Annotated in this window: 52 protein-coding genes, 1 tRNA gene and 1 pseudogene (2 of these 54 cut by a window edge); 18 read left to right on the forward strand and 36 right to left on the reverse strand. The window is 47.4% G+C overall.

What is annotated here, in order from left to right; translation table 11 throughout:
* From ACY0JR_RS11480 to ACY0JR_RS11495, 4 genes are all read left to right on the forward strand, one after another.
* A protein-coding gene (locus ACY0JR_RS11480) for a glycosyltransferase (RefSeq protein WP_462634231.1) crosses the window boundary here: on the forward strand, positions 1-801 show its 3' portion. The gene continues 291 nt to the left of window position 1, outside the view; only the last 801 of its 1,092 coding nucleotides appear in the window; its start codon lies beyond the left edge, outside the window; its stop codon occupies positions 799-801.
* 90 nt (positions 802-891) lie between these two features.
* Positions 892-1,653, forward strand: a complete 762-nt coding sequence (locus ACY0JR_RS11485) for a TatD family hydrolase (RefSeq protein ID WP_462634232.1) — start codon at positions 892-894, stop codon at positions 1,651-1,653.
* A 4-nt stretch (positions 1,654-1,657) separates the two neighbouring features.
* Positions 1,658-2,731: an asparaginase gene (locus tag ACY0JR_RS11490; protein ID WP_462634233.1), complete on the forward strand. Its 1,074-nt coding sequence runs from the start codon at positions 1,658-1,660 to the stop codon at positions 2,729-2,731.
* 75 nt (positions 2,732-2,806) lie between these two features.
* Positions 2,807-2,896: transfer RNA gene (locus ACY0JR_RS11495), tRNA-Ser, on the forward strand.
* Positions 2,897-2,979: 83 nt separating this feature from the next.
* Here the strand turns inward: ACY0JR_RS11495 and ACY0JR_RS11500 are convergent.
* The 5 genes from ACY0JR_RS11500 to ACY0JR_RS11520 form a co-directional block, all read right to left on the reverse strand.
* Positions 2,980-3,987 (reverse strand): L-dopachrome tautomerase-related protein, encoded by a 1,008-nt coding sequence (locus ACY0JR_RS11500; protein ID WP_462634234.1) that lies wholly within the window; start codon positions 3,985-3,987, stop codon positions 2,980-2,982.
* A 241-nt stretch (positions 3,988-4,228) separates the two neighbouring features.
* Positions 4,229-4,657, reverse strand: coding sequence for a response regulator (locus ACY0JR_RS11505; RefSeq protein WP_462634235.1), 429 nt, complete (start codon positions 4,655-4,657; stop codon positions 4,229-4,231).
* A gap of 59 nt (positions 4,658-4,716) precedes the next feature.
* Positions 4,717-5,853 carry a sensor histidine kinase gene (locus ACY0JR_RS11510; RefSeq protein WP_462634236.1) on the reverse strand — a complete coding sequence of 379 codons (1,137 nt, stop codon included), beginning with the start codon at positions 5,851-5,853 and terminating at the stop codon, positions 4,717-4,719.
* Positions 5,854-6,164: 311 nt separating this feature from the next.
* Positions 6,165-7,334 (reverse strand): Gfo/Idh/MocA family protein, encoded by a 1,170-nt coding sequence (locus tag ACY0JR_RS11515; protein ID WP_462634237.1) that lies wholly within the window; start codon positions 7,332-7,334, stop codon positions 6,165-6,167.
* Positions 7,335-7,517: 183 nt separating this feature from the next.
* On the reverse strand, positions 7,518-8,381 hold the full coding sequence (locus ACY0JR_RS11520) for an SDR family NAD(P)-dependent oxidoreductase (RefSeq protein ID WP_462634238.1): 864 nt from the start codon (positions 8,379-8,381) through the stop codon (positions 7,518-7,520).
* Between the two features lie 321 nt (positions 8,382-8,702).
* Here ACY0JR_RS11520 and ACY0JR_RS11525 point away from each other — a divergent pair, with 321 nt between their 5' ends.
* The gene (locus ACY0JR_RS11525; RefSeq protein WP_462634239.1) at positions 8,703-9,596 is read left to right on the forward strand and encodes a cyanophycinase; all 894 of its coding nucleotides are present in this window, start codon (positions 8,703-8,705) and stop codon (positions 9,594-9,596) included.
* 63 nt (positions 9,597-9,659) lie between these two features.
* Here ACY0JR_RS11525 and ACY0JR_RS11530 read toward each other — a convergent pair whose 3' ends face one another.
* The 3 genes from ACY0JR_RS11530 to ACY0JR_RS11540 all read right to left on the reverse strand — a co-directional run bounded on the left by ACY0JR_RS11530 (position 9,660) and on the right by ACY0JR_RS11540 (position 13,043).
* Positions 9,660-10,910, reverse strand: a complete 1,251-nt coding sequence (locus ACY0JR_RS11530) for an erythromycin esterase family protein (RefSeq protein WP_462634240.1) — start codon at positions 10,908-10,910, stop codon at positions 9,660-9,662.
* A gap of 586 nt (positions 10,911-11,496) precedes the next feature.
* Positions 11,497-12,645: an NTP transferase domain-containing protein gene (locus ACY0JR_RS11535; RefSeq protein WP_462634241.1), complete on the reverse strand. Its 1,149-nt coding sequence runs from the start codon at positions 12,643-12,645 to the stop codon at positions 11,497-11,499.
* A 23-nt stretch (positions 12,646-12,668) separates the two neighbouring features.
* Positions 12,669-13,043: a DUF7009 family protein gene (locus tag ACY0JR_RS11540; RefSeq protein ID WP_462634242.1), complete on the reverse strand. Its 375-nt coding sequence runs from the start codon at positions 13,041-13,043 to the stop codon at positions 12,669-12,671.
* Positions 13,044-13,275: 232 nt separating this feature from the next.
* Between ACY0JR_RS11540 and ACY0JR_RS11545 the strand changes: the two genes are divergently transcribed.
* Together ACY0JR_RS11545 and ACY0JR_RS11550 are read left to right on the forward strand one after the other, a co-directional pair.
* The gene (locus ACY0JR_RS11545) at positions 13,276-15,642 is read left to right on the forward strand and encodes a molybdopterin oxidoreductase family protein (RefSeq protein ID WP_462634243.1); all 2,367 of its coding nucleotides are present in this window, start codon (positions 13,276-13,278) and stop codon (positions 15,640-15,642) included.
* Positions 15,643-15,646: 4 nt separating this feature from the next.
* On the forward strand, positions 15,647-16,102 hold the full coding sequence (locus tag ACY0JR_RS11550; protein WP_462634244.1) for a molybdopterin oxidoreductase: 456 nt from the start codon (positions 15,647-15,649) through the stop codon (positions 16,100-16,102).
* 1,046 nt (positions 16,103-17,148) lie between these two features.
* On the opposite strand, the gene ACY0JR_RS11555 is transcribed toward ACY0JR_RS11550, so the two are convergent.
* The 4 genes from ACY0JR_RS11555 to ACY0JR_RS11570 form a co-directional block, all read right to left on the reverse strand.
* Entirely contained in the window at positions 17,149-18,204 is a 1,056-nt protein-coding gene (locus ACY0JR_RS11555) for an ABC transporter permease (protein WP_462634245.1), read from the reverse strand.
* Between the two features lie 8 nt (positions 18,205-18,212).
* The gene (locus tag ACY0JR_RS11560) at positions 18,213-19,442 is read right to left on the reverse strand and encodes an ABC transporter permease (RefSeq protein WP_462634246.1); all 1,230 of its coding nucleotides are present in this window, start codon (positions 19,440-19,442) and stop codon (positions 18,213-18,215) included.
* Between the two features lie 123 nt (positions 19,443-19,565).
* Complete coding sequence (locus tag ACY0JR_RS11565) at positions 19,566-21,287, reverse strand: ABC transporter substrate-binding protein (protein ID WP_462634247.1); 1,722 nt, start codon at positions 21,285-21,287, stop codon at positions 19,566-19,568.
* Positions 21,288-21,412: 125 nt separating this feature from the next.
* Complete coding sequence (locus ACY0JR_RS11570) at positions 21,413-21,610, reverse strand: hypothetical protein (RefSeq protein WP_462634248.1); 198 nt, start codon at positions 21,608-21,610, stop codon at positions 21,413-21,415.
* 270 nt (positions 21,611-21,880) lie between these two features.
* Between ACY0JR_RS11570 and ACY0JR_RS11575 the strand changes: the two genes are divergently transcribed.
* Positions 21,881-23,362, forward strand: coding sequence for a protein kinase family protein (locus tag ACY0JR_RS11575; RefSeq protein WP_462634249.1), 1,482 nt, complete (start codon positions 21,881-21,883; stop codon positions 23,360-23,362).
* A 273-nt stretch (positions 23,363-23,635) separates the two neighbouring features.
* Here the strand turns inward: ACY0JR_RS11575 and ACY0JR_RS11580 are convergent, their stop codons facing one another.
* From ACY0JR_RS11580 to ACY0JR_RS11600, 5 genes and pseudogenes are all read right to left on the reverse strand, one after another.
* A complete protein-coding gene (locus ACY0JR_RS11580; RefSeq protein ID WP_462634323.1) occupies positions 23,636-25,927 on the reverse strand; it encodes a TonB-dependent receptor in 2,292 nt (763 codons plus the stop codon).
* Between the two features lie 132 nt (positions 25,928-26,059).
* A pseudogene (locus tag ACY0JR_RS11585) lies at positions 26,060-26,209 on the reverse strand (hypothetical protein); the annotation flags it as partial.
* A 491-nt stretch (positions 26,210-26,700) separates the two neighbouring features.
* Complete coding sequence (locus ACY0JR_RS11590; protein WP_462634250.1) at positions 26,701-27,435, reverse strand: head GIN domain-containing protein; 735 nt, start codon at positions 27,433-27,435, stop codon at positions 26,701-26,703.
* Between the two features lie 36 nt (positions 27,436-27,471).
* A complete protein-coding gene (locus ACY0JR_RS11595) occupies positions 27,472-28,542 on the reverse strand; it encodes a FecR family protein (RefSeq protein ID WP_462634251.1) in 1,071 nt (356 codons plus the stop codon).
* A gap of 100 nt (positions 28,543-28,642) precedes the next feature.
* On the reverse strand, positions 28,643-29,227 hold the full coding sequence (locus ACY0JR_RS11600) for an RNA polymerase sigma-70 factor (RefSeq protein WP_462634252.1): 585 nt from the start codon (positions 29,225-29,227) through the stop codon (positions 28,643-28,645).
* A 148-nt stretch (positions 29,228-29,375) separates the two neighbouring features.
* Here ACY0JR_RS11600 and ACY0JR_RS11605 point away from each other — a divergent pair, with 148 nt between their 5' ends.
* The gene (locus ACY0JR_RS11605) at positions 29,376-30,689 is read left to right on the forward strand and encodes an MFS transporter (RefSeq protein ID WP_462634253.1); all 1,314 of its coding nucleotides are present in this window, start codon (positions 29,376-29,378) and stop codon (positions 30,687-30,689) included.
* A 92-nt stretch (positions 30,690-30,781) separates the two neighbouring features.
* On the opposite strand, the gene ACY0JR_RS11610 is transcribed toward ACY0JR_RS11605, so the two are convergent.
* Positions 30,782-32,464, reverse strand: a complete 1,683-nt coding sequence (locus ACY0JR_RS11610; protein WP_462634254.1) for an amidohydrolase — start codon at positions 32,462-32,464, stop codon at positions 30,782-30,784.
* Complete coding sequence (locus ACY0JR_RS11615; protein ID WP_462634255.1) at positions 32,457-33,227, reverse strand: AMP nucleosidase; 771 nt, start codon at positions 33,225-33,227, stop codon at positions 32,457-32,459. The genes ACY0JR_RS11610 and ACY0JR_RS11615 overlap by 8 nt, the downstream gene beginning before the upstream one ends.
* Positions 33,228-33,302: 75 nt before the next feature.
* Between ACY0JR_RS11615 and ACY0JR_RS11620 the strand changes: the two genes are divergently transcribed.
* Positions 33,303-33,758 (forward strand): type I restriction enzyme HsdR N-terminal domain-containing protein, encoded by a 456-nt coding sequence (locus ACY0JR_RS11620; RefSeq protein WP_462634256.1) that lies wholly within the window; start codon positions 33,303-33,305, stop codon positions 33,756-33,758.
* 555 nt (positions 33,759-34,313) lie between these two features.
* Here the strand turns inward: ACY0JR_RS11620 and ald are convergent.
* Both ald and ACY0JR_RS11630 read right to left on the reverse strand, forming a co-directional pair.
* Positions 34,314-35,429 carry an alanine dehydrogenase gene (ald, locus tag ACY0JR_RS11625; protein ID WP_462634257.1) on the reverse strand — a complete coding sequence of 372 codons (1,116 nt, stop codon included), beginning with the start codon at positions 35,427-35,429 and terminating at the stop codon, positions 34,314-34,316.
* A 215-nt stretch (positions 35,430-35,644) separates the two neighbouring features.
* A complete protein-coding gene (locus ACY0JR_RS11630) occupies positions 35,645-36,445 on the reverse strand; it encodes a DUF1573 domain-containing protein (RefSeq protein WP_462634258.1) in 801 nt (266 codons plus the stop codon).
* A 184-nt stretch (positions 36,446-36,629) separates the two neighbouring features.
* Between ACY0JR_RS11630 and ACY0JR_RS11635 the strand changes: the two genes are divergently transcribed.
* Positions 36,630-39,041 carry an alpha-ketoacid dehydrogenase subunit alpha/beta gene (locus ACY0JR_RS11635; protein WP_462634259.1) on the forward strand — a complete coding sequence of 804 codons (2,412 nt, stop codon included), beginning with the start codon at positions 36,630-36,632 and terminating at the stop codon, positions 39,039-39,041.
* 78 nt (positions 39,042-39,119) lie between these two features.
* Here ACY0JR_RS11635 and ACY0JR_RS11640 read toward each other — a convergent pair whose 3' ends face one another.
* A complete protein-coding gene (locus tag ACY0JR_RS11640; protein WP_462634260.1) occupies positions 39,120-39,686 on the reverse strand; it encodes a hypothetical protein in 567 nt (188 codons plus the stop codon).
* A 78-nt stretch (positions 39,687-39,764) separates the two neighbouring features.
* Here ACY0JR_RS11640 and ACY0JR_RS11645 point away from each other — a divergent pair, with 78 nt between their 5' ends.
* The gene (locus ACY0JR_RS11645; RefSeq protein ID WP_462634261.1) at positions 39,765-40,757 is read left to right on the forward strand and encodes an acyl transferase; all 993 of its coding nucleotides are present in this window, start codon (positions 39,765-39,767) and stop codon (positions 40,755-40,757) included.
* Positions 40,758-41,341: 584 nt separating this feature from the next.
* Here ACY0JR_RS11645 and ACY0JR_RS11650 read toward each other — a convergent pair.
* The 9 genes from ACY0JR_RS11650 to parS form a co-directional block, all read right to left on the reverse strand.
* Positions 41,342-42,496, reverse strand: coding sequence for a sigma-54-dependent transcriptional regulator (locus ACY0JR_RS11650; RefSeq protein ID WP_462634262.1), 1,155 nt, complete (start codon positions 42,494-42,496; stop codon positions 41,342-41,344).
* Between the two features lie 172 nt (positions 42,497-42,668).
* Positions 42,669-43,421 (reverse strand): copper homeostasis protein CutC, encoded by a 753-nt coding sequence (locus ACY0JR_RS11655; protein WP_462634263.1) that lies wholly within the window; start codon positions 43,419-43,421, stop codon positions 42,669-42,671.
* Between the two features lie 5 nt (positions 43,422-43,426).
* Positions 43,427-44,404: an isoaspartyl peptidase/L-asparaginase family protein gene (locus ACY0JR_RS11660; protein WP_462634264.1), complete on the reverse strand. Its 978-nt coding sequence runs from the start codon at positions 44,402-44,404 to the stop codon at positions 43,427-43,429.
* A gap of 151 nt (positions 44,405-44,555) precedes the next feature.
* A complete protein-coding gene (locus ACY0JR_RS11665) occupies positions 44,556-45,371 on the reverse strand; it encodes a PhzF family phenazine biosynthesis protein (protein ID WP_462634265.1) in 816 nt (271 codons plus the stop codon).
* 87 nt (positions 45,372-45,458) lie between these two features.
* Positions 45,459-45,992, reverse strand: coding sequence for a hypothetical protein (locus ACY0JR_RS11670; RefSeq protein ID WP_462634266.1), 534 nt, complete (start codon positions 45,990-45,992; stop codon positions 45,459-45,461).
* Positions 45,993-46,191: 199 nt separating this feature from the next.
* A complete protein-coding gene (locus tag ACY0JR_RS11675) occupies positions 46,192-46,605 on the reverse strand; it encodes a hypothetical protein (RefSeq protein WP_462634267.1) in 414 nt (137 codons plus the stop codon).
* Between the two features lie 699 nt (positions 46,606-47,304).
* On the reverse strand, positions 47,305-47,655 hold the full coding sequence (locus tag ACY0JR_RS11680) for a hypothetical protein (protein WP_462634268.1): 351 nt from the start codon (positions 47,653-47,655) through the stop codon (positions 47,305-47,307).
* 146 nt (positions 47,656-47,801) lie between these two features.
* Positions 47,802-48,263, reverse strand: coding sequence for an RES family NAD+ phosphorylase (locus ACY0JR_RS11685; RefSeq protein ID WP_462634269.1), 462 nt, complete (start codon positions 48,261-48,263; stop codon positions 47,802-47,804).
* Positions 48,260-48,697 (reverse strand): type II RES/Xre toxin-antitoxin system antitoxin, encoded by a 438-nt coding sequence (gene parS / locus ACY0JR_RS11690; protein ID WP_462634270.1) that lies wholly within the window; start codon positions 48,695-48,697, stop codon positions 48,260-48,262. The genes ACY0JR_RS11685 and parS overlap by 4 nt, the downstream gene beginning before the upstream one ends.
* A 215-nt stretch (positions 48,698-48,912) precedes the next feature.
* On the opposite strand from parS, the gene ACY0JR_RS11695 reads away from it, so the two are divergent.
* The gene (locus ACY0JR_RS11695; RefSeq protein ID WP_462634271.1) at positions 48,913-50,175 is read left to right on the forward strand and encodes a dicarboxylate/amino acid:cation symporter; all 1,263 of its coding nucleotides are present in this window, start codon (positions 48,913-48,915) and stop codon (positions 50,173-50,175) included.
* Positions 50,176-50,217: 42 nt separating this feature from the next.
* On the opposite strand, the gene ACY0JR_RS11700 is transcribed toward ACY0JR_RS11695, so the two are convergent.
* Entirely contained in the window at positions 50,218-50,583 is a 366-nt protein-coding gene (locus ACY0JR_RS11700; protein ID WP_462634272.1) for a winged helix-turn-helix transcriptional regulator, read from the reverse strand.
* A 123-nt stretch (positions 50,584-50,706) separates the two neighbouring features.
* On the opposite strand from ACY0JR_RS11700, the gene ACY0JR_RS11705 reads away from it, so the two are divergent.
* On the forward strand, positions 50,707-51,339 hold the full coding sequence (locus ACY0JR_RS11705; RefSeq protein WP_462634273.1) for an NAD(P)H-dependent oxidoreductase: 633 nt from the start codon (positions 50,707-50,709) through the stop codon (positions 51,337-51,339).
* 115 nt (positions 51,340-51,454) lie between these two features.
* Complete coding sequence (locus tag ACY0JR_RS11710; protein WP_462634274.1) at positions 51,455-52,405, forward strand: aldo/keto reductase; 951 nt, start codon at positions 51,455-51,457, stop codon at positions 52,403-52,405.
* A gap of 388 nt (positions 52,406-52,793) precedes the next feature.
* On the opposite strand, the gene ACY0JR_RS11715 is transcribed toward ACY0JR_RS11710, so the two are convergent.
* A complete protein-coding gene (locus ACY0JR_RS11715; RefSeq protein ID WP_462634275.1) occupies positions 52,794-53,279 on the reverse strand; it encodes an NUDIX domain-containing protein in 486 nt (161 codons plus the stop codon).
* Positions 53,280-53,316: 37 nt separating this feature from the next.
* Here ACY0JR_RS11715 and ACY0JR_RS11720 point away from each other — a divergent pair, with 37 nt between their 5' ends.
* The 3 genes from ACY0JR_RS11720 to ACY0JR_RS11730 are packed head-to-tail and all read left to right on the forward strand — an operon-like array spanning position 53,317 to position 55,682.
* On the forward strand, positions 53,317-53,772 hold the full coding sequence (locus ACY0JR_RS11720) for a PaaI family thioesterase (RefSeq protein WP_462634276.1): 456 nt from the start codon (positions 53,317-53,319) through the stop codon (positions 53,770-53,772).
* Positions 53,773-53,774: 2 nt separating this feature from the next.
* The gene (locus tag ACY0JR_RS11725; RefSeq protein WP_462634277.1) at positions 53,775-55,202 is read left to right on the forward strand and encodes an ATP-dependent DNA helicase; all 1,428 of its coding nucleotides are present in this window, start codon (positions 53,775-53,777) and stop codon (positions 55,200-55,202) included.
* Positions 55,203-55,244: 42 nt separating this feature from the next.
* A complete protein-coding gene (locus ACY0JR_RS11730) occupies positions 55,245-55,682 on the forward strand; it encodes a DUF1573 domain-containing protein (protein WP_462634278.1) in 438 nt (145 codons plus the stop codon).
* A 90-nt stretch (positions 55,683-55,772) separates the two neighbouring features.
* Here ACY0JR_RS11730 and ACY0JR_RS11735 read toward each other — a convergent pair whose 3' ends face one another.
* The 3 genes in view from ACY0JR_RS11735 to ACY0JR_RS11745 are tightly spaced (at most 53 nt apart) and all read right to left on the reverse strand, a layout consistent with a single transcriptional unit that may run on beyond the window.
* Positions 55,773-56,150, reverse strand: coding sequence for a DUF423 domain-containing protein (locus ACY0JR_RS11735; protein ID WP_462634324.1), 378 nt, complete (start codon positions 56,148-56,150; stop codon positions 55,773-55,775).
* A 27-nt stretch (positions 56,151-56,177) separates the two neighbouring features.
* The gene (locus tag ACY0JR_RS11740) at positions 56,178-56,861 is read right to left on the reverse strand and encodes a YggS family pyridoxal phosphate-dependent enzyme (protein WP_462634279.1); all 684 of its coding nucleotides are present in this window, start codon (positions 56,859-56,861) and stop codon (positions 56,178-56,180) included.
* Positions 56,862-56,914: 53 nt separating this feature from the next.
* Positions 56,915-57,671: the 3' portion of a VWA domain-containing protein gene (locus tag ACY0JR_RS11745; protein ID WP_462634280.1), read on the reverse strand. It continues 293 nt past the right edge of the window; the window shows 757 of its 1,050 coding nt (coding positions 294-1,050); its start codon lies beyond the right edge, outside the window; it ends in the stop codon at positions 56,915-56,917.

Genomic DNA, 57,671 nt, shown 5'->3' on the forward strand with positions numbered 1-57,671 from the left:
TGCTACGGCATTCTCCATGATATACAAGGCACCAAAGGCAAAGCCAACGTATTGGCCCAATTGGCCCAACAAGCCACGTCAGAGATCTTCTTCATCACCGATGCCGACATTGAAGTGCCACCGTACTGGATAGAAACCCTGCTTCGGCATCTCACACCCGGCACCGGAATTGTCACGGGAATTACCACCACCAAAGGCCGCCGATTTTTTGACCGTTTGCAGACCCTGGACTGGTTTTATAACCTAGGACTCATGCAGGTAGTAGCCGAACGGAACCTTTCAGTTTCTACCATGGGCAATAACATGCTGGTGACCAGAGAAGCCTACAAAGCCGTGGGCGGATTTGAATCCATCCCATTTTCTATCACCGAAGACGTGCAACTCTTCAAACAGGTGCTTTCCAAGGGGTTCAAAGCCAAAAATGTGTACCAACCCGAAGTGCTGGCCCTTTCTCTTCCGGCCCCGGATGTACGTACGTTTCTGCAACAACGCCGCCGCTGGATGCGGGGCTCCGTGCATCTGCCCTGGTACATGCTGCTGTTGTTCGTGATACATTCCTCGTATTACCCGGTGTGGCTACCCTTTTTCGCCCATACTTCTTTGGGGATTTGGTTCACCATCTTCCTGGGGAAACTAGTATTACAGAGCCTGTTCGTGCATAAATGCCTCACCTACGTGCATAGGAAAACCAACTGGACCGATGTGCTATGGCTGGAAGTATACCTGCTGGTTAGTACCATGGTGTTACTCGTCTACTTTTTTCTGCCGTTCAAGATCAAGTGGAAGGGCAGGACCTATTGAGTGAATGCAGGCGCTGAAAATGCGTACCTTTGCGTTTCAACCCTGTTTTCGTTATAACAGGACCTAAACAGAATCAGCAGAATATTATTCATGAAGTACATAGATTCGCACGCGCACGTTTTCTCGCCAGAGTTTGCCCAAGACCGGGAAGAGATGCTGCAACGCGCCCGGGAAGCTCAGGTGGCCGAGGTGTATATGCCTAACATTGATCTTGCTTCCATTGACACCATGTTGCAGATTGAACAGCAGCACCCGTGGTGTCATGCCTTGATGGGACTGCACCCGTGCCATGTTTTCCAGGACTACCAAGCAGTGCTGCACCAGATGGAGCAATGGTTTGAAAAGCGTTCTTTTAAAGGGATAGGAGAGGCCGGCCTTGATTACTACTGGGACAAAACGTTTGTGCCTGAGCAGAAAGAAGCGCTTCGGATCCAATGCGGCTGGGCCAAGAAGTACCAGATTCCCATTATCCTGCATACCCGCGAGGCTTTTCAGGATACCCTGGAAATAATAAAAGAGCAGCAGGAAGGTACCCTCAGAGGAATTTTCCATTGCTTCTCTGGTACCTTGGAGGAAGCGCAAGCGGCTGTAGATCAGAATTTCCTTTTGGGCATTGGCGGCGTAAGTACCTTTAAAAACGGCGGGCTTGAACCTGTACTGAAGGCAATTGATCTAAAACACATAGTATTGGAGACAGACAGTCCGTATCTTGCACCGGTCCCCAAACGGGGCAAACGCAATGAACCCGCTTATCTGCCGTATGTGGCACATAAGATTTCAGAAATCAAGTCAATCACCTTAGATGAAGTAGCGGCGACCACCACGGCCAACGCGAAAAACCTCTTTGCCTAATACTATGAAGTTTCTAAAGGTAAATATCAATACGGCGGCTCCGCGCGATCCTGAGGCTTCCATTTTGCTTATTTACACCGGTGGTACCATAGGAATGGTTTCTGACAAAGAAGACCAGCACCTGGTGCCGTTCGATTTTAGTGAAGTGATTCACCGGGTGCCCGAGATGCGCCAATTCAAGGTGATGCTGACCGTGCTCAGTTTAGATCCACCCATAGATTCTTCTAACATAGGGGTAGAGCATTGGATCAAACTAGCTCAGGTCATTCAGGTCAACTATCATGAGTACGATGGTTTTGTGATTCTGCACGGCACAGATACCATGGCTTACAGTGCCTCGGCATTGAGCTTTTTATTGGAGAATTTAGGAAAACCGGTCATTTTCACGGGTGCCCAGGTGCCCATTGGCCGTATGCGCACCGATGCCCGCCGTAACCTGATTACAGCCATGGAGATCGCCTCGGCGTACCGTTCAGGAAAACCGCTGGTGCCGGAAGTCTCTATTTTCTTTAACACGGTGCTGTTGCGCGGGAACCGTTCCACCAAAGTAGAAAGCAGACATTTTAACGCTTTTCACTCGGGTAAATATCCGCAGTTAGCCAAGGCGGGGATTGATATTGAATACAACAGTTCGGTGGTTTTGCCTCCGCCTACAGAACCTTTGCGAGTGTACCAGGAGTTGGAAAGCCAGGTGGCGGTCTTAAAGCTTTTCCCCGGAATCAATAAATCTTTGATTGAAGCAATGCTCAAAGCCAAGGGGTTGAAGGGGCTGGTGCTGGAAACCTTTGGCGCGGGAAATGCTCCCACGTACCCTTGGTTCCTGAAACTGCTCCGCGAAGCGGTTGACCGCGGCATCACTATTCTGAATGTGTCCCAGTGCGAGGAAGGGGAAGTGCACCAAGGGCAGTACGAAACCAGCTTCTATCTCAAAGAAATGGGGGTGATTGGTGGTTCAGACATCAGTACCGAGGCGGCCGTGACCAAGCTCATGTTTGTTCTTGCTCAGAACCTTACGCAGCCGGAAAAGGTAGCGATGCTGGAAAAAGACCTGAGAGGTGAAATGACTCGCCGCAGTTAAGTAAAAAATGACTGTTTTAGGTTTGCAAATGCCGCTGCTTCTGGCTTTCTTTGCATTCCGAAAAACGGAGATCACGGAGAGGTGTCAGAGTGGTCGAACGAGCACGCCTGGAAAGTGTGTATACTGGTAACGGTATCGAGGGTTCGAATCCCTCCCTCTCCGCCAGATGAACAACTTAAATCCTGTAAGCCACCAGCTTACAGGATTTTTTGTTTTATACCGGACTCTTTCAGGTAAGTATTTCTGGCTTAAGCTTCAAACGAAGCAATTGGAACCCTGAATATATGGAATTCTAATTCTGAAATATCACCAACGGCCTCATGAATGCGGGAGGTGGTAAAGTAGAAATTGTTGTGTGTATCAATGGTAAAGGTATCTGGCCATTTAATTTCATCTGCCTGTGCAAAGGTATTCAGTTCACCTTCAGGGGTTCTGCGCACGATGGCATTGTTTTCTAGGTCTCCAAGGTAAAGATTGCCTGCTTTGTCAAACATCATTCCATCTGGAGCAGGAGTTTTGCCCAGGTTCTCTACCTTCGCCGCCAATGCGGCGGCGTCTAAGGATTCATCATTTAAGGCTTGCGTGGGAATACGGTATAAAGTGTAGCCGGTGAGGGCATGATAATAGAGGTACTGCCTGTCATTGGAGAGGGCAATCCCGTCAGCGTGCATACTGGGCTTCTGGCCGTCTTTCACCCATTTCTCGCCCTCCACAGTGAGCCAGATGTCTTCAGATTTGGTGGAAGGGTGTTCATCCAGCAAGCGTCTAGGCACTCCGGTTTTCAGATCCAGGACAATAATGGCGCCTATACCAGATTCAGTGATGTAGATTTTGCCAGCCTCCTGGTCTATGCGCAAGTCATTCAGGTAAGATTTCTCGGGCGCAACGGTTTTGTCAAAAGTCCAGCCGTTCTTTAAGGTATTGGTCTTCAGATCAAACTCATAGAGCATGGCGTTGCCTACTACACCTTTCATCATAGGACTGGCAGGGTCCAGTACAAACAAAGAGTCTTCATGCGCTACCACAGACTGTACGCAGGTAAAGGTATTCTCTTCTGGTTGCCCATGCCAGGTATTCCAGGAGGCGTCTGGGTATGGCTTATACTGCCCGTCTGCCATTACTTCCACTACTGAGAACGGCAGGTTTTCATGCCATCTAGGAAAATTGGCGAACAGTCTTCCGTTTTGGCTGATAGTCACACCTGTGATTTGAACACCTTGAAAAGTGGCAACTTTGGTAAGATTATGAGAGGCCATGTTTTAGATGTAAGTACCTCTGTTTTTACTTAAGAAAAGGGAAATGGTTGGAGGGACTATCTTCTTCAGCTATATCTGGGCTGCAATTTTTTGAGAAGTAGAAACCCTGATTAGTTTATCAAATAAAACAACCATCCTGTTTTAGGCTGATTCAAAGAAAATAGCCCCTAAATAGAATGGTTGTTCGTCTTGTTTACTGAATTTTGGAAAGGGAAGCGGAGAGGCGTGGTACTACCGAAATCTACTGTAGCGCACTTTGCAGATCCTCTACTGTAATGGGCTTGGTAAGAAAACCCGCAATAGGAAAGCTATTGGCTCTTTCTTTATCCAGGAAGCTCGTTGAACTGCTGCACATAAATATTTTGGTATGGCTCAGATCAAACTCATTTTCTTGCGTGATTTTCTCTAGCAAGCCAAAACCATCCATGACAGGCATTTTTATATCCAGTAATAACACGTCTGGTAACTTATCTGCCTGCTGCGTTAAAGTTTGCAGCTTACCTAAGGCATCTAACCCATTTTTGGCCGTGATAATATCTTTTTCTACCCCGGCCTTCTTCAAGATTCTTTTTGAGATGAAGATCCAATCCTCATCATCATCTATCACCATGAAGGTGCTTGCCTGTAGGGTTTTATTTGAATCTGCGCTACCTGAGTATTGGTCTGCCATACAATTGTCTTTTATGACTATGCTGCAAATATAGAATTTGAAGGAAGCCAAATTCCTATTTATATTAGATCTGCGAGAACGTAAACCCTGAATTCAGTGCCAACTCCTTTTTCGCTTTCTACTTCAATTTTACCTCCGGCATTTTCCACTATCCGTTTTACCATGAAGAGCCCAATGCCTGTGCCTTCAACATGGTCATGAAAACGCTGAAACATTGTGAATACATTGTCTAAATGACTTTTGTCCATGCCCAAGCCGTTGTCTTGAACTTTTAGCAGCACAAAATTACCCTCTAATAGGGTTTCAATCTCAATAATACAGTCCCGCTCAGGAGATTGGTACTTAATGGCATTGCTTATCAGGTTATATAAAATGCTTCTAAAATTTTTTCTGGAAAACTTTAGCTGGTTTACCTGAAAATCAGTTTTGATGAAATGCCTGTTTTGTTTAAGCAGGTATTGGAGGTCTGCCATAATATCATCATAGACTTCCTTTACACTGATGATTTCCTCTCCAAGTCTATCAACGGCATCTTTTTTCAATCTGCTGATCTCAGCTAGATCTTCAATGGTGCGCTTAAATCTGTTGACTGAATTCATGACCCGTTCCAACATATTCTCAGTGGAAGCACTAAGGCAATTGGTATCTATTAACTCATCTTTCAATAACATCATCAATCCTTCAATGTTAGTGATTGGGGAGCGTAGGTCATGGGAGGCAGTATAGACAAAGTTGTCCAGATCCAGATTAATCTTTTGCAACTCAGCATTCTTTTCTTTCAAAGCGTTTCTGCGTTCAGCCAGAGAGTCCTGCAACTCTTTTTGCTTAGTGATGTTGCCTGTGACTTTGGTAAAGCCTAGATGCTGGCCGTCTTCAGAATAGATAGGGGTTAGGGTGACATCGGCCCAGAAAAGGGAGCCGTCCTTCCGTTTACGCCAGTCTTGGGCTACATATACCCCATTTTTCAAAGCTATATCTATTTCTTCTTTTGGTTTACCTGCTTGCTGATACTCATCTGGAAACAGAATTCCATAAAACTGACCTATTGCTTCTTCTTCAAAATAACCTTTTAAGCGCTGCGCCCCCTCATTCCATGTTACAACAATGCCATTGGTATCCATGGCAAAGATGGCATAATCTTTAACCTGATTAATGAAAGTGGTTTGTAAGCGCCTGGCTAGTGGGTGTGTGTCCATATTAAATTAACCAATCCAATTCTTCTACTAAATTGAATTATAAAGGTTAGTCTTGGCCAGACGCTCACGGGTGATAAAACACTTAGATTAGGCATTGCAAACTCTGTGAATGAAGAAAATAAAGCAGTGCAATGTCTTGGGCTTCCCTTTAGCCAACTTCTTTACTTCTAAACATTAGAGTATAAAATTCTCAACCATTTAGCCGGGTTAAATAAGATTCAGTTTAGTCCTGGCAGAGCGGTCTACTGAGAAAGTTCATTTTGACCCAGTTTACCCGTTTTTATTTCAAAACAGCCTAGAAAAGAGTCATCTCAAGCTATAGTCACTCGTTTTCCTCCGGACCGGGCAGATTCATAAATGGCCATCAGGATCTTTACATCGCGCAAGCCCATCTCACCTGGCACTATGGATGGTTTGTTGTTCCGGAAACTTTGGGCTTGAGCATCCATTTGCAGGGCTTGTTCAAAGATGTTGGGGTAGTTCATCTTACCCTGGCTGGTTTCGCCTTGTTTCCCTTCATACCCAAAGGCTGGTCCTACGCGCCACCAACCCTTCTCTGCCTTGACCTCCAGGAAATCTTCCCGTTCATCATAACTACTGTGGCACTCTGCGGTAACGCCATTCTCAAACTCCATTTTCCAGCTGATGGATTGCTCTACCTCCTTGAACAATTCAGGTCTGGTCACCTCCCCGAACTTTGCCGTCACGGCAATGGGGGCTTTCCCTAGGGTGTAGCACGCCGCTTGCACGCAGTAGATGCCCATGTCCATCAAAGGTCCGCCGCCAGAGCGCTCTTTGTCTACCCGCCAATTTTCAGAGGATCTTCCGCCCATTACGAAACTATTATGGGCCTTAATGCTCTGCACTTTTCCAAACAATTGCTTCTGCCCCAGTTCCATCACCCGCTGGTGAAAGGGATCAAAATGTAGTCGGTAACCAATGGCTAGCTGTACGTTGTTCTGGCGGCAAGCTTCCAACATGCGTTGCGCGTCTGCGACCGAGGTAGCCATGGGTTTTTCGCAGATGACGTGTTTCTTGGCTTTGGCGGCTCTTATGGTATATTCAGCGTGCATGGCGTTGGGCAAGACGATGTACACTATGTCAATGTCTTTGTTATTGACTATCTGGTCAAAGTTCTGGTAGTTGTAAATGTTCTTGTCCGGAATGTTGTACTTGGCTTTCCAGTCTTCGGCTTTGGAAGGGGTGCCTGTTACAATGCCAGCCAGATAGCAGTTTTTAGTTTCCTGCAGGGCGGGGGCAAGCTGGTTGGTGCTGTATCCGCCGAGGCCTACTAACGCCATTCCCAGTTTCCGGTTTTGATTACCGTTACCATTGGGTTGTTCCTTTGAGTTTGTATTAGTTGTCTGTTCAGAACCACAGGACAACAGAGGGAAGCCTATGATGGAAGAACCAATGGTAAAGGTTAGCCCTTTGAGAAAAGTGCGGCGGCTATTATTCTGAAAATCGTCATTTGTTTTCATAGGAGGGGAATGGGCAACTTAGAGAAGAAAGGAAACAATTTTGTAGTGGAACTCCAGTGGAAAGAATCTGAAAACGTTCATTTGAAACCTCGCGGGAGCTACAAATGGATGCATTCAGGCATCAGATAGCGGTTGCCGTACAGGCACTTTCCCGCTATCTGATGGTTTACTGAATTCAATGTATCACTTACGGATGGACGTGTGTCCCTCTTTGGAATGGTTCAGGTCCAGTTCGCCTTCCGGCTCTTGTTTGAAAGAAGAATCTGCCTCATCTCCCGCCGGACCTTTGGCAATGGTGATGCCGCCGTCTACCATATAGAGCGCACCAGTGATAAAAGAGGCTTCGTCTGAGGCCAAGAACAAGTACACGTTCGCTACTTCCTCTGGGGTTCCCCGTCGGCCTAGCAGGTTGGCTTGTTTGTTCAGTTTTTCCATTTTGGCGTCCATGGGCCCAAGTTCCTTATGGGTCCAGGCGGTATCAATGGGGCCGGGGCCAACCACGTTGCAGCGCACGCCATAAGCTGCCTGTTCGGCCGCCAGTCCTTTGGTAAAAGCGATGTTGAACGCCTTAGTGCCACCGTAAGGAGCATTCTGCGGAATTCCTAACACCCCGGCCTCAGACCCGGCGGTGACAATGTTGCCCTTTGTTTTCTGTAACTCGGGTAAAGCAGCCTTAGACATTAGGAAGGTCGTCTTCACATTGTTCTTCATCATGTAATCAAAGGCCTCTTCTGTATAATCCGTTAACAAATTGGTTTCCACGAACACCCCGGCGTTGTTGATGAGGATGTCCAGTTTGCCGTATTGTTTTACGGCCAGTTCTACGCAGCTTTGGGCCACCGGCCAGAGAGACAAGTCTCCGGTGAAGTGGATGGCTGTTCCGCCTTGCGTCATGATCTCTTTGGCCACTTCTGCTACTGGGTCTTCGGGTAATCCGGCCACTACTACGCTAGCGCCTTCCTTCGCGAACTTCTTACAAATGGCTTCTCCTATTCCGGCACCGCCGCCGGTTACAATGGCAACTTTGCCTGCTAATCTATTTCCCATTTTAATGCTTTTTGGGTGTACCTGATTTTACGTAAGCTATTCCTCCACTTCTTTTTCGCTTTACTTTTACGGGGACAAAGCTATTTTGTGTTTTCTCACTTCTTTCACGAAAACAGCCGGAAAATAGAGAGTGCAGAGGTGCTGCTTTTATACCATAGGCTTATAGTATTTTAAGATAAATTGTGGCAATACCTTATTCATCATACAACTAAATACCACATAACAGGTAAGTGGTAGTGGAAAGTACTTTGATGAACTTCATCATTGAAAGCTTTGGCACCTTTTATTAAGCAGTTGTAAACCCAAATAAATATCTGAAAGATGGCAAAGGAAAAACGAGAAAGAATTCCCAATTCACAGGCCACGCGAGTAATTCCCCGGGGTAGACTCTTGATCATAGGCGGAAAGGAGAACAAAGGGGAGGAGCCCGACCGGAAGAAGGCCCATAACATCAATTTTGTAGACGAACAGATCCTGAAGCGATTTGTAGATGAGCTTAAAGGAGAAAATCCTTTGGTAGTGGTGATTCCAACCGCGTCGCGGATACCTGAAGAAACCTCCAAAGACTATCTAGACGTTTTCCATAGTTTAGGGGTCAAGCAGGTGGAGGTGGCAGATGTGCGCACCCGTCTGGACGCCAATAAGCCAGAATATGTAGAACTGGTGCGCAAGGCAGCCGGTATCATGTTCACCGGAGGAGATCAGCTTCGGCTTACCGCAATTTATGGAGGCTCTGAGATGCTAGTGGCCATGAAAGAAGCCTACGCCTTTACAGATATTATCATAGCCGGTACCAGCGCCGGGGCCGCGGCAATGTCTACACCCATGATTTACGAAGGAGAATCTGAGGGGGGCTACATCAAGGGCGATGTGCGCGTGACCACCGGTTTGGAGTTTCTTAAAAATGTGGCCATTGATACCCACTTTTTAACCCGGGGCCGTATTGTGCGCTTGTCTCAGGCTATCTGTACAAACCCAGAGTGCATTGGGATAGGACTGGAAGAGGACACTGCCATCTTTGTAACCCAAGGCGGAAACGTGGAGGTGCTAGGTAGTGGCCTGGTGACCATTGTGGATGGTATGGGCATTACCGAGACTAATATTTACGACATTGGAAACGGGGAGCCTTTTACAGCCAAGGGGCTAAAGATGCACATGTTGGGGAACCAGGAAACGTACGTGGTTCCTTCTTACCAAAGATTCCAACTACAATGAAGCCACCTGTTTCTGGACTGTTTTCTTGAAAATAGCCCAGAAAGGAATGGTATCAAAACGAACCTATATCCCGAAGGGAAACGTCTCAGGGGTTTTGTGTCCGGTAGGTTGTAAGTGCAACGGATGCACGGCTTTGGTTTTATCTATAAACAGAAAGGCATCATACCTGGCCGCTAATTTGGTGGGCACATAATTGCCGTACTCCTGGTTTGGCCGGTACACTACGCCAATGGCCCGGTGCCCCATCCAATCCTGGAAATATTCTTTTAAGGCAGGCTGCTGATCAAAGATTAACAACTTATTTTCCGGCGAGGCCGAGTGTAGGACTTCCTCCACGCTTTTTGCTATGGCAGGCGGCACTTTCATTACCTCCATGGGAGCATCCCACGCCCGGCCGGCAATCACTGAGCCCTCGTAAGACCCGAATCCAACCAGCACCACTTCTTCGGGTTTATGCTGTTCGCGCACCAGTTGTCCTACGTTTATCTCTCCATCGGCGGCCATATCAGTGGCGCGGGCATCTCCAATGTGCGTGTTGTGTTCCCAGACAATCACCTTCGCATCTGGTCCGTGGTAGTTCATGAGGGTGTTCAGGGCCTCTACCATGTGCCGGTCCCGTACGTTCCAGGAATTTTCCCCGAAGGCAGACATAGCCCGGTAGTACTTCTCTCCATTGGCAGCCACTAAGGCATTTATCTCAGCGTTCAAACCCGCTTCTGGGGCGTGGTTATATTGGGCGGCCTTCTGCCGAACTTCCAGTAATAATTGCAGCACCGCCTCCCGGCAATTGGGCTTCATCCGGCTCAAAGCAGACGCGTAAGCCTCTTCCTCGCCATAAGGTTCAAAGCAGTCTATGGCGCGCTTGGCGTAGGCAGCGGCCTGTGGGTCTTCTTTTTCCAGGTAATCTACTATGATTTTCATGGAGTCCCACATGCTGTAAACGTCTAACCCATAGAACCCGATGCGCTTGTCTTTGGAAAGGTTGTTGTTGTATTTCCGAAGCCATTCAGACAGCGCCGCTATCTCCCAGTTGGCCCACATCCAAGTGGGCCAGCGGTCAAATTGGGTTAGCACGTCGGTGATGGATTCAGGGGTGTCTGGGTAGCCTTTTACCCATCGGTTTATTTCAAAGCAATCTGGCCAGTCACCTTCCACGGCAATAAAAGAGAAGCCTTTCTCCTGGATCAGTCGCCGGGTGATTTCGGCCCGCCAGGTATAGTATTCATGCGTTCCGTGCGAAGCCTCTCCCAACAACACATACCTGGCATCTCCAATTCGCTCCAAGAGCGGGTCCAAATCCTGAGTGTTCTGCAAGGGAAGGCAATGTTTAGTTAGGCCCGTTTTATCTTTTGAGGTAGTTTCTGCCATTGGGAAAGAATTTAGGTGGGTAGAGGTGCTTACAACAAGAACGTATCTTTTAACGCACACTACATTGGCAGGATAGTACAGGTTAAGCATCAAGGTTACAGGCGATTCATCTCATCAGTGACTATTGGGAAGAGTTGGTGTGATGAATCGCCTGTTCTTAAAATGTTTCTCAGTACCCATTTGAGTGGTACCCGCTTGGCCTGAAGAGTAGCCATATGACTAACCCGAGTGGCCAGGCAACAAAGGCTACCAGAATAGCAACCAAAATGCCTGATTTCCCTCTTCGTTCCGCATCCCGGTAAGCCCAAATGACGCTCCAGATATACAGCACAAAGCTTACTACCCCAATTAAAAGTCCGATTATGCCAAGACCCAGGAAAATTTCACTTCCTTCTTCCATAAGTAGCTTATTTTTAATGGTTTATTGCTCTCCTCTGTTTAACGATCTATACAGCAATACGTTTGAAAATTGTCTACCTGTGAATAGTGGGATGGCTGACTTACAGTTAAGAAGATGTTTATTTATGACGCTCTACGCTATTTTCTGTTGTACTTTCTCTAACTCTTCAGGAGTGTTCACATTTAAAAGCGCGTCTGGGTTGAGCGGCTTTAACATTTGGATCTCATTATTCCGGAGAACTTTTCTGGGGCAGGTAATGCCTTGGGCCAGAAATGAGAGTAAAACTGGGTAGCTCTTCGGCTCCCAAATAGTGATCAAGGGTTCAGGGAAACCGTCATGCGGACTTTCAAAGGTAGTAGCCAGGGCAGAAACAGATCGGTTCCCTACTAGATATTGTAAGGTGTTTGCGTCAAGCAGCGGAAGATCACAGGCAACCACCAGCCACGCTGCATCGGGCTGCTCCCGAAAGGCAGACAAGATGGCTCCATAAGGTCCTAAGCCAGTGAAGGTGTCTGGCAGATAATGGTAGCCGTCTTCCAGGGTAGCCTGCTGGTCGGCGCGGCAGGAGATAAAGACCTGGTTGCATAAATCCTGCAACTGGTCTGCCATATAATACCGCTGTTCTTTCCCGTGCCAGGCAATGGCTCCTTTGTCCTGGCCCATTCTTAGACTTTGCCCGCCCGCCAGTACCAACCCGTTCAAAACCGGTGTTGCGTTTTTGAGCTGTTTCTGGAAAAAGGAGATGATTCTGTCTGTTTCGTGTATACGAAAGACGGGCAGTTCTTGCCAGGTAGGCATGGCTTCCTGCACAAAATCAAAAACGGAGTCTGAATTTTCTACCAGTAAAATCAGCTGCACATTGGTAAGTTGGGAAAGCCTTTTTTGCAAAGAAGCTCTCTTTTTCTCATCAATGATCACCACCTGGGCCTTCGCTTCCTGGTGATTGCCATTCACCAAAACCGCGTCCATTTCTGAGAATGCCTGCCTGAACTGGAAGGTGCTTAAAGGTTTTTGGTAGTGAAACTGATGAAACGCAATTTGGTCTGTGTATTCCAACGTTGCACCCGCCCCCAATGAGCCCGGCAAACCAGGCTCCTGTTGGTCTTTGACATGCTGCGCATCTACGTACCCACAGATATATTCATCTGCCAGGCCCCGTATGATGGTATCAGCAAGGGCTTTTATGGTGCTGCAGTCAGTACCCAGAAAAGCCCATTCCACCCTACTAAAATTTCCGTAACCAGGCCTGGCAATGGCGCTGTGTTTTTTATGATCCTTCAAAGTATATACGCTCCTGTCTGTCTTTAGCAAAGGGCATTCGGGTTGGGGTATGCTCCAATCTGCTCTTCCTCCGGACGGTCTAAACATACAAAATCTTTCTCCACCAGCACATCTATCACGCGACCTAAGCCGGTAGCTACCTTACCATCAAAGCCCACCTGATCTGTGTACGTCCACTCATCTGCTAGGTGCTTAGGAACATTGATTGTTGTTGTACCATCTTCATAACTCACACTTAACTCAGGCTCTGAGGAAACCTGCAAAGCAAAAGAAAGCTTTTGTGACGGTTCTGATCCAAACTCTGTCACCTCTGTTACACGCCCAGTCTGCTGGAAGGAACTCACCTCGGGTTGTCTTAACCGGAAGCGCAGGGAGTTGCCAAGAATTCTGATTTTCATTTGCAAAAGTTTAAGTTCTTGAAGTAGGGGGATCACCAATTCTAACTAGTACGCAAGTAATAACTCTATAGGACAAAACAAACTGCAGATTCAATTTTTTGCTTGTATTAGTAACTGTGGATGTCAGATTGAAGTATTTATACAGTATGGCCCGTGAAATTAACGGAGTAGATATCCTTTACTGTAATTACTACACTTGGCCACACCTCCAATCCTAAAAAACAGCTTTACTATGAAAGAAACCCGCGACAGCATTGCAGACATTTGGGGAGAACGGACGCCCTATTTAGGAGATTGGCCGGTGAGAGTAGATGAACGAGTAGCAGAAGAGCCCGACAAGTGGGTTCACTCTGCTTGTGTACTTTGCTCTAATGGTTGCGGGATGGAAATTGGAGTAAAAGACAATAAGATTGTAGGCGTAAGAGGCCGTGCCAACAGCCCAGTAAGCCATGGGCGCTTAGGCCCCAAAGGTTTGCACGGCTGGGTAGCCAACAACAGCAAAGACAGACTTACAAAGCCCCTAATTAAGCGAAACGGGAAATTTGAGGAGGCCACCTGGGATGATGCCATGGACCTGATTGTGCAGAAGTCAAAGGAATTAGTAGAGAAACACACCAGCAGTTCCATCGGGTTTTACACCACTGGTCAATTAATGCTAGAGGAATACTACGTTCTGGGCATTATTGGCAAAGCCGGTTTAGGTACTCCACACATGGATGGCAACACACGTTTATGTACGGCCACATCAGCGGCAGCTTTGAAACTCTCCTTCGGTTCAGATGGTCAACCCGGTTCTTATACAGATTTAGATACCACAGAAGCCATTTTACACGTGGGGCACAACATTGCTTCTACCCAAACTGTACTTTGGGCTCGTATTCTTGATCGGTTAGCCGGACCCAACCCGCCTAAACTAGTGGTAATAGATCCGCGCGAAACCTTTACTGCCAAACATGCTACCGTTCACCTGGCACCCAAAGTTGGCACGAACGTACCAGTGTTAAACGGCTTATTGAATTTAATTATTCAGGCTGGTCAAATTAACCAGGAATACATTGAAGCTCATACCGTTGGCTTTGAAAAGCTAAAAGAAACAGTTTCTAAATATTCCCCCGAAAAAGTAGAGGTGTTAAGCGGAGTACCGGCAGAGAAACTAAGAGCTGCTGCGCAAGTCTTAGGCTCTTGCTCTACGCTGGTTTCTACCGCGCTGCAAGGCGTTTATCAGTCTATGCAAGCCACAGCAGCAGCCGTACAAATTAACAATCTGCACTTAATTAGAGGGCTTATAGGACGTGATGGCTGCGGCATCTACCAAATGAATGGACAGCCTACTGCGCAGAATACCCGGGAATGTGGCGCTGACGGTGATTTACCAGCATTCAGGAATTGGGAAAACCCGGAGCATATTGAAGAATTAGCCAAGATCTGGAACGTAGACCCAGAAATAATACCGCACTGGTCGCCACCCACACACGCCATGCAGATCTTCCGGTATTGCCACCAGGGCTCCATTAAAATGCTTTGGATCCAGTGTACCAATCCGGCGGTTTCCATGCCTAATCTCCCTTCCATAAGAAAAGTGTTAGACAAGGAAGATCTGTTTGTGGTAGTACAGGATGCCTTTTTAACAGAAACTGCCATGCACGCAGATGTGGTGCTTCCTGCTGCTATGTGGGGTGAAAAGACCGGTTGCTTTACCAATGTAGACCGTACCGTGCATGTTTCTTTTAAAGCGGTTGATCCACCAGGAGAAGCCAGATCAGATTTTGATATTTTCCTGGATTACTCAAGCCGCATGGGTTTTAAGGACAAAGACGGAGCACCACTTATTAAGTGGAAAACACCTGAAGAGGCCTTTGAAGGCTGGAAAGAATGTACCAAAGGCCGCCCTTGTGACTACTCTGGCATGAGCTACCAAAAGCTGAAAGACAAAGGTGATATCCAGTGGCCCTGCAATGAGAAATACCCAGAGGGTACGCACCACCTTTACACAGATGGCGTCTTCAATACCAGTCCAGATTACTGCGAAACCTATGGCCATGACATGGAAACGGGCGGTGAGGTAACCCCAGAAGACTACAAAGCCAATGACCCCAAAGGCAAGGCCATTATTAGAGCCGCAGATTACCAGCCGCCCCACGAAGAACCAGATGAAGAATACCCTCTGTGGCTAACCACAGGCCGGGTTATCTACCATTTTCATACCCGCACCAAAACGGGCCGCTCCCGTGAATTGCAGGAGGCCGCGCCAGACGTATTTGTGCAGATTTCAGAAGAAGATGCCGCTAAATATGGTTTTGACGAAGGAGAAATGATTAGAGTGGAATCTCGTAGGGGTCATGTAGAGGCTGCTGCCAAAATAGGTGATATAGAACCTGGTCTGGTGTTCATTCCTTTCCACTATGGCTACTGGGATGAGGATTCTGAGCGATCCAGAGCGGCTAATGAATTAACCCTCTCTGAATGGGATCCTGTGAGCAAGCAGCCGCACTTCAAATATGCTGCGGTAAGAATGCACAAAGCAGGCAAACTCACTGATAGAATTGGAGATGTAGCCGCTGAAGTAATGGAATCTGTAAAGGAAAAACTTAGTCTTTAGAGAAATGCATGTAGCCACTTACATAGGAATAGTACACAGCGCCGAAGATCAATTAGCCAAAGCGCTGAAGATGGTAGCATCTAAACACATGGATGAGCCAGATATTCTGCAGACCTGCAAATTACTGGCCTCTTGGTCAGAAGAGCATGAGCAAGGGCTCAGACCTTTCATTGCAAAATACACAGAAGACAGAAGCTCTACTGAACCCAAACGACTGGAGTCTCTTTTCGAGGAAACCCGCACGGGCACCATGGGCATGTTACGTGACCTACATGACCTCTGGCTTTTAACCCAAGAAGTAACTATCTGCTGGAAAGTGATTTTGCAAGCCGCCAGAGCTTTACGTGACAAAGAGTTAGAAACCATTTGTACCCAGTTTGGAGAACAGACTACCAGGCAGTCTCTTTGGCTACAGACCCGCATCAAACAGGCGGCACCGCAAACCTTAGTTGTGGCTTAAGAACAGGTATGCCACATGTATGCCTTGTTGAACTCGGACGTAACATACAGTAAAACACTTGTATGTAGTCAGATTATTCCTTGGTACTTAGGAGATGAAAAGGATGGAGGCAAAGTTCTGAACTGCCCTTATCGACCGTTTTGGTTAAAGTAGCCTTTAAACAGCTAAAGGAGCAGACGCATTCGCTTTTATTCTAAAAAGCTAAAGTCTGCTCTTTTCAGTTATATAAGAACTTGGTTCATGTAAAGGCCTGTATACCAAATCGCATAAACAAGCTTCCATACAGTAAATAACAAAACTTCCGCCCCCTTGGTCTGTCCCCGACAGACCACATGCAAGAAGCCAAACTAGGATACGCGGTTCTTTACGCGTTGGCATGTCAGGGGACAGACCAATGAGAGAGGTTTTTACCTGATGGCGAGTGGTTTAAGCCATTTGGTAATACTTCCTTGATTCAATGAGAAGGTGACTCCTGAGTTATTGATCAGACAAAAAAATGCCTGCCGGTGACAAGCCGGCAGGCAAACAGACAAACAACAAAAAAACTGAAACAAGAAACTAACTTCCGCATGGGGGGCTACGGAAGACAACTCAAAAACTTAATATCGTATACCCGGATGACCGGTAAGTGAATCAAATTCGAAGGTTCCTAAAAAATAACCATCCATCACAAAGCCATCTGTTAAGGTAGTGGATGAGAATTCCATTAGGTTGGAGATGGAAGTAGAAGAATAAGTTCCTATCTTACCAAGCAATGATTGGGCAGTCTGACCTCCGGGCATTTTGGAGCCTTTCAAATCCACGGTTAAGTGAGATTGGCCATGCGTAGCGTTCATTAAACTAGACCCAGAGACGTTCATCTTCATTTGCTTATTATTATGATACAATAATAGCGGGTACAATAGTCTCAAAATAGGAAACAATCACTATAGTAATAACTTGTATATTTTATAAAAAAAATATGATGTTATTAATAAATCAGTTGTAATATATCCTGTAAAGATGAATTAAGGGCTTGTATGAAGGTGTAAGAGCTAAGCTATTGCCTATTTTGTAACAGATTTGCCTCTGTTTTTGGTAGATAAACTATGACCTAATACTTGAAGACTAAAGATACTACCCAACAGTAGCGTGGCAGGAAAGACTAAGAGCCACCAGGCTTCAACTGAAAATCGTGCATTTGCTAACATCTTTCCCCAGGAAGGTACATCTGGCGGAATGCCAATCCCTAAGTAAGCCAGGGTAGATCCAACGCCCAACAAGCCGGAAGCCGCAAAACAAAAGTTCGTCAAAATAGGCCCTTTTAGGGAAGGTAGGATGAAATGCGTGAAGACCCTGTTGAAAGGAATACCCAAGGCCTGTGCAGTTTCATAGTAGGTTCCTTTTTTTAGCTGCAAAACGCCGGCTCTGGCAATGCGGGCAGGAAGCACCCAGTACGTGAGGCTGATCCAACCCACTAAAGTGAAGATGGAAAAGGAAGTAAAGGCGGTAAGGATCAGTAACAATAACAGTTTTGGCAGGGTAGACCAGACATCTATTATCTTCTGCAGACCTGCATCAAAGGGAATGGCTACTAGATTTCTTTTTCTTTGAGGAAAGGAAGCTGAATTTCTTTTTAGAACATAAAAGACGAGAAGAATTCCGCTGGTATAATAAAACCATTTGCTGATTGCATAAGCGGACAAGGGCGGCCACTGGTGGAAAATAGGGTATAGGACAATGTAGGTGCCTACTAGAACAACCAGGGTTAGAAGACGTGCCACGGATATTCTCAAGCCATTATTCCCCAGAATGGCTGCCCCGGTACCTGACAAAATACCCGTAATGGTAGCTGCCACAAGAGGAGGGATGGTGAGAAGCCAGGCGGTACTGCAACTAAGAAATAAATAAAGTAGAACGTCTCTCCCTAACTGGTCAGTACCAAGCAGATGCTCACCCGAAGTGAAAGGAGGAAGGTAGGCTTGTTCTGGAATTGCGACCACCTGCTTTCCTTGCATTACCCAAACGTGCGAAACAAGGGCGGCTAGGGTAAATAGGATTAACCAGGTGATAGCTACTTTTTCTGCTAACGAAAAAGCCGGTTGTGATGCTTCTTTTCCCATGGATTTCCTCAATTGCTTTTCATTCTTGGGTCAAGCAGGCCGTACAGAATTTCTGTAAGCCCCACTACCACCAGCCGGAAGATCAGAAAAAGCAGGGTAAGCCCAACCAGAACCGGGTAATCAGCCGAAAGGATTGATTTTGCCAGTAAACTTCCCAAGCCCGGTAGAGAAAAAGTAATCTCTACCACTAATACGCCCGCCATTAAGCCAATGATCACTTCACTCAGAATGGTTAGGCTGGGAAGTAGCGCGTTGGGCAAAGCATGTTTCTTGATCGTTTTCTGAAAAGGAAGCCCTTTCGCGAGCGCTGTTCTTAGGTACAGAGCTTGCGATTGCGTGACAAGGCTTCGGTGAAACTGTAGCGTAAGGTGCGGAATAATCAACAGCGATATGCAAAGGCTACCAAGTAGAAGGGCCGGTGTATTGAATAGACTAGAAAAGAAGTAACCGTCCTCAAGAGGAAGTGGGGTGAGAACTGAACCGCCCACCATCAAAAATACGCCCAATAAGAAGAGGGCAATCATAAAGGACGGAACGCTGTCTAACATGAAAAGGAACTGCTGGGCTATCCGGGTAAACATACTGGAAGGATGCCTTGTGAACTGTATTCCCGCGAAGTACGAAACCACAATGGCAAAGAGTAAGCCCATCACTCCCAAACTAATTGATACAGCTGCTGACTCCTTTATTTTTAAGGTAACCGCCTGGTAATCTTGTCTAGATACCCCTAAGTCCCCAGCCAGGATCTTCACCATCCAATCATGATACAGGTTATTACTTCCTTGCCAGTGCATAACAGGTAGGTAATACGTGATGGATGAAGGCTGCATTACCAATTTCTGCCAAGAAAAGAGGAGTTGGTTTGAATAGGGTAAAGCAGCAGCGCGTAGTTCACGGGCAACTTCTATTTCCTGGCTTACTCTATCACTAGGTGAATCACTGATTGCCCAGGAGAGTAGAACATTTAACAGGGCCCTTTTCTGGGGCTCTGCTACTTTTTGCCAGCTAAAGTAAAAGTTTTCGGTTTCTTTGACTCCGTGCCAGAGAACAGCCTTTTCAACCCAAAGTTTATCTGTATCGGTTGGGTGTAAACGCTGGGCAACCATCTGGCCTTTTAAGGCTATGCTAAAGTAGAAAAGAGGCTTGTTCAAACCTGTTCTCTCCAGATAGTCACTCCTCACTTCTTCAAGCGTTCCTACATCACTTGCGCCATACACTCCCTGGTCGGCTTCCTCCATCCCCTTGGGGGTATTTGTTGAGGGGAGAAAGCGGCTCATCAGGAAAACAATAGAAGCAGTGATCCAAAGGGGAAAAGCAAATTTTACGAGCTTTAGAAATACATGCAACAAGGACTTTCCCACTTATTTCTTAAAGGAGAATTTGGTCAGATCATAGCCCGGCTTCAGGCTAGATATTACCACCGAATCGATCCGTTTAGATACTGCTATTTTGTTTTTCAGAAAGTAGAGGAAAATCATATTGCTTTCCTCCTGCATTTTCTGCTGGAGAGATTTCAGCAACCGGGCTTTCTCTGCCGGACGTTCCTCTACCGCAATTTTCTCAAGAAGAGCATCGGTTTCTGCATTGCCGAAGCTAGTTACATTACTGCCTCCTTCTTTTGCATTAGAGGTATGAAAAAAAGGAATGAGATTATAGGAGAATGGATTGCCTGATATGGTTCTGAAGTAGAGATCGAACTTCCTGCTTTGCAGCCTATCACTTATTTGGCTGCTTTCCAGAACCTGTAAAGTCACCGGAATACCTACACTTTGGGCATTTTGCTGAAACAGTACACCTAGGTTTTCAAAATCTGTGTTTCCTGCCCTATGCAACAACTCCAATTTCAATTGTCTAACTCTGCCCCCAATTTTTTTGTGCCAACCTGCCGGGGTTTGCTGCCAGCCCGCAGCCAGTAACAGTGCTTTCGCTTTCTCTTTGTCAAACTTGAAAGCGGGTAAATCTGCGTTATAGTATTCTTTTGCTTGTGGATGCACAATACCAATGCTGGGAGTTGCCAAGCCTCCTTGTAGAGAATTCACAATCTGTGGTATGTTTACCAAATGTGCCAGGGCTTGTCTGGTTAAACGATCATTCAGAAGTTGATTTTGTCCGTTCATACCCATAAATACAAGTTCATAGGAAGAAGGAGTGTAAAAGTTGAAGAGTTTCTGGTACTTCTTATCATTCCGCATTTCAAGAAAGGAGACCAGAGGAATATTGTCCATCAAATCAAGCTGCTGCGCTTTTAAAGCTAAAATTGCGGCGGCATTGTCTGGTACCACTTGAATTTGAATGCGTGAAGGATTGGCTTGTAATGCTTTAACAACGGGGTTAAGATTATCGCCCCACCAGGATTTCTTTTTATCCAGAATGATTGACTGCCCAGAACTCCATCTGGAAAGTTTGTAGGGGCCGCTTCCTTTCACCAGAGAAGTGTCCCTTGCCATGCTCGGGTTTTCAATAGCAGAAGCAAGGGCCTTAAAAGTGGAAGTCTGTGCCAAAGAGTCAAATTTCTCCCTAACTAATTTAAAAGGGACAGCCTTCAATAAGCCCTTAGGATCTAACAGATAGGAGGGAAGAACAAAAAAATCGCCCGTCATCAGTTTCATTTCAGGGGTGTAGCCCGAACAAACCAAGGTGAAGCTTCTTTGATCCTCTTTAGAGAATTGGATGTCTTTGATAAAGTCAAATTGTGCCCGGGAACGCTCGTTTTCAAGGTTCGGGCTATGCAATAATTTGAGAGAGAAGGCTACATCCTGCGCGCTTACGGGAGTGCCATTATCCCATTTAGCCTCTGGGCGTATGGTAAAGCTAAAATACGTAACCGAATCTTCTCGCCTGATACTTGGTAAATCAGACGCAAGCAAAGGTTGAATAGCTTGGGTGGCTAAGTCAACCGTTAGAAGGCTCTGGTGAATATAGTTTAATATTTGGAGAGCGGGTGCATTGCCGTAGCTGAGGGGATGCAAAGACTCTGGGTCCTGAGCAAATCTAACAGTAATCCCTGAGTCTGAAGAAGGAGAAGAGCAGGATAAAAGCCATAAAAAAAATAAGCTAAGGCTTTTTGCGCATTTGTTTTTCATATAGAGCAGTAAGTACGGTCATACGTCATGCTCAATATTACAAAACTTGCCTCAAAAAGCCTTAGCTCACTTGCAGTACTCATACAGATAGGATAAATCAAACTGTATGAACTATATAAGGAGAATTAGTCTCTTGTGTCCCAGTTACCAGTTCCACCACGGCTAGGCTCGGTAGTAGTAGTGGTCGTCTCAGTACTGGTTGTCTGAGCTGAAGCTGCAGTTCTAACAGTAGTTGTTGAGCTTTTCTCATTAACCTTTTTATCAGTTGTACCTCCATTTAACAAAGCAAGTTGAAGGAGAAGGGCGAGTAGTAAATCTATCATGGCGTTTTTAAATATTTAAAGTATACAACAAATGTGGGGGTTTGATTCCTGTATAGAAAGGAAATATTATATAGAAACGTAACTAGGATAATATTTATAATATATATTAAAATAGTAATATAAATTTATACTAAATCTATTTCTTTGCTAGAAAGGAATGAAAAGACTATACTCTTCAGATATTTATTAAAACAAAAAAATTATATTTAAGTTTCTTTCGTATTGTTGAAGGCAAATGTAGCTCAAGATTTTTTTAAATTTCTAGTATTAATGGAAGAATTAGTAAAACTGGTGCAAATTATTGAGAAAAGAGGAGGCATGCCGAGCCACCTATTTACCAGTAATTCTAAAGAAAAGCAGTTATATAATGAAATATTAGTAGGTACTATTAAGGATGAATCTTCAGCAAATCTAATCCTTTATTCAAACGGACCAGATAAAGGTGGTTTGAAGATGGTTAAATCCAGACTCAGGAAGAAGCTGATGAATCAGCTTTTTTTTAATGATGAGAACATAGGAAATAACCAAGGATCACATGCCGTTGAACAAAGTTGTTTGGCAAAATTCTTACAGGCTAGAGTTTTATTAGATGCCGGAGCTAATAATCTTGCTCTACCACTTTTAAAGCAAGCTCTTTCTAAGTCTATTGAGTTTGATCTTACTTATATTTCCTCTTTATGTTTAAGAGCAATCATACAGTCCTACGTAAACTTAAAGGAAACTTCCTTATTTTATAAAGCAGTAGATCAACTGAAAGATATATCCTCTAAACTGGCTGCTGACCAGGAATCAGAAATGATTTTCTCTGAAGCTAATATAGAGCTAAGTCGTTCAATAGTAGCTCGAAAAGAGTATCTGCAGAGGGTTGATCAGGTGTTAGATAAAATGAATAAGATATGGCAAGAAGCAAGAACTTTTGAGACGTTCAATAATTACTACAGACTATCCATGTGGCTACACGAGTTAAACGGAGATTTTGACCAAATTGTTAATTTAACAGATAGATCTGAGCAAATTTTAAAAGAGTATAAGAATGTAGCCAAAAGATTCGATCACAGGTACAATCATTATATACAGGTTTACGCCCACTTAAGAGCTAAAAAACTGGAACAAGGTCTTGCTCTGGCTAGTGCGTATCTACCTTCCTTTAACCCTTCCAGTAACAATTGGTTTGCCTACATGGAGAACTATACTTTGCTGGCAATACACGCCAAGAAGTATGAAGTAGCCCATATGTTGCTGCACCAGGTGCAGGAAAATCCTTTTATTAAGAAGATAAATAAACTTGCTCAGGAAAGATGGACTTTGTTTGAAGCGTATTTGCAGTTTATTGCCCCAGAAAAGGAAAATCCATTGAAATGGCAAAGCCTGGTGCTCAACGCACCCTCGTACAGTAAAGACAAGGAAGGATTTAACGTGGCCATTCTTATTTTGCAAGTGATGTATTACCTAGAAATAGCTGATTATGAAGGATTAGAATATAGGGTGGATTCCTTGAAGAAGTATGCTCAACATCATTTCAAGGACAGCTTCAGCGAGCGTAGTAGAATCTTCTTCAAACTTCTAACGGTGTTGGTAAGTTCTAATTTTGACTATGCAAATACTTATAAGAAGGGCAATAGTTTATACCAAAAATTGCAAAAAACCCCAACCCCAGGTGATGCTTATGCAGAGATAGAGATTATTCCTTATGAGCATTTATGGGAATTAGTGCTGGAACGAATAAAAGCCGGAGATATGTATGCAAAGTAAAATGAGCTTGCATTTTATGAACTAAGATATGTAATAACAAGGACTAGTTAGCTAATGTCCTTAGTGTTACAGTTTAACTATTACTATTCAGAAAATATGCTGAAAATGACAGATTCATTTAATTAAATGATCTTCTTGTATTAAATTAAAAATAATTTAAGTTTTTACATCATTTGAAGCAATATAAGTAGAGAAACAGCAAAGTGCTTTGAGTTACTTAATGAGAGATGATAGTGCATGAAAATTAATTTTAGCTTCATGCTTTTACTTTAATCAAAATTGTATTCGGTAGCCCAAGTAGGGGTATATTCCTAATTGGTAATAGCTCTTTCCTACGTTTTCTTCCATATCCCATCCATAATATAGTTCGTTTTTTCTGTTAAGGAAGTTGTCTGCTGCAACAAAAATCCACTGTGTAGTTTTCTTAGTGTTTAGTTGATAAGAAACACGGAGATCAGTCCGGAAATAGTTTCTGAGTTTGGGTTTATAGGCGTTTTCAACTTCGTAATAGATCCTGTCAGTGGGTTCATTGATAGTTCTCACGCTATCAATAGGAATGTACCTTCTTCCGCCAGCGTAGTTAATTCTTAAATCAAGCGAAAGATGATGTTTGTTTTCATGATCTAACTTAATTTCTTTTCCTAGTAATAGGTTGGAAATAAAGCCTATACTGAAAGCTGTATTTCTTTCTATATCATCTCCGCCCGTAAACGTTGATTTCAAAAGGGAGAGATTTCCTAAAGCATAAAAGCCTTTCTTCAGGAACCGTTCGGCGGTAAGTTCAATTCCGTAGTTTTTCCCGGTTCCGGTACTCACAACGCTGTCTACGGTCACAAAACTGTAATCAGTTCCCAGGTTTAACATAGAGAAAGCTTCTTCTCCTTCTCGCTTGCTTACCGGGACTTTGTAGTGGTATTGGTAATAGGTCTCTGCCTTTAACCGCCAATTTGAGTTGATGGAGTAGTTATATCCTAAAACCGCTTGACGGCTTCTGGTAAAATCTAGTTGGTTGTAGGGTTGGTTGAAAACAGGCTGTTCTTGCGAAAAGAAGCGATATTCGTAATAAACCAGTGGTTGGGTCTGGCTGTGTAAACCGGCAGAAAGATAGATTTTCTGTGCATCGGTTAGATAATAGTCAAAAGAGATTCTGGGCTCTATGGCTACCCGTTGGCCAATGGAAAATTTCTGGGCGTATAAACCGGTCTGAATATCCAGTTGAGGGGTAATCGAGTATTTAGACAGAACGTAGCCTTGTAGAAGGGTGGCAGAACCTTCGGCATCTAACGGGATCTCGTACACCTCTCTAGGATATTGAAATATGATTTCCTGATTGTTGTAGAACATTTTCTGCCAGGAAATCCCGCTTTTCAGCAACAAGCGGGGTGTAGGTTTGTGGGTTACGTTAAACCTGGTAATGAGTTGCTTTTCGTAATTGCGCAGATAATAGAAAAATCTGGTGGTAAGATCTCTGAAAGTAGCAAAAGTGTTAGCCTCTACTTGGCTGCTAGATGTTGAGATGATGAGTTCTGTGACGGTCTTTGGGATATTTGTATAGGTGTGATGAAGCCCAAACGCAAACATTTGGTTGTCTAAGATGGGTTCTAGTCTGTACTGAACTTTCCCCCAGGTGGTAGTGTCTTCGTCTATCTCATCAATGGTAATGCTGCTACTGCCGGCAATGCCCCAGGCCGAGAATTTACCTGCTTTAGGCGTAGGTAAAACTATTTTAAAGGAACCATCTTGGTAGCGGGGACGCCCTTCATAACCTGTATTCACCCCCAATGCATCTAGTGGACGGAATGTGAAGAGACGCATGCTGCCCAAAAAAGAGCCGCCCCATCTTTTCATCAATGGTCCTTCGGTGACCACTTCCATGCCGTTCAGGCCCATTTGGAGCGCATTCTCTACTTTCTTGTTGTTGCCCTCGCGTAGTTTGATATCCATGACAGCCCCAATCCGGTTGCCGTATTCGGCAGGGAAGGCACCCGTTAGAAAATCTGAGTTGGCCAGCAGGTTATTGTTCAGCATACTGAAACCTCCTCCGGTGTTGGGGGTGAAGGTGAAATGGTTAGGATTGGGAATTTCCACACCTTCCAAACGCCATAGAACTCCTAAAGGGGAATTTCCCCGCACAATAATATCATTCCGTTGATCTGATGCACTGGCAACGCCCGCATAATTGGCTGCCATTCGGCTGGGATCTTGGCGGGAGCCGGCAAATCTATTTACTTCGTCTGTTCTGAGGGTATGGACACTGGAGGAAATCAGTTGGTTTTGAGGAAGTGATTTGTCTCTCTCGGCCACTACCAGCACCTCTTCCTGTTGAACAAAGCTTTCTTCCAGTTGAACAGAGATGACGGTTTCTTTGCCAGAAACAACCATGAAATTGCTTACTTCCGCTTCTTTATACCCTAGGTAGGTGACTTTAAGAGAGTGTCTGCCAATGGGAAGCTTCTCCAGAACAAAGGAACCATCTACGCCCGTACTCACCGCCCGCACCGGATCCATAGAAACAAGAGAGACAGTTGCGCCAATCAGTGGTGTTTTAAGTCCGGCGTCCAGCACGGTGCCTCGTAAGTTTTGCGTATAAGCTTTGAGAGGAAGTGGGGGGGCGCTACTTACATTCTTTGGTTTTAAAACGATCTGTTCGCCAATGAATTGGAAAGTAAGATTAGCGCAGGCGCTCAAAGCCTGGAGAGCCTTCTCCAAAGGCAGCGACGTTGCCGAGCAGGAAATTCTTGAAGTAAGCGGTAGCTGGTTATTGATGTAAGAGAAATTCAGAGAATACCGCTTTTGCAGATCTTCCAATACTTGCTCCAGCGGGGTACTTTGGTAATGAAAAGACACAGATGTTGCCGGTAATTCTTGTGCCTCTGAATTCAGATGGGAGAAGATCAGGAAAACAAGCCAAAAACAGAGGCAAATTTGTCTAAACAAAACCAGCAGGTTGAAAAGTAAGGAAGTTGGAAAGCACCGGAAATCCGTTTGCTAATTTCTGAAATTCAGGAATATTTCCAAAGCACTATACAGATATTATAGCATCTTTCCTTAGTAGTATGGTACATTTTCAATGAAGTAACGCAATGATAATATTTAAAATACCTCAAATTAGGAAATCGTTTTTAACCTTATTTGGTAAAACAGGCGCAAAAGCAAGTAAGCTCATGGAATATGGGTGTTTGTAAACTGAACAGTTGTTTCTTGCTTGGTTTTCTGAAAGTAGGTTGGAAACGATTACTCAGTCAATTACCACCTGTCTTATTACTGATAAGAATCACAGAATGTGTAAGTTAGTTACAATGAAAGCAGCCCGAGGAGATTCTCGGGCTGCTTTTGAATTAATTATCATGTAGTACTTTCCCTGAGCCTGTGGTGCTGGAAGAGACCAGTTGAGGGGAGCCTCGGTAATAGATGTTTCCGCTGCCGCTTATGGTGGCTTCTAGAATTCTATTTACCCAAAGCTGTTGGTTTCCAGATCCGGTTGAATTGGCCTTCACTGTGTCAGCATGAAGGAAAAAACCTAAAATTCTTCCTGAACCAGTTAACGTGGTTTCCAGTTTCCCACAGAAACCTTCCAGGTCAACATCTCCGGAACTAGTGTGCAAGACCTTTATTCTGTCTGTGCTGCCCAGGTATCTGATAGAGCCGGAGCCGGAAAGTCTGATCTGTAAATCTTTGACGGAAGGCACCGCCTGGATTCTCATCAGACCTGAACCTTGCAGCTCGGCCTTTTCCAGGTCGGGCAGGGTAATGTACACATTGGTTTCCTCATCAGAATACTGTAAACAGGAGCCTGAACTAATAATCAGGGTGTTTCCTACCACCTCAGTCTTTATCTGAGAAAGCAGGTTGGCGTAACTCTCCACCTTCACTTTCACCTCCGGGCCAGCGGAGAGGTACACATTTCCGCCAATCCGCATGTCTACTCCGGTAAAAGGAGGAACGTCTCGGGCTTCAGATTTGGTTTGGCCTGTTCCCTCTAAACACGGACCGTCGCCCAGAATGTCACAAGCGGTGAAGAAAGCGAAGGAACAGAAATACAAAAAGTAACGAACGCTTCTGCTTAAATGCATGACTGTGCTCTAAATACCTTGCCCGGTAAAAGGTACTTATTGACAACCAGCGCCTTCAATGGTGTACCCGTTCTGAGTATGCTTTACTTTCAAATCTGAGGAAGCAACCAAGACGGACAGAATTTCGCTCAACTCCGGATTCTCAAAGGTACCCGTGAAAGTACAGGCTTGCAGTTTCTGGTCAGATACCTTCACCGGAACTTTGAAATACTGCGCTAATTGCTGGGCCACAGCCTTGATAGAAGTGTTTTCAAACACCAGGGAACGCCAAGGGGTAGCCGTAGCTTCTACCGTCTGTCTTTTGGCAAGCTGGCCGTTGGCCGATAACTCTCCGGTGTACCCGGGGGTAAGCAGCACCTGCTGTTTGTCTTTGAGGGAGGAGAAGGCTACTTTTCCCGTAACTACCGCTACTGAAACATTGGGCTCTTCCTGCTTGGCTCTCACGTTGAAGGAGGTACCCAATACCTTGGTCTGAGCGTTTCTGCTTTTCACTACGAAAGGCTGTTTGGGGTTTTTCCGGACTTCAAAAAAACCTTCTCCTACTAATTCCACCTGGCGCTCAGCCCCATTGAAAGCTGTCTGGTACTTAAGGGTAGAATTCTCATTGAGCGTAACCTGACTGCTGTCTGGCAGATAGATGAGTTGTCTTTCACCGGCGGCCGTAGCCACCTGTGTCCAGGCAGAAGAGGAGCCGTTAAACTGCAAATACCCTAACCAAGCCAGACCGGCAGCCAGTACAAAGGCGGCGGCATACTTGTATAGGGTATTCCAGGGAGAGAGCTGTCTGACAACGGTGGTGGTGGGTTCTTCTGAGACCTCGTCCGTTGATGGGACCAGCGGAATCACTTTGGTTTCCGTTGGGAAGTCTAGTTTGGCGCTCAATTTAGACCAGGCGGCGTCTGCATTCGGCTGGAAGGTCTGGTTTTGTTCGGTGCCAACCTGGTCCCAAACTTCCAGGGCGTCGGTCCATTGTTGGGTGTGCGCCTCATCTTCGTTTAGCCAGGTAGAAAACTCAACCTGTTCTTCCTCTGTGAGTTCTCCGCGCAAAGCTTTAGCCATCAAGACCCATTCCGGATTCTCGTGGGTGTTTGGTTTTGTTTGTGTCATGGTAGTGTTAGTGTCGTGGTGTCTGTATGACAGCTAAAAGGAGGGTAACCCCTATGCCCACTTCAGAAATTTGTTAAGCTAATGTTAAAGTTTTGCTTGGTTAGGCTAAACTTGTTAAGAGAGAAGAAGTTAAAAGTAAAAACAACAGTTGCTCCCGTAAAATGCGCAACGCTTTTCCCATTTGGTTTTCCACTGTTTTGGGCGAAAGTTGAAGCGTTTCGGCTATTTCTTTGTAGGTTAATTCCTCAAAACGGCTCATCTCAAAAATAAGGCGGCATTGGGGCGGTAACTCATTCAACGCCTGCTGAATACGGCCTTCCATCTCCGTTCCGGCTAACAGCTCCATGGTCGTGTTGGCCGAAAGGGTCGCTTCAAACGGAGTGGTGTCTTCTGCCAGAACCAGGCGTTTCTGTTTCTCCAGGTAGTTTAAGGCTTGGTTTGTCACCGACCGGATGAGGTAAGCTTTATAGGACGTTGTGACCTCCAGCACCTCGCGGTTCTGCCAGATTTTGCAGAAAACTTCCTGCACTAAATCTTCGGCAGACTCCGTGTCTTTGGTAAAACGTACGGCTGTTCTGCATAATAAACCGTAGTACTGTTTGAAAAGCGTTTCCATGAACAGCTTTTCGTTTGTTTTGAGCAGGTTATGCAATTCCTGGTCTTGGGTAAGTATTGGTGTACCCATAATAGTAAAGTTAAGTGTACTGCAAAATTATAAGAATCAGAAAGTTATCCTATGTTTTACACGTATAATTAAAATTTAACAGCTTAATACATAGTAAATCGTTTATTTAGAGCGATTAAATGATTTAACTGAAGGCAGTGCTGCCCCTATGATGCAAACAACTCTTAAAAATGACCCGAAAGTCATGAAGGCCTGGTGCTTTTATGATTGGGCCAATTCTGTTTATTCGCTTGTAATAACCACCGCCATTTTCCCTATTTATTATGTGGCCATTACCAAAGGAGACAATGGCGATGTGGTCCGTTTCTTTGGGATAGAAATTTCGGCTTCGGTGCTGTATAGTTATGCCTTAACGGGGGCTTTCCTGACCATTGCTTTCCTGAGTCCGCTGCTCACCGCCATTGCTGATTACGGCGGAAATAAAAAGAACTTCATGCGGTTCTTCTGTTACATGGGCTCCACCGCCTGCATGGGTCTTTTCTTTTTCACCCAGGATACCTTCTCCATCTCAGTGTTGCTGTTCATGGTGGCGGCCATCGGGTTCAGCGGAAGTATCGTCTTTTATAATTCCTACCTGCCGGAAATTGCCACCGAAGACAACTTTGATAAATTGAGCGCGCGCGGCTTTTCACTGGGCTACATTGGGAGTATGCTGCTGCTGATCTTCTCCCTGGCCTTGGTGCTGAATGCCGAAAAGCTTGGCATTGAGGATGCTGGTTTGCCGCCGCGCATTTCATTCCTGATTACGGGACTCTGGTGGTTCGGCTTCTCGCAGTATTCGTTTGCGTACCTGCCTAATAACCCCTACAAGAAGAGAGCCGAAGGAAACTATCTACTGAACGGGTTCAAGGAACTGGGAAGAGTGGTGAGTTTATTGAAAGAACTGCCTCTGCTTAAACGTTTCTTGATCGCGTTCTTTTTTTATAACATGGGCGTGCAGACCGTGATGTACGTGGCTTCCCTTTTCGGCTCTAAAGAACTGAACTTACCTGATAACGCTTTAATCACCGTGCTGCTGATCATTCAGGCCGTGGCAATTGGCGGAGCCTATTTCTTTGCCTGGCTCTCGGGGAAAGTAGGTAACACCATGGCCTTAATGTGGGCAGTAGTGGTGTGGGTGGGCATTACCATTGGAGCTTACTTTGTCACTACCGGCAACCAATATTATGTGCTGGCATTTGTGGTGGGTGCCGTGATGGGAGGAGTGCAGTCGCTTTCTCGGTCTACGTACAGCAAGCTGCTGCCCGAAACCACCGACCATGCCTCTTTCTTTAGTTTCTATGATATCTGCGACAAAGTGGGCTTAGCCCTGGGCACGCTGGTCTTCGGGATTACCGAGCAAATCTTCGGGTCTATGCGCAACAGCATCCTTACCTTGCTAGTCTTCTTTGTCATCGGCTTGGCTTTGTTGTTTTCCATCAGAACCCGCAAACTGGCACCCGTTGAACCATCGGCGATGTAGCATATGAAACGCCTCTTAAACGAAGAAAGGCATCCATCAACGGATGCCTTTCTTCGTTTAAGAGGCGTTTTTGGAAAAACAGCAGATAAGCGCTATTTCTTGCCGTACACTTTCTTGCCGTACACTTTCTCACCGTACACTTTCTCGCCGTTTATGTAGGTGCTAACCACTTTCACGTCTCTGATCGCTTCGGGTTTGATGGTCATAATGTCCTGATCCAGGATCACGAAATCGGCTACTTTGCCGGGCTCAATACTACCTTTCTGCTTTTCCTCAAAGTTGGAATAAGCAGCCCAGATAGTGGTGCCCTTCAAGGCTTCTTCGCGGGTTAAGGCGTTCTCCATCTGGAAACCTCCTTCAGGGTAATTCTTCGCATCTTGGCGGGCAATGGCCGCGTGAAAACCATACAGCGGATTGATGTGCTCCACCGGGAAATCAGAACCCAACGGAAGGATGTTGTTTTGCTGTAACAAGGCTTTAAACGCGTAGGCGTGTTTTACCCGGTCCAACCCTAAACGCTCGCTGGCCCAGTACATGTCTGAGGTAGCATGCGTAGGCTGCACCGATGGTAAAATGCTGTACTTGCCAAACAACGGCACGTCTGCGGGGTTAACCACCTGGGCATGTTCAATACGCCAGCGACGGTCGTTTTTGCCTTTCAGGTTATCGCCGTAAATGTGGAGGATAATCCGGTTGGCAGAATCCCCGATGGCGTGCGTATTCATCTGGAAATTATGCTGGTACAATTCGGCCGCCAGGTCTTTGTACTCCTGCACCGTTGACAACAGGAAGCCCGTTTCATTAGGCCGGTCTGAATACGGATGCAGCAAGCACGCCCCTCTGGAACCCAACGCTCCATCACCGTACACTTTGAACGAGCGCACGTTCATTCTTTCTGACGTGTAAGGACCGTTTTTAAAGTAATGGTTCTTGTTTTCGGGGGTAGGGCTGAGCATGGCGTACACCCGGAGGCGCATTTCTCCGGCTTTTTGCAGAGAATCCATGTGGTCTACGGCGCTTTTATCAAGACCGGCATCTACCACGGTGGTAATCCCAACGGCAAATAAGTTCTGCTCCGCTTCCTTTAAGACGGCGGTAAGTTCTTTCACAGAGGGCATCGGGATTTTCTCTGACGCCTGGTCGCCGGCGTTGTCTACCAGAATGCCGGTGGGTTTGCCGTTTTTCACTTCCACGCGTCCGCCGGTCACCTGGGTTTGCGCCGTGATGCCCGCTAAGTCCAAGGCTTTTTGGTTGGCTAGGTAAGCATGCCCGTCTACCCGCTGAATGAGCACCGGAACATCTGGGAAAAGTTGGTCCAGTGTATCTTTGGTAGGAAATTGCTTCTCCGGCCAGTCATTCTGATCCCAACCGCGGCCGGTCAGCCAGGTGGCGTTCGGGTGTTCCTGCCGTTGTTTCTGCAGGCGCTGAATGACTTCGGCAAAAGAAGTAGTGCCCACCAGATCGGCCTCGCGCAGGTTCATGGCGTAGCGGAAGAAGTGGGCGTGCGCGTCAATCAAGCCGGGGTAAACCGGTTTGCCGTGCGCGTCTACCTCTTCGGTGGCCTTGTATTTCTGCCGAAGCGCCTCTGAAGATCCTACTTCCAGGATCTTGCCTTCCTTCACGGCAAATGCCTGGGCTTTCTCAAAGCCTTGGTTCACCGTATAGACATTGGCATTGTAGACCAACAGGTCTGCTTTTTCACCAGATGTACAGGAAGAAAGGAGAGAGAGCCCTAAACAGGCCGTCAGTCCCAGGTGTTGCCACTTCTTAATCATAGCGCAGGTGTTTCACAGATTCACCAGAGTCACGCAGTTCCATCAAGGAATCTATGCCAATCTGGAGGTGCTTGGTCACGAAATCGGCGGTGATGCGCAGGTCGCTTTCGGCGGTTTTCACGCCGTCTGGGGTCATGGGGTTGTCAGACACCAGCAGCAAAGCGCCGTGCGGGATGTCGTTCATGAAACCAACCACAAAGATGGTGGCCGTTTCCATGTCCACGCCCAACGCACGTATAGAGCGTAAGTATTCCTTGAACTCCTCGTCATGTTCCCACACGCGGCGGTTGGTGGTATATACCGTCCCGGTCCAGTAGTCCATCTCGTGTTTTTTGATCATGGACGAAACCGCCCGCTGCAAGCGGAAGGAGGGAAGGGCCGGAATTTCCGGTGGAAGATAATCATCTGACGTTCCTTCACCCCGGATGGCCGCGATGGGCAGAATTAAATCTCCTAACTTAGACTTCTTCAAACCGCCGCATTTGCCCAGAAACAACGCCGCCTTTGGTTTAATGGCAGAAAGAAGATCCATGACGGTAGCCGCCATGGCGCTTCCCATCCCGAAGTTGATAATGGTGATGTTATGGGCCGTGGCGGTCTGCATGGGTTTGTCAGAACCTTTGATCTCCACCTCAAACTGCTCGGCGAACATCACTACATAATTAAGGAAGTTGGTTAATAGAATGTATTCGCCAAACTCATTGAGCGGCCTGCCCGTGTACCGGGGAAGCCAGTTCTCTACAATCTCCTGTTTTGTCTTCATAGTTTCTTTTGGTTCGATTTTCAGAAAAAGGGCCTTAAACCGTCTGCTCTGTCTACAACTTAGTACTTTTGGAGCATGGATCAGCTTTCTTTGCCCGCATATTCTTACAAACTTAAGGATTCTGCAGGGAAAACATTTATTCTGGATCAGGTGCGTCGTAAATATGTGGTCTTAACTCCCGAGGAATGGGTGCGGCAACATCTTATCCATTGGCTGCACGTGCATCTGCAGTATCCGCTGGCCCTTATGAGTGTGGAGCGGGGCACCAAATACAACACGTTGCAAAAGCGCACCGATCTACGGGTATATTCCGCAGAAGGAACTCCGTTACTGCTGGTGGAATGCAAAGCGCCGCAGGTGCCCATCACTCAAGCCACCGTGCGGCAGGTGGCGGTTTACAACCAGACTGTGGATGCTCCTTATTTATTAATCAGCAACGGACGCGAGCATTACTGTTGGCATGTGCACCCGGAAACCAACCAAATCACGCCTATTCCCGTTTTGCCTTCTTTTCAGGAAATTAGCGGCTAAATAGAGGGGGAAAGGGGGGCTTTGATAAGTGTTTCTTAGAATTGGTTTGTGCATGCCTTACGCTGTTCCCTTGACTATGCGGCTTATTGCGTGGGTACAAGAGCTTTGTTGTTTCATCTTTGGCGGTAAGCGCTCACGGCCGCGAGGCCCCGCCTTCCGCCTTAGCGCTGTGATTTCTCCTCACCTGCTTCGCTAGCGCACAGAGGTGGTCGAACTCTAGGCGCTCAAGCGAAAGGCTGGAACTAGGGAAAGCAGGGATTCCCCCTTTGAAGGGGGTGAAGGGGGATGTTTACAAAAGCAGATCACACGCGTTCCTTTCTCTTCAATGACCATGGTTCAAGTCTGTGACTTGGACCTACCATGAGCGGAAGTTTGTAACTTCCGTGAGCCATAAAGCCAAAGGCGTTTTCCCCTCTTGGAGTGATCTACTACAACATGTCCTCCAAGATGCACCTGTCATTCAAGAAAGTTTTCAAGCTACTTTCAGCAAAAGGGTGTAAAAACAAAAGGCCCTCTCTTTTTAAAGAGAGGGCCTTTTGTTTTAGATATAAAGAACTAAGCCAATACCTCGGCTACATCGGTTAAGGGTAAGTTGAAGGCTTCGGCTACGCCGGGGTACACTACTTTGCCGTCTACTACGTTCAAGCCTAATCTCAGCTCATCGCGCTCCTGGCAAGCTTGTTTCCAGCCTTTGTTGGCCAGTAACAGGGCGTACGGAAGGGTGGCGTTGGTGAGGGCTAGCGTAGAAGTGTAAGGAACCGCTCCTGGCATATTGGCCACGCAGTAATGCACTACGTCGTCAATAATGAAGGTTGGGTTCTCGTGGGTAGTAGGTTTACAGGTTTCAATGCAACCTCCCTGGTCCACGGCCACGTCTACCAATACCGTACCCGGACGCATGTCTTTCAGCATGTCACGGGTAATGAGGTGAGGAGCCTTCGCGCCGGGGATCAAAACCGCCCCGATAATCAAATCTGCGTCTTTAATGGCTTCTTTGATGTTGTAGTGGTTAGACATGACGGTGGTCACGTTGGCTGGCATGATGTCATCCAGTTCGCGCAAACGCTTCAGGCTAATGTCCATGATGGTTACGTTGGCACCAAAACCAGCCGATATTTTAGCGGCCTGGGTTCCTACAATACCACCACCTAACACCAGAACATTGGCTGGTTTTACACCGGGTACGCCACCTAATAAAATGCCGCGGCCTTTCAAGGGTTTCTCCAGGTATTTAGCACCTTCTTGCGGCGCCATACGTCCGGCAACTTCGCTCATAGGTACCAGCAAAGGCAAAGAACGGTCTTTCAGCTCCACGGTCTCATAGGCCAAGCAAGTCGCTTTGCGCTCAATCATGGCGTGGGTCAGGGGCTCGTAAGAAGCAAAGTGGAAGTACGTGAACAATAATTGGCCTTCTTTGATGAGGCTATACTCTTGCTCAATAGGCTCTTTCACTTTCACAATCATCTCGGCAATGCCGTACACTTCCTCAATGGTAGGAAGGATGGTTGCGCCAGCGCTAGCGTATTCCTCATCTGAGAAACCACTGCCTTCACCGGCGGTAGCCTGCACATAAACGGTGTGTCCGTTTTTTATAAACTCCGCCACGCCACCGGGCGTAAGGGCCACGCGGTTTTCGTTGTTTTTTATCTCCTTCGGAAGACCAATTATCATTTTCTGATTTTTTAGTAGTTGGTGAAAAAGTGCTCAAATATACAGCAACCTGCTATGAGATTAACAAGTGATGCGGGATTTTAATTAACGTTTGTTCGGGTAAACTCGTTTTTTGGCTTCATTTTCCAAAACGCCGTAAAAACAGGAAAGAAAAGGCATAAAAAAAGGCAGCAACTGTGTTACTGCCATTAGTACAAAATAAAACTATGAAAAAACTATTTAAAAGGCACTGAAGCCTTGTTTACCTTAACTGAACTTTGTTTTGCGAGGCTTTCTACTACTTTGGCCTTAAGGGTAAGGGTAGGAGCAGCGCCTGTGATGTCATTAGAAAGCAGTTTTACTGCCTCAATTCTATCCTGTAACACCTGAGGGCTATAGGTAAGTTCCAATTTTGCAGATTGTCCTGCTTTTACTACCGATGGGTTCATTTTGAACGCAACACAGTTGCAGGCTGTCTGTAAACCGGTGATGTTCAAATCAGATTTACCGGTGTTCTTTAACGAGAATTTAGCGGTGGCTTTCTGGCCTTTCTCTAATTTACCGAAATCATAGGTAGTGCTGGTCACCTCAATTTTAGGCGATTTGGCAAGGTCTTCGGCTGAAACCGACGCTACCGAAGAGGGAGCCGGCGTAGCGGCTTTTGGAGTAACGGTACCTTTGATAAACAAAGACTGCGTCTCTGGATTACCGTTGGAAGTAACCGTCAAGGTTTTGTTGAAGGCACCAGGACGACCCGCGCTGTTGTAGCCCGCTTTTACCACGCCGGTTTTACCGGGCGCAATAGGTTCTTTGGGCCACTCTGGGGTAGTACAGCCGCAAGAGGCCTGCACGTGTGAAATAACTACCGGCTGATTTCCAGTGTTTTTGAATTTGAACTCGTAAACAGCTTGTACGCCTTCGGTTACATTACCGAAATCATGCAAGTCTTTTTCAAAGGTCAACACGCCTTGTGCTGAAACCATCCCTTGTGTAAGCACTACTAGGACAAGGGAAAGTAAAAGATAGACTTTTTTCATAATTTTTTAAAGATTAGCTTTCGTTAGAAGCCCTATAAGTGAGCTAACAAAAATAATAAAAATTAGTTCTGTTAGCTACAAAAATCGCCTGATAAACAGGGGGCAAGACAAACCATTTGAAAATGGGGTAAAATCTACGTAGTTTTGGCTTTAAAAATCCTTATAGAACCTTATAAGAAAACGCATGCAAACCGTTGAACGGATTAATCAGCTTTCCCTTACCAAAGAAGAAATGTTGCAGGACTATCGCATTGCGTGCGAGAGTCGGCAGGCCAGTTTAACCGGCCGCAAAGAAGTGTTCATGGGTAAAGCCAAGTTCGGGATTTTCGGTGACGGCAAAGAAGTGGCCCAGTTAGCAATGGCCCGTTTTTTCCGCCCCGGCGATTTCCGTTCAGGATACTATAGAGACCAGACGTTCATGTTCGCCATTGGCGAATTAACCTTACAGCAGTTTTTCGCGCAGTTGTACGCCCACACAGACGTGGAGCAGGAGCCGTCTACTGCCGGCCGCAGCATGACGGGCCACTTCGGGACCCGTTTATTGGACGATGAAGGGAATTGGAAGCCCCAGACCTCCGCCAAGAACTCCTCCGCAGATATTTCACCCACCGGTGCCCAGATGCCTCGCTTGTTAGGCTTGGCCTACGCATCTAAATTATACAGACAAAACCCAGAACTGCACCAATTCACAGATTTCTCTCACAACGGAGATGAAATCGCCTTCGGGACTATTGGCAACGCCTCTACCTCAGAAGGGGTGTTCTTTGAGACCATCAATGCCGCCGGGGTGTTGCAGGTGCCCATGTTGGTTTCGGTGTGGGACGATGGCTACGGCATTTCGGTGCCCGCGCACTACCAGACCACCAAGAGCAGCATCTCTGAGATTCTGGCTGGTTTCCAGCGCGAAGCGCCCGGTGAACAAGGCTACGAAATCTTCAAAGCGAAAGGCTGGGATTACGCCGGTCTGTGCGAAGTCTACCAACAGGCTACTCAGGTTTGTCGCGAGCAGCACGTACCCGTCCTGATTCACGTAGAGGAAATGACGCAGCCGCAAGGCCACTCCACGTCCGGCTCGCATGAGCGCTACAAATCAAAGGAACGGTTAGCCTGGGAAGAGGAGTACGACTGTATCAAGCAGATGCGCAATTGGTTAATCACCAACGGCTACGCCGAACACGCCGAACTGAACCAGATTGAAGCCGAGGCGAAAGAAACCGTGCGTCAGGCCCGCGCCAATGCCTGGACCTCTTTCAACAACGCCATTCAGGAAGACCACAAGCAATGCCTGCATATTCTAGACCAACTGGTGAGCAGCAGCGCCCAGAATGTCTCCCAAATCGCTACTCTTAGAGAAGAGCTGAGCAAAGTGCTGAACCCTTTGCGCTCAGACGCTATTAGAGCAGCCCGTAAAGCATTGCGCTATGTACGCCAGGAGAAAACCGCCGCTAAACGCGAACTGGTAAAATGGCTGGAAACCGTGCAGGGCGAAAATGCCGAGCGCTATAACTCCTACCTCTACAGCCAGTCAGAAGAGTCTGCGTTGCTGGTGGAAGAAATAAAACCCGAGTACACTGAAAACAGCCCGTTGGTAGATGGCCGCGAAGTGTTGCAAGCCTGTTTTGATGCCGCTTTAGCCCGTGAGCCTCGTTTATTTGCCATCGGCGAAGACGTAGGAAAGATTGGGGACGTAAACCAGGCGTTTGCCGGTTTGCAGGAAAAATATGGTGAGTTGCGCGTCACTGATACTGGAATCAGAGAGTGTACCATTGCCGGACAAGGAATTGGAGCCGCCTTACGGGGCCTCCGGCCGATTACCGAAATCCAGTACCTGGACTATTTGCTGTACGCCATCCAGATTCTGAGCGATGACGTGGCCAGTTTGCAGTACCGCACCAAAGGCGGGCAGAAAGCGCCTATGATCGTGCGCACGCGTGGTCACCGGTTGGAAGGCGTTTGGCACTCCGGTTCGCCTATGGGCATGATTGTGAATAGCTTGCGCGGAATGCACGTACTGGTGCCTAGAAACATGACCCAAGCCGCCGGATTTTACAACTTGTTGCTGAAGTCAGATGAACCGGCTTTGGTAGTGGAACCTCTGAACGGCTACCGCCTAAAAGAGCGCATTCCGGCTAACATTGGCGAGTTCACCGTGGCGTTGGGTATGCCGGAAACTTTAAGAAAAGGAACGGACATCACCATTGTCACCTACGGGTCTATGTGCAAAGTAGTCATGGAGGCCGCCGAGCAGTTGCATTCTGTGGGCATCTCAGCGGAAGTGATTGACGTACAAACCCTTCTGCCTTTTGACTTAGAGCATGTGATTACCGACTCCATCCGGAAAACCAACCGGGTGCTGATTACGGATGAAGACGTGTCTGGCGGAGCCACCGGGTATATGTTGCAAAAAGTGATTGACGAGCAGGAGGCCTGGCGTTGGCTGGACTCTAAACCGGCCACGCTTTCGGCGCAGGATCACCGCCCGTCCTACTCTACAGACGGAGACTATTTCTCTAAGCCTAGCGCCGAGGATGTCTTTGAAAGGGTGTACGCCATCATGCACGAGGCAGACCCAGTGAGTTTCCCGGCCCTTTACTAGCGGGTGAATTCTTTAAAAGCCAGCGGCCTGCTTTCATGAAAGCAGGCCGCTGGCTTTTGAAATGGAAGGAGAGATAGATTATTGTTGGGAGAACAAGATCACTTCTGAGGTGGTCACTGTCGGGCTTAAATTTCCAGCACGGTCCATGATCTGCACATCAAACCGGATGGTGTCGCCGCGTCTTAGAATGGCATTGGGGTTTCGGTTCTCCTCAAAAATATTGATGCTGTACCTGATATCGCCTTCCAAGGGTTCTTCCCTTTCAATGGTAGAAACCCTGGGGAAACGGCCATTGTAACTGATGGGAGTTCCGTTCAGGCTCAGAAGCTCAAACTTTCCGTCTATTTTTTTATAGGCTTTGCAGAGCATGTTGTGGAATCTAGGGCCACCCACTTTATAATCTCCCTGAATATCTTCTGGGAACAAGGTTTCTGACAAGCCTAAATCGCCGTCTCCATCCTGAAAGCGCGTGATCAGGATCAGAGAGTCATACGTGACGTTTGTCGCATTTTTGAGGGTGCGTTGTTCAATGCCTCTGAAGGTGAGGTTGGGCGTTAAGGAAAAATCTGGTTCATTGTAACAAGAATTGAGGCCCAGCGCACCAAATACAAAGGCCAGACCAAACAGGAGTCTACGTTTTTTCATAGAATAAGAATGTGCACCTAAGGTACAAATCATAACGCGCACTTACTTACTTTGTTGTATAATTTAGCATCATCCCCCATGGGTTTTATTGAAGCGTTTAAGAAAAATATCCTCCAGAAAGGTCCCCAGAATTTTGAGCAAGCGGCGTTGGAATTGTTTCATTTTCAGGCTATTCACAACCCTGTGTACCACGCTTATCTGGCCTTTTTAAGAGAAGACCCGCAAAACATACAGCAGCTCCACCAGATTCCTTTTTTGCCCATAGAGTTTTTCAAAACGCATACGGTGCAGTCGCATCCTTTTACGCCAGAGGCCATCTTCAAGAGCAGCGGAACCACCCTGCAACAAAGGAGTCAGCACCTAGTACTCGAAACCGATTTCTACACCCAGCATGCCCGGCAGTTGTTTGAGGAAACCTACGGCTCCCTGGAAAATTGCGTGGTGCTGGCCCTGCTGCCGTCTTACCTGGAACAGGGAGATTCATCGCTGGTCATGATGGTAGACCATTTCATCAAAGCGACCAAACAAACCCAACCCGGATTTTACCTCACGAACCACGCAGAACTGCGCGAAGCCGTGCAAAAAGCAAAAGCCGCCCACCAGAAAATCTACCTCTTCGGGGTCACGTACGCGCTGCTGGATTTGGCCGAGGAACTGGAAACCCCGGAGTTCAGCGGTGTGACCATCTTTGAAACCGGAGGCATGAAAGGTCGGCGGCGCGAGATGGTACGGGAAGAACTGCATTCCATTTTAACGCGAGCCTTCAACGTAGACACCATCCATTCTGAATACGGCATGACCGAACTCCTGTCTCAGGCGTACTCCACCGGCGAAGGTATTTTCCAACCGTCCCGCACGTTACGGGTATTGGTGCGGGATGTGAATGATCCGTTCTCTGTTTCTAGCGATGCCGGTTCTGGCGGGGTGAATGTCATTGATCTGGCCAACGTAGATTCTTGCGCTTTTATAGAGACTAAAGATTTGGGCAAACTCTACGCCGATGGCTCTTTTGAGATTATGGGGCGGTTTGACAATTCTGATATTAGAGGATGTAATTTGCTGGTGAGCTGATTTTCTGTCGGTTTTGTTTAGGGCTTCTTTGGGGATAATGGCTTGTAAATGCCTTACGCTGTTCCCTTGGCTGTGCGGCTGTTGCGTTGAATCGGTTGGTGCATGCAGTTTGCCTGTTGCTGGCGTGGCGGGTGGTTGATGCGGTGCCCTTATGCTGGGTTGTTGCATGGCTTCCCTCCGTGCGCTCATGGCCGCGGGGCCCCGTCTTCCCCTCGCGCACTGCCCTTTCGGCCTGAGGTGTCTTTCTCTCTTAGTTTCGCCATTGCAGGGCCAAAAGCGAGGCGCGCTCGGGAAAGACTGGAAAAGGGGAAAGTAGGTTTGGTATAAAATACAAAGTATCATGGTTCAAGTCTGTGACTTGGACCTACCATAACCGGAAGTTTGCAACTTCCGTGAGGGGAAGGCTTCTAATGCAGAGATTCCCCCTTTGAAGGTGGCGTAGGGGGATGTTTACACAAGCAGATCATACGCATTCCTTTCTTCTGCAAAGCGTCGTTTTACACCTCTTTTTCTAAAAACTGCTTCAAAACAGCCGCGCCTCTCAGCTATAAACTGAGAGGCGCGGCTGTTTATGGAATGGCTGCTTACTTAGAGTAGGCTTTGGCGTCATCTTCGGTGATGGTGTCTTCGCTCATGATCACCAGGCGCTCTACCACGTTTCTAAGTTCGCGAACGTTGCCGCGCCAGTCCAAACCTTGTAGGTAGGTGAGGGCCTCTGAAGAAATTTTCTTGGGTTTGTTGCCATAATCGCGGGCCACGTCTTGGAGGAATTTTTCCACCAGATCAGGTATGTCTTCGCGGCGCTCGTTCAGGGGCGGCACATGAATCAGGATCACACTGAGGCGGTGGTACAAGTCTTCCCGGAAGTTTTTGGCTTCAATTTCCTCCAGCAGGTTTTTATTGGTGGCAGCCACTACGCGTACATCTACCGTGATGTCTTTGTCTCCGCCTACGCGGGTGATTTTGTGCTCCTGCAGGGCGCGTAATACTTTGGCTTGGGCCGAAAGGCTCATGTCGCCAATCTCATCCAGAAACAAGGTACCTCCGGTGGCTTGCTCAAACTTCCCGATGCGCTGTTTTACCGCTGATGTAAACGAGCCTTTCTCATGCCCGAATAATTCGCTTTCAATCAATTCGCTGGGAATGGCCGCGCAGTTTACTTCCACCAAGGGACCTGAGGCACGGTTACTTTGCTCATGGAGCGAGCGGGCGACCAATTCTTTTCCGGCGCCGTTGGGGCCGGTGATCAGCACCCGGGCATCTGTAGGGGCTACTTTGGCTACGGCAGATTTCACCTTGCCCAAAGCAGGGGAGGAGCCCACCATTTCATAGGTTTTAGAAATCTTTTTCTTGAGGGTCTTGGTTTCAGTGACCAGCGTGGCTTTGTCCAGTGCATTGCGCACACTTACCAAGAGGCGGTTCAAATCTGGCGGTTTCACCAGAAAGTCATAGGCGCCTTTCTTGGTGGCTTCCACGGCGGTGTCAATGGTGCCATGGGCCGAAATCATGATAAAAGGGGTATCTGGTACCAGCACCATGGCTCTCTCCAGCACCTCCATGCCGTCTACTTTGGGCATTTTGATATCGCAGAGCACCACGTCATATTTACTTTTCTGGAGCAGATCAAGCCCGCGTTCGCCGTCTTCGGCTTCGTCTACGGTATAGTTTTCGTACTCCAGAATTTCTTTGAGGGTGTAGCGAATGCTACGTTCATCATCTATGATCAGGATTTTGGGCATGTGTTTTTTTGATTTAGAATACCAACGGTTAAACCGAAGGGTTTATTCCTGGGGCATACGCGGGAACAACCCTATTGGATATTTTGGAGCCAGTTTGCCAGATTCGACCTATAAACCGACGTATAACAAAGAATAAAAGTATAAAAAGTTAAGCAGTTGGCAAGTGCTGGGCTCAGGTTCCCTGCGCAACTGCCAATAAGACTTTGATTCTTTCTAAAGAGGCTAACATATTGCCATATTCTGTGGTCAGCGGAGTGCCGCCCATGGGAACATTCTCTCGTTTAAACGTCATCTTGCTTGCTGCAAATTCTCTGGCAGAGGCATGGAATTCCGTCACGCCGGTTTTCGCCAGAAGCGGGACTAGGTTTTGTTCCGTAATTCCGCCGCCCGGCATGATGGTCAGGTCTTTTCCGGCTTTTCTGCATAGTTCGGCAATAAGGTCTGCCCCTTCAGGAGCCGAGGCTTTCTGCCCTGAGGTAAGCAATCGGTCAACTTTTAGGTGAAGCAGCGCGGCAAGAGCTTGGTACGGGTCTGGCGTTAAGTCAAAGGCCCGATGAAAGGTGACACTAAGCGAACGGGCCAGTGTTATCAATTCCTGCGTGCGGAGGGTGTCAATGTTCCCGTCTGGTAGTAAAATGCCTAGCACAACCCCATCGGCACCTAGTTGTTTGGCTACCTCAATGTCCTGTCGCATGACAGCAAACTCAAGGTCAGAGTACAGGAAATCGCCCCGGCGCGGCCGAATGAGGATGTGCAGACCAATGGAAAGGTGCTCTCGGCATAGCCGAATCATGCCCGCGCTGGGGGAGGTGCCACCTTCCACCAGATTCGCACAGAGTTCTACCCGCCGGGCACCCGCTTTCTCTGCTGTAATTGCAGATTCTACGGAGTCTACGCACACCTCCATGCCTATTGGTTTACCCATAGAACTTATAGCTTAAATTTAGCATCCAGCAATTTATTTGTGTGGGTATCACGCACCGCATAGTTGAACCCGCGCTGAATGCAGTAACCGCCGTACTCGCCTTGTTTGTTGATGGCAATGAAACCCACCTGCAGGTCTTTTACATTTTTCTGTTTGGAGATAATGCGCTCTACGGCCAGTTGGCAGGCTTTCTCAGGGGCGTGTCCCTGGCGCATCAGTTCTACCACCAAATGACTGCCTACCATCCTGATGACCGCTTCGCCTAAGCCGGTGGCGGTTGCGGCGCCAATCTCATTGTCTACAAACAGCCCTGCTCCAATAATAGGAGAATCGCCCACGCGGCCCCTCATTTTGAAGGCGGCTCCGCTGGTGGTACAAGCCCCGGCCAGGTTCCCGTGTACGTCTAAGGCGAGCAAGCCAATAGTGTCATGGTTTTCAATATTGATGACCGGTTTGTACTTGGATTCTTTGAGCCAGTTTTTCCAGTCTTTCTCTGATTCTGGGGTAAGCAGATTCTCTTTCTGGAAGCCCTTAGACAGCGCAAACTTCAGCGCTCCGTCGCCCACTAGCATCACGTGGGGCGTGTCTTCCATTACTTTGCGGGCTACCGAGATGGGATGCTTGATGTGCTGAAGGTAGGCCACTGCACCGCAGTTGCTGTCTTTGTCCATAATGCAGGCATCTAAGGTCACGTTTCCTTCCCGGTCTGGGAAGCCGCCATAACCCACAGTTCGCACGTTGGGGTCAGCCTCGGGCACCCGAACGCCGGCTTCCACGGCATCCAGCGCATGGCCGTTCTGGGAAAGGATTTTCCAGGCGGCTTCGTTGGCGGGCATTCCGTGGTCCCAGGTAGAAATCACCAGCGGTTTATTGGTTTTGCCTTGCGGTAACGTTCCGGCAAAAACCCGGTGAATGGGATACAAGCCGCTCACAAAAGCGGTACCAAGCGCCGAAAGCCGTAAGAAATGTCGTCTGCTTTTCATGTGGAAGAAAGAATTTCTGGTAAAGAGGAGTACTGCCGGCGTAAGATGCCAAGGGATTTTGAGCCGTTTTCCAGAAAATAGAGCGTAAACTATTTTTCTCATTGCTCCGTCTTACTAAAAAGTACTGAATGGAAGAAAGCAACATGCCGCGTTAGAGCGCCAGTACACCCTCCAGCACAATCTGGGCCTGGCTCCGGACTTCCAGCGTGCTTTCATCTTTGATTCGTAGATCCAGATAGCCGCCCCTGGCCGAGAGTTGAAACGCCCGCAGCTCGGTTTTCTGCAACCTATCGGCCCAGAATGTGGCCAACACACTATGCGCCGACCCAGTCACAGGGTCTTCATTGATGCCCACCCAAGGCCAGAAGCACCTGGAATAAAAATCATAGTCCGGGTCTTCAGATTTGGTGGTCACAGCCAAGCCGTTGACACTGTCCAGTAGCCGCACCAGTTGCGGGAAATCTGGCCGAAGTTGGAGCAGGGTTTCTTTGTCTGGCACTTCCAGAATGAGCATCTGAATGGCTTCTGAGAAATACAGAGAGGCCACGGCGGGCGAAAGGCTCAAGGCTTCAAAGATGACCGGCAGCGCCGGATGGGGCTTATAACCGTACAGCGGAAACTGCATGAGAATACTTCCAGCTTCCTGTACGGCTTGTAGTACCAGGTTCTGCCGGGTCTTAAACGTTACCTGCGCCAGTTCTAGCTTCTCCAGCACCAACTTCGCGGAGGCCAAGGTGGCGTGTCCGCAAAAAGCTATTTCTGTGGTAGGAGTGAAGTACCGGATGTCAAAGGTAGAAGCCTGTTCTGACTGGCGCACCAGAAAAGCTGTTTCAGACAGATTGAGTTCGGCGGCAATGGCTTGCATGTGCTGTTCTGCCAATGGTTCCTCCAGTAGACACACGCCTGCCGGGTTTCCCTTGAACGCTTCCTTCGTAAAGGCGTCAATGATGTAGGTTTTAATTTGCATGTTCCCTCCAAGCTAAGGGCTCAATCTACTAAAGTTCTGGTTTTATCTATGGCATTGCCCTTAGAAAACTCTCTTTAGAAGTAACTTTTATTTAAAGATCACTTGAAAGGTGATGTAATGGTTTATGTTGAAAGTTTGCCCCCAATTCTCAACTGGAATTCCGTCTTTGCTCAACTCACAGTACAACAGTAAGCCTGGCTGGGCAGGGTCTTCATACGGAAGGCTGTAAGCAAACAAGGTGATGGGTTTGTCCATGCTATAACGCACCACTTTTCCGTCTGATGGGTCTCTAAGGCTGTAGGTGGTCGCTTTTGTGGTAGGAAACATTCTGAGGTTACTGAAATTAGGGAAGAAGAACTGGACTTTAACCGAGTCCTTTCCCACCTTCTTTGACATGAGCGCAAAATCCAAGTTGTCGCCTTCAATCTTCAAACCCATTTTACTGGTATTCACCAAGGTATCGGTTTTAGCCAACTTTTTATTCCAGTATTCTTTCGCTACAATCTTGTAATGTTTGTTCTTTAGCTGCTTGCCTTCCACATTGATATTGAAGTAGTCAATTCCCTCAAATCTGTAGTAGTCTTTTAGCTCCTGTGAACTAACTCCCCATTTAACTGTCACATTGATTGAATCATGTTTCTGCCCTGATGAGGTGGAAATTATTAGGAAGCTTAACGCTATAAGAGAGAAGAAACTTTTCATGAGTTTTAGATGCAATTTTTTAAATGTTCAGGCTAAACGGCATAGGAGGTCGTCCGATGGCTAACCTTTATACAGTTTTAATAAACGTTTTTCTTTTTAATAATCTATTTAAATGAGTTTATTTTTTGAGCTTTTGATAACAGTTTTCATTTTCATAATAGCCTACGCAAAACAAGATTGTTCCATTCTTTCTGTCCACATAACCACTACCATTGCTTACAGTATCATTTAATAGTTCTGGAAATCGAGATACATCTCTATCAAAATTTAAAAAATAAGGTGAGTCAAAACTAATAACGTCATGCTCAATTGTCCATTTACCATCCATTTCAAGCACCAATTTTTCTGATTTATCATAAACCCTTCTATGGTACCTTCCTTGGGTTTGTATTTGGATTGTATCAAAAGTGTTTACGTAATTAACAGGAGCATACCATCCAATAATTTCAGCTTCACCATAAGTGCAACCTGCCTGGAATAAGGTTAAGTAAAAGCAAATAACGACAAGTATAATAGCTATTTTATTTTTCATGGTTTGTCGCCTTACTGTTAACGTTTTGACTAAACGGCGGCAGAGGCTGTCGGCCGAAAATTCTGCATTTTTAGGCGTAATTATTGTTTTTTTCTAGGATATTGAAATGAGTTTAACTTTTCAACAAGTGTCTTCCAATCTATGAACTCTCCTACAGTTTTAAACGCATCTAAATCGATGTACCTATTCTTGAACGGCTTTTCTTTTTTATTTAACCGTTCAAGTAAATATACTATCCTTTCAAATATCTCATTTGAAGTCATATTCCTTGGCAAGGAATGTTCAAAAGCTTTTCCATAATATTCGAATCTCTTCTTTCTTACCCCTTTACAAATTCTTTTTGATGTTATAAAATAATAGTCCCCTCTAACTTGCGAACCTAGAATATAGAGATTTATCCAACCAGTAACTTCATTATATTTTCAAGGGTACCAAACACTTCTATGGAAAAAATTTATTATATTTTGATATGAAATTGGTGCAGTTTCTTTCTAATCCTCTTTTTTAAATTCACTTTCTTTTAATTTCATTTCTTTAGTATGGGTTTCTAAGTCGCATCTATAGATTGGAATTTCAAAAAAGTAAGGTTCTAACATCTGGAATTTTTAATTTAATTACGCCTAATGGACCTGTGTATACGGCGGCGGAGGCCGTCGGCCAAGATGCCGTATACACCTTGTTGTTCGGAGTTATTTATCTTTATTTCTTAGCTAAGGAAATATAATAATCTGATTTGATGAAGTTGATGCAATCTTCTATTATCCTTTTGAGAGCATCTTTTTCCTTCTCCATGATGCCTGTTCCCCAATCAGCTCGTTGAACTGCAATAAGTATCTCTTTTTCAGTTTCCGACCTTACTTCAACTTCTTTTCTGTTTAACAAAAGGCTTCCTGGTCGGGGAAGGTTGTCATACCTTTTTAAAGCTACTTTCTGAACAAACTCAATCTTGCAAGTTTGAGAACTTTGGTCTTGTAAAATTAAAGTTACCGTTCCTCCATCCATCCAGAGTTGAACATCTTCAATTGTCAGCTTTTCTTTAATATTGAACACTTTTACTATTAATTACGCACAACTACTGTATTTATGCACCACCTACACTTTTCAGCCCTATGTGCGCAGGTGAGTTGTTAATGTGAACAGACAATATACCACCGAGCAATCTCTCTAAGGTAGTAAATACCACCAATTTACCAATCTCACTTCACAAACAATCTGGCGTCAAAAGGGAAGGGCTCAGAGGCCAGTAGTTGCACTTGGGAGAAGTCGCGGTGGCGGGGATTGAACAGGTAGTTGTGGTCGCCTTGTACTACGGCCGAGGGGACTTTCATGCCCACAAAACGGCTTTCCTGCACAAAGGCATCGCCTATAAGTTGGGTGGCATTGGGGTGGGGGAAAGAACGCCAGTCTTCCGGCAGTTGGTCGGGTGGTATGTGGGTGAGCAGGAGGTCATCGGGTACTTCCAGCGTAATGAGCCAGTAGTCGGCGGGCACAATGCCGAGGGGCGTGTGCACGGCAATCTCAGTGGTGCAGAGCGCGCGCGATTCGCAGGTGTAGAGCAGGGCGGTGCCTTTGCTGTTCCAGCGGCCGCCCGCCAATTCGGCTCCACGGCCCGAGAGGTCATTTTTGTATAGGCCTTTGCTCAGGCGGTACACCCTCATGCCAGCACGCCGTGTTCAATACGCGTGAGTTCGTCTTTGAGCAGGCTAATCCCGAAGGTGGTATCCAGCAGGCTTTTGGGAGTGATGCCGCCCAAGGCCACATTCTTCGCCTCAAGCCAGGCATTGAAGCTTTCATCATTGCCAAAGACCTCGGTGCCGCGCTTATAAAGCAAAGTCACTTCCAGAATCTTCTCAGAATGGATAGGGTCAAAGGTCTTCTTCTCTTTTTTATACCGCTGAATGGTGCGCTCAGATAAATGCAGAAACACAGACCACTCACTAAGGTTAAACGGACTCTGACTCGCAATCTTTACGAAGAGCGGGTACTTGATGCCCTGCCGAACCGTTTGCACCAGCAACAGAATGTCGCGGTCATCTACTGTCGTATTGGAAAGATGGGTTTCAAGGTTCAACGCAGCCATAGGAGTAGTCATGTAAGTCAAAGATAACAATTGTCTTTAAATAAACGACAGTTGTCCTGATTAAGTTTGCTGGAAGCAGATAACCATAAAGTGGCCAGAGAAAGAAGAAGCTGTTTAACGCCTGTTTTTAGAGAAACAACCCCAAAACAGTGAATACAGTATAGAAGGACATTTTTGCACCTTCTCCCAATTCTGCTTATCCTTGCCCCGCCACTTGCGCCTTCATTATGATTAGAAAGAAACCGCTCTATAAAAGTCTGTACCTACAAGTCATCACGGCCATCGTCATCGGCGTAGCCTTGGGCCACTTCATGCCAGATCTGGCCGTGCAACTGAAACCGCTCGGCGATGCCTTTATCAAGCTGGTTAAAATGATGATCGGGCCGGTGGTGTTCTGCACCATTGTGACGGGCATTGCCGGCATGCAGGACATGAAGCAGGTGGGTAGGGTAGGCGTGAAGGCGCTGCTTTATTTCGAAGTGCTCACCACGGTGGCTTTGCTCTTGGGCTTGTTGGTGGTAAACCTGTTGCAGCCCGGCGCAGGCATGCACGTAAACGCCGCCAGCCTGGACACCGATGCGCTTTCTTCCATGACCAGCGCCGGCGAGCACGCCGATAACTCCGGTGCCCTGGGCTTTTTCATGCACCTCATCCCCAACAACATCATAGACGCCCTCGCCAAAGGCGATCTGCTGCAGATTCTGTTTTTCTCTATCCTGTTCGGGTTCGGTTTGTCAAAAATAGGCGAGAAAGGAAGGCCGGTGTACACGGCTATTCAGTCCATTGCCAACGCGTTGTTCGCCGTGATCCATATCATCATGAAAGTAGCGCCGCTGGGTGCGCTGGGCGCGATGGCCTACACCATTGGGCGGTACGGGTTGGCTTCGCTGGGTTCGTTGGGGCAGTTGATGGGCGCTTTTTACCTGACCTGCGTGCTGTTTGTGGTACTGGTGTTGGGCACGGTCATGAGACTGATGGGTTTTAGTATCTTCAAGCTGCTGCGCTACCTCAAAGAAGAACTCCTGATTGTGCTGGGTACCTCTTCCTCAGAAGCGGCGCTGCCCAGCCTCATGGAAAAACTGGAACGGGTAGGCTGCGCCAAACCAGTGGTAGGATTAGTGGTACCCACCGGCTACTCCTTCAACCTGGACGGAACCTCCATTTACCTCACCATGGCCGCAGTGTTTGTGGCGCAGGCCACCGATACGCCACTGGATTTCGGGCACCAACTCACCTTGCTGCTGGTGCTGTTGCTCACCTCCAAAGGCGCTGCCGGAGTGACGGGCAGCGGATTTATCACGTTAGCGGCTACGTTGCCGGTAGTAGGCAACATTCCCGTAGCCGGACTAGCGCTGATTCTGGGCATAGACCGCTTCATGAGCGAGGCGCGCGCGCTCACCAACCTCATCGGCAATGCCGTGGCTACCCTTTTCGTGGCGAAGTGGGAAAAGGAGATAGACCTGGAGCAGGCCAAAAAGTTAATCGGGTAAAAGGCGTTTCGGGACCGTTTTTAGGAAAACGGCCCCGAAACGTTATACTTCCTCTGGGTGGTAGATGATCTTGTCGCGGTGCTTCATGCCCCAGTCGCGCAGTTCGTTGATGACCGGGGTGAGGCTGTGGCCGTACTCGGTGATGGAATATTCCACGGTAACCGGCGAGGTGTCATGCACGGTGCGTTTCACCAGTTTATTCACTTCCAGCTCTTTCAGTTCCTTGGAGAGCATTTTGGCCGTGATACCCTGCACATCGCGGTGCAGTTCTTTAAAGCGTCTTTTGTGTACGCAAAGGGCCACAATAATCGGGATTTTCCATTTTCCGCTTAAAATGTCCAATGCATCTCTAATGGGAAGAATGTGCGTGATGCACAAGTTGCGTTCTTGGGTGATAACTGCTTCCATATCTGTGTGATTTCACGGTGTATACTAGTATACAAACGTAAACCAGTATCTATTAGAAACCAAAGGTACGTAAATTTGTTTATACAACTAACGTACTAACATATATTTTTAAAAGCAGAAAAGATGGACATACTACAGGGCTTGAACTGGCGCTACGCCACCAAACGCATGACGGGAGAGAAGATCCCGCAAGAGAAATTAGACACTATCCTGGAAGCCATCCGGCTTTCGGCTTCCTCCATGGGTTTTCAGCCCTATAGTGTAGTAGTGGTGGAAGACCCCGAAGTCAGGAAACAGATTCAGGCCGTGGCCTTCAACCAGCCCCAGATTGTGGAGGCGTCGCATCTGCTCATTTTCGCCGCCTGGGATACATTGACCGAGGAGCAGGTGACTGCTTACATGAACCAGATTGCGTCTGAAAGAGGCGTGGGTATTGAAACGTTAACCGGTTTTGCAGCCAGCATCAACAACTTAATTAAAAGCAGAACCCCCGAGGAGAATTTCAACTGGGCGGCCAAGCAAGCGTACATCGCCTTAGGAACGGGACTGGCCGCCGCCGCTACCGAGCGGGTAGACGGCACGCCTATGGAAGGTTTCAACCCGGCTGCGCTGGATGAACTGCTTGGTTTGCGCGAAAAAGGGCTACGGAGTGTGGCCTTGCTGGCCCTGGGCTACCGCGATGAAACCAAAGACGTACTGGCCAAGGCTAAGAAAGTGCGCCGTCCGGCCCAGGATTTTTTCGTGCACGTGGCGTAACCAATTTATTTTATATAAAGAATAAAGCTTTAGGAAACTCGTGTTGCGCAGAAAAACACAAGCTGCCGCACGGGTTTCTGTTCCTTTTCAATTCTTACCCGTTTTTATAAACACCATGAAAAAACGCACCCTCGGGAAATCCGGATTAGAAGTAGCCCCGCTGGCTTTCGGCGGCAACGTGTTCGGCTGGACCATTGATGAGAAAACTTCCTTTCAATTATTAGACGCCTTCACCGATGCCGGTTTCAACCTCATTGACACCGCCGATGGCTACTCCGTTTGGGTACCTGGCAACACCGGCGGCGAGTCAGAAACCATCATCGGGAATTGGCTCAAGTCGCGCGGCAACCGCGAGAAAGTGGTCATCGCCACCAAAGTAGGCTGGGAAATAGGCCCTAACCAGAAAGGCCTGAAAAAAGACTACATCATGAGCCGCGTAGAAGAATCCTTGCGCCGCCTCCAAACCGATTACATCGACCTCTACCAGTCGCACGTAGATGATGAAAGCACCCCGTTTGAGGAAACGCTGGAAGCCTACCAACAACTGATTCAGCAAGGCAAAGTCCGCGCCATTGGGGCCTCCAACATCAAAGCTGATCGTTTGAAACAAGCTTTGGACGTGAGCAAGCATCACAACTTCCCCATCTACCAGAGCCTGCAACCCGAATACAACCTCTACAGCCGCCAGGACTTTGAAGCGGAACTGGAGCCGTTGTGCTTACAAGTAGGCATTGGCGTGATTTGTTATTACGCCCTAGCCAGCGGATTCCTGACAGGCAAGTACCGTTCTGAGGAAGATTTAAACAAAAGCCAGCGCGGCGGTGGCGTAAAACGCTTCCTGAACGAACGCGGCTACAGCATTCTTTCCGCCTTAGACCAAGTAGCCGCCACACACAACGCCAATCCCGCGCAGGTGTCTCTGGCCTGGCTCATGGCCCGCCCCAGCATCACCGCGCCCATCGCCAGCGCCACCAGCCTGGAGCAATTGCAGGATTTAACCAAAGCGGCGCAATTAGAATTAAGCCAGGAAGATATCTCTGCATTAGACCAAGCCAGTGCTTATTAGGCAAGAAGTTTCTAGATGCTTTATTCCCTGTTTCGGGCTGTTTTTCGTAAATCGACCCCGAAACAGGGAATCGCTTTTTATAAGATTGCAGTTGTTTTGCTTAATAGCAATCCCTCTCCCTCGCTCGCCTCTGGCGAGTGTGAGTTACCTGCGGCGTCCCGCCGCTAAATTAATATGCCGTACAGATTTTCCATGACTCGGCCGGAGGCCGAAAGTAGCTCACACTCGCCAGAGGCGAGCGAGGGAGAAGATATGTATTTCTGCTCTCTATAGTGGAATTCCTGATATCTGAGAGAATATATGGCGCACTTCACATCATTGGTGGAAATGATGAAGTTCCAGTGCCGTTTTGAGCACGTTTTTAGAAAAACAACCCCAAACGGAAAGACTAATCCAAAAAAATCTGCCGCGGGATAAACAAATCATCCAGATTGACCAGAGCGTGCAGAATAGGATGCAGTTCCTCGCGCTGCAGTTGGAACATATCCCTAATTCCCAGAAACTTTACTTCTTCCAGCAGTTGGGCGTGCGGCTCATGTTCAGGATCAGAGCCGAGGGCGAGGGTGCCTTGTACTAGTTTTACCTCGAAGAAAAGCTCAAGGGCATGCAGCGGCGGGCGGAGGAATTCATTCAGATACAGGAACCGGCCCACTTCCACCTCCAAGCCGGTTTCTTCCTGGAACTCGCGTTTGAGGCAGTCTTTTATTTTTTCGCCATAGTTTAATCCGCCGCCGGGGGGCATCCAGAAGTTACCATCGCCGAAGGCAGCTTTGTGGCGGGCCAGGAGTAATTTGTCTTCTAGTACCAAAAGTCCGCACACGCGGGTTCTGGTTTTATTTGAGTAAGGTTCCGCAAGCGGGTGAATGTTCTCCATAGTTGTGGGGACGCGCCTAAGGCAGTACTTTTGCCAGATGCTAAAAACGTACAATCCAGAATTTAAGGATACGGTGATAGAAAAACTTCAGCGGCAATTTTACATGCATTTGCTGGGTTTTAAAATAGAAACGGTAGAAATTGGGCTGATTGAAGGCCAATTAACCCTGGAAGAAAAGCACAAACAGAACAAAGGTTTCGCCCACGGCGGCGTAATCGCTACGCTGGCCGACATTGTGATGGGCTTTGCCGTGGTCACGCTGGTGCCCGCCGACCAACACGTGGTCACCGCCGATTTAAAGATTTCTTACCTGAACCCTGGCGTGGGCACCGCGCTTTTTGCCAAAGGCTGGGTCCTGAAACAAGGCCGGAAGTTGAACTTTTGTGAGGCAGAAATTTTTAGTATAGATGGGCAGGGTGAGAAAAAACTCATCGCCAAAGCCTCGGCTACCATGGCTATTTTAGCTCCCGAAGCCGCTAATCCTCAGAACTAAAGATGACCCCAGCCGAAGCGCTCCGCAAGAATTTCCCGTTTGAACCCACCCAAGACCAGGACCAGCTTTTCAGGAAACTGGACCAGTTTATCATGCGCCGCACGGGCCTTAAGGAGGTGTTCCTGCTCAAAGGGTACGCCGGTACCGGTAAAACCACGGTGGTGAGCGCGTTGGTGAAAATCCTGAACAGCTTCGGGTATAAATATGTACTGCTGGCCCCCACCGGACGGGCGGCCAAGGTTATGTCCACGTATTCGGCCAAGCCGGCGTCTACCATCCACAAGAAAATCTACAAACAGACCGCTAACCCGTATTCAGACGGTTTGGCTTTTTCGCGCCAGCCTAACAAGAGCGAGCAGGTAATTTACATTGTGGATGAGGCATCCATGATTTCAGACGACAAAGCGTTTGGCGACAGCGGGCTGTTGCAAGATTTATTGGGTTACGTGTTTGAGAAGCCCAGCAACAAACTGCTGCTCATTGGCGACACCGCCCAGTTGCCGCCCGTGAACCAGACCATCAGTCCGTCTCTGGATGCGGCTTATCTGCAAAGTAATTTCAGTTGCCACGTGCACGAGATGGAGATGCGGCAGGTGATGCGGCAAGCCGAAGAATCTGGCATTCTCATGAACGCCACCCGCTTGCGCAATGAGCTCTTGAAAGAAGAACCGGAACTAGCTTTCAGAACCCGTGGCTACCGCGATATCTTCTCCATGCGCGGCGATAAACTGGAAGACGGCCTGCGCTACGCTTATGATAAATTCGGGATTGACAACACCACCGTTATCTGCCGCTCCAACAAAACCGCCAACCTCTATAACCAGCACATCAGGCGGCAGATTTTCTTTTCCGAAGACGAGATTGGGGTAGGCGATTACCTCATGATTGTGCGCAACAACTACACCTGGCTGCCCAAAGACTCCAGTATCGGGTTTATGGCCAACGGTGACTTCGTAGAGATTACCAAGATTATTCGCTATGAAGAAATGTACGGCCTGCGCTTCGCGGATGTGCGCATCCGGTTTGTGGATTATCCCAACGAGGAAGAGTTGGACACCAAAATCATGCTGGATACCTTGTATTCAGAGGCACCGGCGTTGCCCTCAGACAAGAACAAGGAGTTGTACCAGCAGGTTTTGTTAGATTACCAGCACATCAACAACAAGCGGCAACGGGCGCAGGAAATGCGGCAAGACAAGTACCTGAATGCCTTGCAGGTAAAGTTTGCCTATGCGCTTACCTGTCATAAAGCCCAGGGTGGCCAATGGCAGGCCGTGTTCGTGGACCACGGTTTCCTGAAGGATGATTTGGTAAACCAGGAGTTCGCCCGCTGGTTGTATACGGCCGCCACCCGCGCGTCTGAGCAGTTGTTTCTAGTGAACTTCAACGAGAAACTGCTGGAGAACGCGCCCGAACGTGTGGAAGATTGAGTATCTTCGCTATTGCTGATTGGCTTACTTTATTGATTAGATATGAAAAAATTATTCTTTGGCGTTTTGTTCCTGCTGTTTGGGACTACTGCCGTCATGGCGCAAGACACCACCGCCACGCAGGCCGTGACGCCTATACCTGCTCCGGCTCCAACCCCAGTGGGTCCTTCCATTCAGTTTGAAGAGAAACGGTTCGATTTTGGCGAGATCAAAGCCGGCGATGTGGTGGAGCATACCTTCAAGTTCACGAACAACGGTACCCTGCCTTTAATAATCGCCAACGTAAAAACCACCTGCGGCTGCACCGCCACCGACTTCCCGAAAGCACCCGTGATTCCCGGTGAAACCGCTTCTATTACGGCCAAATTCAACAGCTCCGGTAAACGCGGGCAGCAGAACAAAGTCATTACGGTAGAGTCAAACGCCATCCAAGGCAATACGCAGTTCATTATTTCCACTTTAGTAACTGCGGTCAATTAGCGTTTAAAGCACGTTTTACTAAAAATAACGTTAAAACGCCTCTCTTGCTAAGCAGGAGAGGCGTTTTCAGTTGGTGACATGGTAGATATTTTACCGAAGGTGCTTCGCCAAAGCCCACACCAGATTCAGCCAGCCACCAATCAGGAACAAGCCGCCAATAGGCGTGATAGCGCCCATCCATTTGATGCCGGTGAGGCAAAGAATGTACAGAGAACCGGAGAAAATCAGAATACCTATCAGAAAGCAAAGCCCGGAGAAGCGCATGCCGGTTGCGGCTGGGAACTGCGTCATCAGAATGCCTACCAGCAACAAGCCCAAGGCATGGTACATCTGGTATTTTACGGCGGTCTCAAAAGTCTCAGTACGGCCAGTTTCAGTTAACAGCTTGGAAAGGCCGTGCGCCCCGAAGGCCCCAATCATGACGCCCAGTCCACTCAGGAGGGCACCAAGAATCAATATCGTTTTAATGGTCATTTTCTGAAAATCAAGTTAAAATTAAGGAGCTATGGCGTAGTTTCTATTGCCAAAGATAGCACTGCCCACCCGTATCATGGTGCTGCCTTCGGCAATGGCCAGTTGGTAATCTGAACTCATGCCCATGGAGATTTCCTTGAAATGGGGAGCCTCTTTGAAAAATGCGGCTCTCAGCTCCTCGAAGTAACCGCGCAAACGCGCGAATTCCCGCTGTAGGTGCTGTTCGTCTTCAGTAAAAGTAGCCACGCCCATCACCCCACAAATACGCACGTTCTGCAACGAAACAAACTCTGCGGAACTCAATATCTGCTTCGCTTCTTCTAAGTCCAGTCCGAATTTGGTGTCTTCTTCGGCAATATAGAACTGTAGCAGGCAATCTATGACGCGGCTGTGTTTCTGGGCTTGTTTGTTGATTTCCTGCAACAATCGCAAACTGTCCACCGACTGAATGAGGTGCACAAACGGCGCAATGTACTTCACCTTGTTCGTCTGCAGGTGCCCAATCATGTGCCACTGAATATCTGCCGGAAGCTGCGGTTGTTTGTCTTTCATTTCCTGCGCCTTGTTCTCCCCAAAGGCCCGCTGCCCACCATCATACGCTTCCTGAATCAGTTCTACGGGGTGGGTTTTGGAAACGGCAATCAACTGGCAGTTGGTACCCTGCAGTCTTCTCTGGAAATCCTGTATGTTTTCTTGAATGGTCATGATAAAGAAAGAAAAATAGGGCAAGCGGTATTACATGAAGCTAACAACTACCGTCAGTCTTCTAACGCATTGGTGAAAAAGGTGTTCTTGAGCAGGAGCCACAGTAACAGCAGCACAATAGCCCAGCGCAAATATATCTGGTAGTAGTCTTTGGTATCGCGGTAGCGGGTTTCTTTTATCTCGGTTTTCTCCAGGGTGTTGATGCGCTGAAAAATCTGGGAAAGCGCATTGGCGTCTTGCGCCCGGAAGAACTGCCCCTCAGACAAAGAGGCCAGCTGCCGAAGCGTTTTCTCCTCCAGCCCGGTTTGGATAGACACCATCTGGCCGGTAGAATCAGCTTCCATGAGCACCGTGCCTTCCTTCCCAATGCCCACCGTGTACAGCTTTAGCTGAAAGGCGTGGGCTAACTGGGCGGCCAGTTCTGGGTCAAGACTTCCGGCAGTGTTTTCTCCGTCACTAATCAGAATACAGACTTTTGACTTGGCTTTGGAATCGCGCAGGCGGTTAATTGCCACGGCCAACGCGCTGCCAATGGCGGTACCGTCTTCAGAAACCATGCCCAGTTGAATGCCTTTGATGCTTTCCCGTATCAGTTCATAGTCGGTGGTGAGGGGAGCCAGAGAAAAGGCGCGGCCCGCGAAAACCACCAACCCGATTCTGTCCTGCACCCGGCCGTTCACAAACTGCAAGGCCACTTTTTTGGCGGCTTCCAGCCGATTAGGGAGGAAATCGGTCAATTCCATGGAGCCAGACACGTCCATGACCAGTACAATATCAATTCCTTCAGCGGAGAGCTCCACCGTTTCATCG

The sequence above is a fragment of the Rufibacter sp. JT3400010 genome (assembly GCF_054956755.1).

Bases quoted from the DNA above. Each gene is read 5' to 3' on its own strand.
- ACY0JR_RS11500 (WP_462634234.1), bottom strand. From the start codon at position 3,987: ATGGCCTCTCATAATCTTACCAAAGTTGCCACTTTTCAAGGTGTTCAA.
- ACY0JR_RS11520 (WP_462634238.1), bottom strand. From the start codon at position 8,381: ATGGGAAATAGATTAGCAGGCAAAGTTGCCATTGTAACCGGCGGCGGT.
- ACY0JR_RS11740 (WP_462634279.1), bottom strand. From the start codon at position 56,861: ATGACCATTCAAGAAAACATACAGGATTTCCAGAGAAGACTGCAGGGT.
- ACY0JR_RS11570 (WP_462634248.1), bottom strand. From the start codon at position 21,610: ATGATAGATTTACTACTCGCCCTTCTCCTTCAACTTGCTTTGTTAAAT.
- ACY0JR_RS11565 (WP_462634247.1), bottom strand. From the start codon at position 21,287: ATGAAAAACAAATGCGCAAAAAGCCTTAGCTTATTTTTTTTATGGCTT.
- ACY0JR_RS11710 (WP_462634274.1), top strand. From the start codon at position 51,455: ATGAAAAAACGCACCCTCGGGAAATCCGGATTAGAAGTAGCCCCGCTG.
- ACY0JR_RS11590 (WP_462634250.1), bottom strand. From the start codon at position 27,435: ATGCATTTAAGCAGAAGCGTTCGTTACTTTTTGTATTTCTGTTCCTTC.
- parS (WP_462634270.1), bottom strand. From the start codon at position 48,697: ATGACTACTCCTATGGCTGCGTTGAACCTTGAAACCCATCTTTCCAAT.
- ACY0JR_RS11600 (WP_462634252.1), bottom strand. From the start codon at position 29,227: ATGGGTACACCAATACTTACCCAAGACCAGGAATTGCATAACCTGCTC.
- ACY0JR_RS11560 (WP_462634246.1), bottom strand. From the start codon at position 19,442: ATGGAGGAAGCCGACCAGGGAGTGTATGGCGCAAGTGATGTAGGAACG.
- ACY0JR_RS11705 (WP_462634273.1), top strand. From the start codon at position 50,707: ATGGACATACTACAGGGCTTGAACTGGCGCTACGCCACCAAACGCATG.
- ACY0JR_RS11650 (WP_462634262.1), bottom strand. From the start codon at position 42,496: ATGCCCAAAATCCTGATCATAGATGATGAACGTAGCATTCGCTACACC.
- ACY0JR_RS11610 (WP_462634254.1), bottom strand. From the start codon at position 32,464: ATGATTAAGAAGTGGCAACACCTGGGACTGACGGCCTGTTTAGGGCTC.
- ACY0JR_RS11655 (WP_462634263.1), bottom strand. From the start codon at position 43,421: ATGGGTAAACCAATAGGCATGGAGGTGTGCGTAGACTCCGTAGAATCT.
- ACY0JR_RS11675 (WP_462634267.1), bottom strand. From the start codon at position 46,605: ATGAAAAATAAAATAGCTATTATACTTGTCGTTATTTGCTTTTACTTA.
- ACY0JR_RS11505 (WP_462634235.1), bottom strand. From the start codon at position 4,657: ATGGCAGACCAATACTCAGGTAGCGCAGATTCAAATAAAACCCTACAG.
- ACY0JR_RS11550 (WP_462634244.1), top strand. From the start codon at position 15,647: ATGCATGTAGCCACTTACATAGGAATAGTACACAGCGCCGAAGATCAA.
- ACY0JR_RS11715 (WP_462634275.1), bottom strand. From the start codon at position 53,279: ATGGAGAACATTCACCCGCTTGCGGAACCTTACTCAAATAAAACCAGA.
- ACY0JR_RS11660 (WP_462634264.1), bottom strand. From the start codon at position 44,404: ATGAAAAGCAGACGACATTTCTTACGGCTTTCGGCGCTTGGTACCGCT.
- ACY0JR_RS11510 (WP_462634236.1), bottom strand. From the start codon at position 5,853: ATGGACACACACCCACTAGCCAGGCGCTTACAAACCACTTTCATTAAT.
- ACY0JR_RS11685 (WP_462634269.1), bottom strand. From the start codon at position 48,263: ATGAGGGTGTACCGCCTGAGCAAAGGCCTATACAAAAATGACCTCTCG.
- ACY0JR_RS11665 (WP_462634265.1), bottom strand. From the start codon at position 45,371: ATGCAAATTAAAACCTACATCATTGACGCCTTTACGAAGGAAGCGTTC.
- ACY0JR_RS11485 (WP_462634232.1), top strand. From the start codon at position 892: ATGAAGTACATAGATTCGCACGCGCACGTTTTCTCGCCAGAGTTTGCC.
- ACY0JR_RS11615 (WP_462634255.1), bottom strand. From the start codon at position 33,227: ATGAAGACAAAACAGGAGATTGTAGAGAACTGGCTTCCCCGGTACACG.
- ACY0JR_RS11725 (WP_462634277.1), top strand. From the start codon at position 53,775: ATGACCCCAGCCGAAGCGCTCCGCAAGAATTTCCCGTTTGAACCCACC.
- ACY0JR_RS11635 (WP_462634259.1), top strand. From the start codon at position 36,630: ATGCAAACCGTTGAACGGATTAATCAGCTTTCCCTTACCAAAGAAGAA.
- ACY0JR_RS11620 (WP_462634256.1), top strand. From the start codon at position 33,303: ATGGATCAGCTTTCTTTGCCCGCATATTCTTACAAACTTAAGGATTCT.
- ACY0JR_RS11540 (WP_462634242.1), bottom strand. From the start codon at position 13,043: ATGAAAATCAGAATTCTTGGCAACTCCCTGCGCTTCCGGTTAAGACAA.
- ACY0JR_RS11555 (WP_462634245.1), bottom strand. From the start codon at position 18,204: ATGGGAAAAGAAGCATCACAACCGGCTTTTTCGTTAGCAGAAAAAGTA.
- ACY0JR_RS11605 (WP_462634253.1), top strand. From the start codon at position 29,376: ATGATGCAAACAACTCTTAAAAATGACCCGAAAGTCATGAAGGCCTGG.
- ACY0JR_RS11630 (WP_462634258.1), bottom strand. From the start codon at position 36,445: ATGAAAAAAGTCTATCTTTTACTTTCCCTTGTCCTAGTAGTGCTTACA.
- ald (WP_462634257.1), bottom strand. From the start codon at position 35,429: ATGATAATTGGTCTTCCGAAGGAGATAAAAAACAACGAAAACCGCGTG.
- ACY0JR_RS11595 (WP_462634251.1), bottom strand. From the start codon at position 28,542: ATGACACAAACAAAACCAAACACCCACGAGAATCCGGAATGGGTCTTG.
- ACY0JR_RS11730 (WP_462634278.1), top strand. From the start codon at position 55,245: ATGAAAAAATTATTCTTTGGCGTTTTGTTCCTGCTGTTTGGGACTACT.
- ACY0JR_RS11575 (WP_462634249.1), top strand. From the start codon at position 21,881: ATGGAAGAATTAGTAAAACTGGTGCAAATTATTGAGAAAAGAGGAGGC.
- ACY0JR_RS11645 (WP_462634261.1), top strand. From the start codon at position 39,765: ATGGGTTTTATTGAAGCGTTTAAGAAAAATATCCTCCAGAAAGGTCCC.
- ACY0JR_RS11490 (WP_462634233.1), top strand. From the start codon at position 1,658: ATGAAGTTTCTAAAGGTAAATATCAATACGGCGGCTCCGCGCGATCCT.
- ACY0JR_RS11640 (WP_462634260.1), bottom strand. From the start codon at position 39,686: ATGAAAAAACGTAGACTCCTGTTTGGTCTGGCCTTTGTATTTGGTGCG.
- ACY0JR_RS11695 (WP_462634271.1), top strand. From the start codon at position 48,913: ATGATTAGAAAGAAACCGCTCTATAAAAGTCTGTACCTACAAGTCATC.
- ACY0JR_RS11545 (WP_462634243.1), top strand. From the start codon at position 13,276: ATGAAAGAAACCCGCGACAGCATTGCAGACATTTGGGGAGAACGGACG.
- ACY0JR_RS11525 (WP_462634239.1), top strand. From the start codon at position 8,703: ATGGCAAAGGAAAAACGAGAAAGAATTCCCAATTCACAGGCCACGCGA.
- ACY0JR_RS11700 (WP_462634272.1), bottom strand. From the start codon at position 50,583: ATGGAAGCAGTTATCACCCAAGAACGCAACTTGTGCATCACGCACATT.
- ACY0JR_RS11720 (WP_462634276.1), top strand. From the start codon at position 53,317: ATGCTAAAAACGTACAATCCAGAATTTAAGGATACGGTGATAGAAAAA.
- ACY0JR_RS11515 (WP_462634237.1), bottom strand. From the start codon at position 7,334: ATGAAAACAAATGACGATTTTCAGAATAATAGCCGCCGCACTTTTCTC.